At 71.0% G+C, this 57,260-nt stretch carries 52 protein-coding genes and 1 pseudogene (1 of these 53 running past the window's edge); 36 read left to right on the forward strand and 17 right to left on the reverse strand.

From position 1 onward, the window contains the following. Together ACLJOK_RS15210 and ACLJOK_RS15215 are read left to right on the forward strand one after the other, a co-directional pair. Positions 1 to 1,539, forward strand: the 3' portion of a protein-coding gene (locus ACLJOK_RS15210) for a glycosyltransferase family 39 protein (protein ID WP_410819464.1). The gene continues 672 nt to the left of window position 1, outside the view; 1,539 of the gene's 2,211 nt are visible here — the last part of the coding sequence; its start codon lies off the left edge, out of view; it ends in the stop codon at positions 1,537 to 1,539. A 176-nt stretch (positions 1,540 to 1,715) separates the two neighbouring features. Then, positions 1,716 to 3,317: a ricin-type beta-trefoil lectin domain protein gene (locus ACLJOK_RS15215; protein WP_410819466.1), complete on the forward strand. Its 1,602-nt coding sequence runs from the start codon at positions 1,716 to 1,718 to the stop codon at positions 3,315 to 3,317. A 39-nt stretch (positions 3,318 to 3,356) separates the two neighbouring features. Here ACLJOK_RS15215 and ACLJOK_RS15220 read toward each other — a convergent pair whose 3' ends face one another. From ACLJOK_RS15220 to ACLJOK_RS15245, 6 genes are all read right to left on the reverse strand, one after another. After that, positions 3,357 to 3,956, reverse strand: coding sequence for a hypothetical protein (locus ACLJOK_RS15220; protein WP_410819468.1), 600 nt, complete (start codon positions 3,954 to 3,956; stop codon positions 3,357 to 3,359). 56 nt (positions 3,957 to 4,012) lie between these two features. Next, positions 4,013 to 5,443 carry a sensor histidine kinase gene (locus tag ACLJOK_RS15225; protein ID WP_410821502.1) on the reverse strand — a complete coding sequence of 477 codons (1,431 nt, stop codon included), beginning with the start codon at positions 5,441 to 5,443 and terminating at the stop codon, positions 4,013 to 4,015. Between the two features lie 28 nt (positions 5,444 to 5,471). Next, entirely contained in the window at positions 5,472 to 6,164 is a 693-nt protein-coding gene (locus tag ACLJOK_RS15230; protein WP_124822475.1) for a response regulator transcription factor, read from the reverse strand. A 90-nt stretch (positions 6,165 to 6,254) separates the two neighbouring features. Then, on the reverse strand, positions 6,255 to 6,761 hold the full coding sequence (locus ACLJOK_RS15235; RefSeq protein ID WP_410819470.1) for a hypothetical protein: 507 nt from the start codon (positions 6,759 to 6,761) through the stop codon (positions 6,255 to 6,257). Between the two features lie 111 nt (positions 6,762 to 6,872). Next, positions 6,873 to 7,886, reverse strand: a complete 1,014-nt coding sequence (locus ACLJOK_RS15240) for an aminoglycoside phosphotransferase family protein (RefSeq protein ID WP_410819472.1) — start codon at positions 7,884 to 7,886, stop codon at positions 6,873 to 6,875. A 56-nt stretch (positions 7,887 to 7,942) separates the two neighbouring features. Next, a complete protein-coding gene (locus ACLJOK_RS15245; RefSeq protein ID WP_410819474.1) occupies positions 7,943 to 9,115 on the reverse strand; it encodes a thiolase family protein in 1,173 nt (390 codons plus the stop codon). A 112-nt stretch (positions 9,116 to 9,227) separates the two neighbouring features. On the opposite strand from ACLJOK_RS15245, the gene ACLJOK_RS15250 reads away from it, so the two are divergent. Then, positions 9,228 to 9,656 carry a PH domain-containing protein gene (locus ACLJOK_RS15250; RefSeq protein ID WP_410819475.1) on the forward strand — a complete coding sequence of 143 codons (429 nt, stop codon included), beginning with the start codon at positions 9,228 to 9,230 and terminating at the stop codon, positions 9,654 to 9,656. Here the strand turns inward: ACLJOK_RS15250 and ACLJOK_RS15255 are convergent. Beyond that, positions 9,649 to 10,560 (reverse strand): rhomboid family intramembrane serine protease, encoded by a 912-nt coding sequence (locus ACLJOK_RS15255; protein ID WP_410819477.1) that lies wholly within the window; start codon positions 10,558 to 10,560, stop codon positions 9,649 to 9,651. The two genes, ACLJOK_RS15250 and ACLJOK_RS15255, sit on opposite strands and share 8 nt — an antisense overlap. 94 nt (positions 10,561 to 10,654) lie before the next feature. Beyond that, a complete protein-coding gene (locus ACLJOK_RS15260) occupies positions 10,655 to 11,185 on the reverse strand; it encodes a peptidylprolyl isomerase (protein WP_410819479.1) in 531 nt (176 codons plus the stop codon). A gap of 84 nt (positions 11,186 to 11,269) precedes the next feature. Here ACLJOK_RS15260 and ACLJOK_RS15265 point away from each other — a divergent pair, with 84 nt between their 5' ends. Next, positions 11,270 to 12,049: a hypothetical protein gene (locus ACLJOK_RS15265; RefSeq protein WP_410819480.1), complete on the forward strand. Its 780-nt coding sequence runs from the start codon at positions 11,270 to 11,272 to the stop codon at positions 12,047 to 12,049. Between the two features lie 101 nt (positions 12,050 to 12,150). Here the strand turns inward: ACLJOK_RS15265 and corA are convergent, their stop codons facing one another. From corA to ACLJOK_RS15290, 5 genes are all read right to left on the reverse strand, one after another. Then, positions 12,151 to 13,305 (reverse strand): magnesium/cobalt transporter CorA, encoded by a 1,155-nt coding sequence (corA, locus tag ACLJOK_RS15270; RefSeq protein WP_410819482.1) that lies wholly within the window; start codon positions 13,303 to 13,305, stop codon positions 12,151 to 12,153. 324 nt (positions 13,306 to 13,629) lie between these two features. Next, positions 13,630 to 14,724 (reverse strand): PLP-dependent aminotransferase family protein, encoded by a 1,095-nt coding sequence (locus ACLJOK_RS15275; protein WP_410819483.1) that lies wholly within the window; start codon positions 14,722 to 14,724, stop codon positions 13,630 to 13,632. Between the two features lie 106 nt (positions 14,725 to 14,830). Next, positions 14,831 to 15,289, reverse strand: coding sequence for an ester cyclase (locus ACLJOK_RS15280; RefSeq protein ID WP_355583700.1), 459 nt, complete (start codon positions 15,287 to 15,289; stop codon positions 14,831 to 14,833). Between the two features lie 88 nt (positions 15,290 to 15,377). Continuing rightward, a complete protein-coding gene (locus ACLJOK_RS15285; protein ID WP_410819485.1) occupies positions 15,378 to 18,920 on the reverse strand; it encodes an NACHT domain-containing protein in 3,543 nt (1,180 codons plus the stop codon). A gap of 106 nt (positions 18,921 to 19,026) precedes the next feature. Beyond that, positions 19,027 to 19,419, reverse strand: coding sequence for a cyclic nucleotide-binding/CBS domain-containing protein (locus ACLJOK_RS15290; protein ID WP_410819487.1), 393 nt, complete (start codon positions 19,417 to 19,419; stop codon positions 19,027 to 19,029). Between the two features lie 109 nt (positions 19,420 to 19,528). Between ACLJOK_RS15290 and ACLJOK_RS15295 the strand changes: the two genes are divergently transcribed. The 5 genes from ACLJOK_RS15295 (at position 19,529) to ACLJOK_RS15315 (ending at position 23,307) form a co-directional block, all read left to right on the forward strand. Continuing rightward, positions 19,529 to 19,981 (forward strand): NUDIX hydrolase, encoded by a 453-nt coding sequence (locus ACLJOK_RS15295; RefSeq protein WP_410821503.1) that lies wholly within the window; start codon positions 19,529 to 19,531, stop codon positions 19,979 to 19,981. Then, positions 19,978 to 20,745 (forward strand): hypothetical protein, encoded by a 768-nt coding sequence (locus ACLJOK_RS15300; protein WP_410819488.1) that lies wholly within the window; start codon positions 19,978 to 19,980, stop codon positions 20,743 to 20,745. Before ACLJOK_RS15295 ends, ACLJOK_RS15300 begins: the two co-directional genes overlap by 4 nt. A gap of 78 nt (positions 20,746 to 20,823) precedes the next feature. Further along, positions 20,824 to 21,555, forward strand: a complete 732-nt coding sequence (locus tag ACLJOK_RS15305; protein WP_410819490.1) for a sugar phosphate nucleotidyltransferase — start codon at positions 20,824 to 20,826, stop codon at positions 21,553 to 21,555. Then, positions 21,543 to 22,610, forward strand: a complete 1,068-nt coding sequence (locus ACLJOK_RS15310) for an iron-containing alcohol dehydrogenase family protein (RefSeq protein WP_179781433.1) — start codon at positions 21,543 to 21,545, stop codon at positions 22,608 to 22,610. Before ACLJOK_RS15305 ends, ACLJOK_RS15310 begins: the two co-directional genes overlap by 13 nt. Then, positions 22,585 to 23,307: a CDP-alcohol phosphatidyltransferase family protein gene (locus tag ACLJOK_RS15315; protein WP_238681621.1), complete on the forward strand. Its 723-nt coding sequence runs from the start codon at positions 22,585 to 22,587 to the stop codon at positions 23,305 to 23,307. Before ACLJOK_RS15310 ends, ACLJOK_RS15315 begins: the two co-directional genes overlap by 26 nt. A 106-nt stretch (positions 23,308 to 23,413) precedes the next feature. Here ACLJOK_RS15315 and ACLJOK_RS15320 read toward each other — a convergent pair whose 3' ends face one another. After that, positions 23,414 to 24,685, reverse strand: coding sequence for a glycosyltransferase (locus tag ACLJOK_RS15320; protein WP_410819492.1), 1,272 nt, complete (start codon positions 24,683 to 24,685; stop codon positions 23,414 to 23,416). A gap of 80 nt (positions 24,686 to 24,765) precedes the next feature. Between ACLJOK_RS15320 and ACLJOK_RS15325 the strand changes: the two genes are divergently transcribed. The 11 genes from ACLJOK_RS15325 to ACLJOK_RS15375 all read left to right on the forward strand — a co-directional run bounded on the left by ACLJOK_RS15325 (position 24,766) and on the right by ACLJOK_RS15375 (position 38,180). Continuing rightward, the gene (locus tag ACLJOK_RS15325; RefSeq protein WP_238681619.1) at positions 24,766 to 25,626 is read left to right on the forward strand and encodes an Fpg/Nei family DNA glycosylase; all 861 of its coding nucleotides are present in this window, start codon (positions 24,766 to 24,768) and stop codon (positions 25,624 to 25,626) included. A gap of 264 nt (positions 25,627 to 25,890) precedes the next feature. Then, positions 25,891 to 27,462, forward strand: a complete 1,572-nt coding sequence (locus ACLJOK_RS15330) for a sugar transferase (protein WP_410821504.1) — start codon at positions 25,891 to 25,893, stop codon at positions 27,460 to 27,462. Between the two features lie 39 nt (positions 27,463 to 27,501). Continuing rightward, positions 27,502 to 28,728, forward strand: a complete 1,227-nt coding sequence (locus tag ACLJOK_RS15335) for a sensor histidine kinase (RefSeq protein WP_238681618.1) — start codon at positions 27,502 to 27,504, stop codon at positions 28,726 to 28,728. Positions 28,729 to 28,751: 23 nt separating this feature from the next. Then, the gene (locus ACLJOK_RS15340) at positions 28,752 to 29,513 is read left to right on the forward strand and encodes a LytR/AlgR family response regulator transcription factor (RefSeq protein WP_088950711.1); all 762 of its coding nucleotides are present in this window, start codon (positions 28,752 to 28,754) and stop codon (positions 29,511 to 29,513) included. Positions 29,514 to 29,579: 66 nt separating this feature from the next. Then, a complete protein-coding gene (locus ACLJOK_RS15345) occupies positions 29,580 to 30,242 on the forward strand; it encodes a DUF5701 family protein (RefSeq protein WP_410819495.1) in 663 nt (220 codons plus the stop codon). 161 nt (positions 30,243 to 30,403) lie between these two features. Then, positions 30,404 to 32,479 (forward strand): carboxypeptidase regulatory-like domain-containing protein, encoded by a 2,076-nt coding sequence (locus ACLJOK_RS15350; protein ID WP_410819497.1) that lies wholly within the window; start codon positions 30,404 to 30,406, stop codon positions 32,477 to 32,479. A 145-nt stretch (positions 32,480 to 32,624) separates the two neighbouring features. Continuing rightward, complete coding sequence (locus tag ACLJOK_RS15355) at positions 32,625 to 33,305, forward strand: response regulator transcription factor (protein ID WP_238681615.1); 681 nt, start codon at positions 32,625 to 32,627, stop codon at positions 33,303 to 33,305. After that, complete coding sequence (locus tag ACLJOK_RS15360; RefSeq protein ID WP_410819499.1) at positions 33,302 to 34,384, forward strand: ATP-binding protein; 1,083 nt, start codon at positions 33,302 to 33,304, stop codon at positions 34,382 to 34,384. The genes ACLJOK_RS15355 and ACLJOK_RS15360 overlap by 4 nt, the downstream gene beginning before the upstream one ends. Before the next feature lie 200 nt (positions 34,385 to 34,584). Next, positions 34,585 to 36,081 (forward strand): DUF4153 domain-containing protein, encoded by a 1,497-nt coding sequence (locus tag ACLJOK_RS15365; protein WP_410819501.1) that lies wholly within the window; start codon positions 34,585 to 34,587, stop codon positions 36,079 to 36,081. A 44-nt stretch (positions 36,082 to 36,125) separates the two neighbouring features. Continuing rightward, on the forward strand, positions 36,126 to 36,539 hold the full coding sequence (locus tag ACLJOK_RS15370) for a hypothetical protein (protein ID WP_238687560.1): 414 nt from the start codon (positions 36,126 to 36,128) through the stop codon (positions 36,537 to 36,539). Continuing rightward, entirely contained in the window at positions 36,540 to 38,180 is a 1,641-nt protein-coding gene (locus tag ACLJOK_RS15375; RefSeq protein ID WP_410819503.1) for a cation acetate symporter, read from the forward strand. It begins immediately after the preceding gene. A 47-nt stretch (positions 38,181 to 38,227) separates the two neighbouring features. Here ACLJOK_RS15375 and ACLJOK_RS15380 read toward each other — a convergent pair whose 3' ends face one another. Both ACLJOK_RS15380 and ACLJOK_RS15385 read right to left on the reverse strand, forming a co-directional pair. Continuing rightward, positions 38,228 to 39,079: a hypothetical protein gene (locus ACLJOK_RS15380; RefSeq protein ID WP_410819505.1), complete on the reverse strand. Its 852-nt coding sequence runs from the start codon at positions 39,077 to 39,079 to the stop codon at positions 38,228 to 38,230. After that, positions 39,072 to 39,572 carry a SigE family RNA polymerase sigma factor gene (locus ACLJOK_RS15385; protein WP_410819507.1) on the reverse strand — a complete coding sequence of 167 codons (501 nt, stop codon included), beginning with the start codon at positions 39,570 to 39,572 and terminating at the stop codon, positions 39,072 to 39,074. The genes ACLJOK_RS15380 and ACLJOK_RS15385 overlap by 8 nt, the downstream gene beginning before the upstream one ends. Before the next feature lie 258 nt (positions 39,573 to 39,830). Between ACLJOK_RS15385 and ACLJOK_RS15390 the strand changes: the two genes are divergently transcribed. From ACLJOK_RS15390 to ACLJOK_RS15460, 15 genes and pseudogenes are all read left to right on the forward strand, one after another. After that, positions 39,831 to 40,595, forward strand: a complete 765-nt coding sequence (locus tag ACLJOK_RS15390; protein WP_410819509.1) for an ABC transporter ATP-binding protein — start codon at positions 39,831 to 39,833, stop codon at positions 40,593 to 40,595. Then, positions 40,580 to 42,283 (forward strand): ABC transporter permease, encoded by a 1,704-nt coding sequence (locus ACLJOK_RS15395; RefSeq protein WP_410819510.1) that lies wholly within the window; start codon positions 40,580 to 40,582, stop codon positions 42,281 to 42,283. Before ACLJOK_RS15390 ends, ACLJOK_RS15395 begins: the two co-directional genes overlap by 16 nt. An 89-nt stretch (positions 42,284 to 42,372) precedes the next feature. Next, positions 42,373 to 43,272: an alpha/beta fold hydrolase gene (locus ACLJOK_RS15400; RefSeq protein WP_410819512.1), complete on the forward strand. Its 900-nt coding sequence runs from the start codon at positions 42,373 to 42,375 to the stop codon at positions 43,270 to 43,272. Next, a pseudogene (locus ACLJOK_RS15405) lies at positions 43,235 to 43,786 on the forward strand (flavin reductase family protein); the annotation flags it as partial. The gene ACLJOK_RS15400 and the pseudogene ACLJOK_RS15405, both read left to right, overlap by 38 nt. A 175-nt stretch (positions 43,787 to 43,961) precedes the next feature. Then, positions 43,962 to 44,327 carry a DUF485 domain-containing protein gene (locus tag ACLJOK_RS15410; RefSeq protein WP_088950720.1) on the forward strand — a complete coding sequence of 122 codons (366 nt, stop codon included), beginning with the start codon at positions 43,962 to 43,964 and terminating at the stop codon, positions 44,325 to 44,327. Beyond that, positions 44,305 to 45,996 (forward strand): cation acetate symporter, encoded by a 1,692-nt coding sequence (locus tag ACLJOK_RS15415; RefSeq protein WP_410819514.1) that lies wholly within the window; start codon positions 44,305 to 44,307, stop codon positions 45,994 to 45,996. Before ACLJOK_RS15410 ends, ACLJOK_RS15415 begins: the two co-directional genes overlap by 23 nt. A gap of 89 nt (positions 45,997 to 46,085) precedes the next feature. After that, positions 46,086 to 47,063: an NAD-dependent epimerase/dehydratase family protein gene (locus ACLJOK_RS15420; RefSeq protein WP_238681609.1), complete on the forward strand. Its 978-nt coding sequence runs from the start codon at positions 46,086 to 46,088 to the stop codon at positions 47,061 to 47,063. 76 nt (positions 47,064 to 47,139) lie between these two features. Next, on the forward strand, positions 47,140 to 48,366 hold the full coding sequence (locus tag ACLJOK_RS15425; RefSeq protein ID WP_410819516.1) for an LCP family protein: 1,227 nt from the start codon (positions 47,140 to 47,142) through the stop codon (positions 48,364 to 48,366). 159 nt (positions 48,367 to 48,525) lie between these two features. After that, positions 48,526 to 49,794: an LCP family protein gene (locus ACLJOK_RS15430; RefSeq protein ID WP_410819518.1), complete on the forward strand. Its 1,269-nt coding sequence runs from the start codon at positions 48,526 to 48,528 to the stop codon at positions 49,792 to 49,794. A gap of 220 nt (positions 49,795 to 50,014) precedes the next feature. Continuing rightward, entirely contained in the window at positions 50,015 to 50,932 is a 918-nt protein-coding gene (locus tag ACLJOK_RS15435) for an LCP family protein (RefSeq protein ID WP_354943885.1), read from the forward strand. Positions 50,933 to 50,990: 58 nt separating this feature from the next. Next, positions 50,991 to 51,326, forward strand: a complete 336-nt coding sequence (locus tag ACLJOK_RS15440) for a rhodanese-like domain-containing protein (protein ID WP_410819520.1) — start codon at positions 50,991 to 50,993, stop codon at positions 51,324 to 51,326. Positions 51,327 to 51,336: 10 nt separating this feature from the next. Beyond that, positions 51,337 to 52,125, forward strand: coding sequence for a glycerophosphodiester phosphodiesterase (locus tag ACLJOK_RS15445; RefSeq protein ID WP_410819521.1), 789 nt, complete (start codon positions 51,337 to 51,339; stop codon positions 52,123 to 52,125). A gap of 54 nt (positions 52,126 to 52,179) precedes the next feature. Next, positions 52,180 to 53,634 (forward strand): PAS domain-containing sensor histidine kinase, encoded by a 1,455-nt coding sequence (locus tag ACLJOK_RS15450; protein WP_354943883.1) that lies wholly within the window; start codon positions 52,180 to 52,182, stop codon positions 53,632 to 53,634. A gap of 61 nt (positions 53,635 to 53,695) precedes the next feature. Continuing rightward, positions 53,696 to 54,115 carry an ATP-binding protein gene (locus ACLJOK_RS15455; RefSeq protein WP_410819523.1) on the forward strand — a complete coding sequence of 140 codons (420 nt, stop codon included), beginning with the start codon at positions 53,696 to 53,698 and terminating at the stop codon, positions 54,113 to 54,115. Positions 54,116 to 54,174: 59 nt separating this feature from the next. Further along, a complete protein-coding gene (locus ACLJOK_RS15460) occupies positions 54,175 to 55,062 on the forward strand; it encodes a DUF5926 family protein (RefSeq protein ID WP_410819524.1) in 888 nt (295 codons plus the stop codon). Between the two features lie 48 nt (positions 55,063 to 55,110). Here ACLJOK_RS15460 and ACLJOK_RS15465 read toward each other — a convergent pair whose 3' ends face one another. Beyond that, a complete protein-coding gene (locus tag ACLJOK_RS15465) occupies positions 55,111 to 56,328 on the reverse strand; it encodes an arginine deiminase (RefSeq protein WP_410819526.1) in 1,218 nt (405 codons plus the stop codon). 163 nt (positions 56,329 to 56,491) lie between these two features. On the opposite strand from ACLJOK_RS15465, the gene ACLJOK_RS15470 reads away from it, so the two are divergent. After that, the gene (locus tag ACLJOK_RS15470) at positions 56,492 to 57,229 is read left to right on the forward strand and encodes a hypothetical protein (RefSeq protein ID WP_410819528.1); all 738 of its coding nucleotides are present in this window, start codon (positions 56,492 to 56,494) and stop codon (positions 57,227 to 57,229) included. Positions 57,230 to 57,260: the final 31 nt, after the last annotated feature.

Raw genomic sequence — 57,260 nt, forward strand, 5'->3', positions numbered from 1 at the left:
TACCTGCTGCTGCACCTGCGCCTGCTCACCGGCGGCGATCACCTGCACAACCTGGTGCAGTGGGCGGCCGGCGTGGCCTGCCTCCTGGTGGCGGCACGGATCACCGCTCAGCTCGGCGGCAGTCGGCGGGCCCAGTTGCTCACCGCGTTCGTGCTGGCGACCACGCCGATGGTGGTGCTCCAGGCGACAAGCACGCAGACCGACCTGATCTGCGCGGCGTGGGTGGCCTGCGCGGCGACACTGGTGCTCGACGGGCTGCGTCGACCGACCGGCTGGGGCACGCTGCTCGGGCTGGGGGCGGCCACCGGGCTGACCGCGGTGACCAAGACCAGCGGCCTGATCGCTGTCGGCCCGCTGCTGGTGCTCTGGGGACTGGCCCAGTTGAGGCTGGCTCGGACCGATCAGTCGGCGGCGGCGAGCCCGGCACCGACCGACCCGGCGGCGGGCGAGGGTCGGGAATCCTGGCCGGTCGGCGGGCTGGCCCGCACTGTCGGCGGTTCGGTGCTGATCCTTGTGGTCGCGGCCGTGGTGGTCGGCCCGTTCCTGGCCCGGGTGACCGCCGAGTTCGGGCATCCGCTGGGGCCGCCCCGGCTGCGCGAGTCGATTCCGATGGAGCGGCACGACCCGGCGTCGATCGTGGTCAACGCGCTGCGGATCGGGCACACCGCGTTCGACACACCGCTGGCACCGCTGCGTCGGGCCGGAGCCGAAGTGATCATCAGCGGTGCCGAGGCGATCGGGGTCGACCCGCAGGACCGCGCGATCACCTTCGGGCGGGAGCTGTTCCCGGAGCCGGCCTGGTATCCGGACGAGGACCGGGTGGCGTTTCCGCTGGCCGGGGCGTTGGCGGTGATCGGCGCGGTGATCGCGCTCGCCCGACCTCGGCGGATCGCTCCCGAGCGGGCCGGGTCGCTGCGGGCGTACGCCGTGGTGGTGCTGACCGCCGTGCTGCTGCACACCGCGATGATCAAGTGGCAGCCGTGGGGCAACCGGCTGCTGCTCTACGCAGTGGTGCTCGCAGTGCCCCTTGCCGGCCTCTGGCTCGACGCGCTCCTGCGTAACCGCGCGGGTGGGCGTCGAACGGTTGCCACAGTGGCGGCCGTCACCGTTCTGGCCACCTCGGCGCTGGCCGGAGTGCTCGCGCTGTCGTACGGCTTCCCGCGCCGGCTGGTCGGTGCCGGCTCGGTCTTCACCACCTCGGACTGGGACACCCGGTTCCTGCGCCGGCCGCAGTGGGCCGACGAGTTCCGCTGGGCGGCGACAGCGGTCCAGGACAGCGGTGCGCGACGGATCGGGCTGGTGCAGCAGAACGACAACTGGGAGTACCCGTGGTGGCTGCTGCTGCGGCAACCCGACGGCAGCTCTCCGGACCTGGTGGCATTGCAGTCGGTACTGCCGGAACGACCGCCGGCCGACCCCTCCTCGGTCGACGCGATCGTTTGCACCGGCACCAAGGCGGCCTGCGCCAAACTCGTCCCGGCCGGCTGGCGGCTGGAGTTCCGCGGCTACGTCGGCTACGCCCTGCCGCCGGGCCGCTGAACAAAAGCCGGCCGCACCGCCGGGCCGCTGAACCACAAGCCGGCCCGGATAGTCCGATCCGGGCGGTTCTGCATCCCGCGCGCAAGGATCTGAGGCGCATTCACATCTGTTGATCCGCACGTTACCGTCTGGTAACTCAATCGACGTCCCGCGATTGAGCCGAAAGGAGTGCGTCGATGCCTGCAATCCCCGCCAGGCCCGAACGCGCGACCCGACGACGGGCCATCACCGTCGCCGTCGCCGTCGCCGCTCTCGTCCTACCGATGCTCGCCGGACCGACCACCCCCGCCACCGCCGCCGACCGACCAACCGTCCAACCACTCCCCGCCAACCTCGAAGCCATCCGGGCCGCCGAGGCGACCGCCCTCTACGGCAGCCCGGCGATCCGCCCGATCGAACAACGGCGCACCGCGTTGATCACCATGGGTGACAGCGAGATCTCCGGTGAAGGGGTCGGCAACTACGTCCCCGGCACCCACCAGGACGGCAACTGGTGCGACCGCTCGTACGACCAGGCCGTTTTCCGCACCGGCATCACGTCGGACGCGCAGTACAACATCGCCTGCTCCGGTGCCACCCCCTGGAACCTGATCGCGGGCGGCCCGACCCAGCACAACGAACTGAACCAGGGCGACCACCTGGGCATCAAGGCGCGCAACACGCACGTGAAGCTGATCTGGGTGGTGGTCGGCGCGAACGGTGACGGCACCATCCAGTTCGGTCCGGTCGCCACCGACTGCGCCATCCGCCGGGTCTTCTTCCAGGGCGCCTGCTACCCCACCTACACCGACCAGTGGACGATCCGCACCGACGGCAGCCGGCAGGCCGTGGAGTCGGCGCTCACCGACATCCGGCAGACCATGACCAACGCCGGCTATCTGCTGTCGGACTACGAGCTGGTGCTGATGTCGTACCCGAGCCCCGGCAGCCCCGACGTGGAGGACAACCCCAACTTCCCCGGCTGGTACTCCGGCGGTTGTCTGCTCTACCTGGCCGACGCGGCGTTCGCCCGGAACAAGGCGGTGCCGATGTTCGAGTCGGCGCTGCGCTCCGCAGCAGCCAACACCGGCACCCGCTACCTGGACGCCAGCCGGCTCTTCCACGGGCACGAGGTGTGCACCGACAACACTTCGGTCCGCGGCCTCTTCATCGAGGTCGGCATCTGGAACGAGAACGCCGCCCGCCAGTCGTTCCACCCCAACGCCCGTGGGCACGGCATGTTCGCCCAGTGCATCACCCAGTTCTGGAACTCTCTGCAGACGCGGGCCAGCTGCGTCGACCCGGCCAGCACCGGCGGTGGCGTGCTCTACCCGGGGCTGCTGGAGTTCAAGCAACTGCGCAACCTGGCCACCGGCACCTGTGTCGACGGCAAGGGGTACGACTCCCGCAACGGCACCGCGCAGCAGCCGTACTCCTGCCACGGTGGGCGCAACCAGGGCTTCTGGTACGACTCGGCCCGACGGTCGCTGCACTCCGAGCTGTCCCACGACCGTTGCCTGGACGTCGCCAACAGCTCGATGAGCGCCGGCACCGCTGTCAACATCTACGACTGCAACGGCACCGGCGCGCAGCAGTTCGTCTTCGTGGGTAACCAGATCAGGCCGGCGAGCGCCACCAACCTCTGCGTGGCGTTCGACAACCCGTTGCTGGGCAGCTCTCGCCTGCGATTGGCGACCTGTTCCAGCAGCACCCGGCAGCAGTGGTCGTTCGAGGCCCGTACCGCCGCCAACCCGGTCGGCTACGGTCACGACGACTTCATCGGCTCCCGCGTCTACTGACGAGAGCAGGGGCCCTGGCGTCGACCAGGGCCCCTTCGCTCACTTCGCGTGGGGAACGAGGATGAGCCGGGCCACGCCCTTGTCGCCGTCCTTCGCGCCGGCGACGCCGAGCGTCGCACCGACCTTGACCTCGCTCGGCTGCACTGTGGCCCGCCGCTCGACGACCCGCAGGTCATCGCCGAAGGTCCAGGTCATTGTGAAGCCGTCGGTGGACTTGACGGTCACCGAGTCGCCGTCGATCGCTGTCACCTCGCCGCGCTGCACGGCGACGGTCTGCGTACCGCCGTCCTTCGTCTTCACCACCGCCTCACCGTGCAGTGTGTTCTTGCGCAGCAGCACGCGGGCCTGGCGGCGCTTGCGCCACTCCTCGCCGCGCTTGTCCCGGGCCTTCTCCTTGACGCTGGGGGACGCACCCGGCGTCGGGGTGGCCGGTGCGGCAACGGTCCGCACGTCCAGGTCGTCAGCGTCGAAGCCCATCGCGGTCAGCGCCTGACCCTCGACCCCCATGGCGGCGGCGACCTCGACGGCGACATCCCGGGCGGGCTGGCTGGCCACCTCGGCCGCGCCGCAGCCGCTGACGCCGAGCGCGACCGCCGCGAGCAGTGCAGTGGTGCCGGTGGCGATACCCCAACGTGGCATGACTCTCCCTCTCGTCAGTGGAGCCCTCAGCCTTCCCGGGAACGACGAGCGGAGCGTCAGGCCGATGTTCGGGTCAGGTAAGGATCACCGGGCAGCCGGACGGCGAAGGCGGCACCACCCTCCGGCGCGTGCCCTGCGGCGATCTCCCCGCCCAGCCGGCGGACCAACCCGGCGGCCAGCGCCAACCCCAACCCGCTGCCCACCTTCCGCACCCCCCGGTAACGCTCGTGCAGCGCACCGCGTTCGAAGGCCACCGCCAGGTCGTCGTCGGTGAAGCCGGGCCCGCCGTCGCGGACCTCCAACACGCCGCCGTGCGCCGGGTCCGCGCCGCCCGGCCGGACCGCGAGCACCACCGGCGACCCCGGGGGTACGACCCGCAGCGCGTTCTCCAGCAGCCCGTCCAGGACCTGCCGGATCCTCCCCGGATCGGTGTACGCGGGCACCGGCCGACCGGGCGTCTCCACCCGGAACTGCACGCCCACCGCCGCGCACCGGCCGAACCAGGTCGGCTCCGCGTCCAGAGCCAGTTGGGTCAGGTCCACCGGCACCGGTTCGAGGGGGAAGTCGGCGGCCTCCAGCCGGGCCAGTGCCAGCAGGTCACCGATCAGCCGGTCCAGGTGTTGGGCCTCGGCCAGCATCGTCCGACCGGTGTCCACCGTGTCGTCGGCGCCGAGCACCCCGTCGGCGAGCGCCTCGGCGTACCCCCGGATCGCGGTCAGCGGGGTGCGCAGCTCGTGCGAGACGGACAGCAGGAACTCCCGCTGTCGGCCCTCACTGGTGGCCAGCGCGGCAGCCAGCCCGTTCAACGCCTCGGCCAGATCGGCGACCTCGTCCGGCGGCTCGACCGGGACCCGGACGGCACGGTCACCCGCGCGCAGCCGGGCGGCGGCGGTGGCCGCGACCCGGATCGGCCGGGCCAGCCGACGGGCCAGCAGCAGCCCGGCGACCACGCCGGCGGTCAACCCGGCGAGCAGCGGCAGCCAGAGACTGAGCAGCACCCGGACCCAGAGTCCGTCGGCCAGCGGACGGGAGAGCACCACCCCGTTGCCGCCGGGCAGGGCCCGACCCTCGACCAGGGCTCGCTCCCCGTTGACCGAGCGGCGAGCCGACACGTTGCGGCCCTGCTCGATCCGCTGCACCACCCGGGGTGGCAGACCCGCCCGGTCGACCGCCCCGCGCCGGATCAGGTACGCGTCGATGCCCTGTTCGCGCAGTTGCTGGATGAGCCGTTCCTCGTCGGCGCTGCGACCCCGGTCGAGGCGGGTCCGCAGCACCTCGGCGGCGAGGCGGGCCTGAGCGGCGAGCGCCTCCTGCTCGCTCCGCTCCGCGCCCCGGATCGCCAACGGCACCGCGACGATGGCGGTGACCAGCACCGACACCAGCGCCACCGCGCAGGTGACGAGCACCGCGCGGGCGGTCAGCGTACTGCCGAATCGGGCTCGTCGGGGTGCGGTGGGTGGGGCGGCGCCGACCACCGGCAGGGCCATGGTCGGCGACTCGACGTGCCCGGTGTGGTCAGGCATCGACCGCGTACCCCACGCCGCGATGGGTCCGGATCACGCTCGCCGGGCCGAGCTTCGCCCGCACCTGGGCGACGTGCACGTCCACGGTCCGGGTGCCGGCGTGCGCCGCGTAGCCCCAGACTCCGGCCAGCAACTCCTCCCGGGTGAAGACCCGGCCGGGCCGGGCCATCAGGTGGGCCAGCAGGTCGAACTCGGTGGAGGTGAGCTGCACCGGGGCACCGGCGGCGGTGACCGTGCGGCGGGCCGGGTCGAGCGTCACCGGGCCGACGACGCGTGGCCGGTCCGCGCCCTCCGGGCCGCCGGCGGATCGGCGCAGCACCGCGCGGACCCGGGCGACCAGTTCCCGGGGGCTGAACGGCTTGGTGACGTAGTCGTCGGCGCCCAACTCCAGGCCGACGATCCGATCCACCTCGTCGTCGCGGGCGGTGAGGAAGATGACAGGGGTCCAGTCGCCGGCCTCGCGCAGCCGGCGGCAGATCTCGGTGCCGGGCAGGCCCGGCAGCGCGATGTCCAGGACGCAGGCCACCGGGCGTAACCGGCGGGCCGCGCTCAGACCGGCCTCGCCGTCACGTTCCAGGTGGACGCCGAACCCGTCCCGGGTCAGGTAGAGCCGGACCAGGTCGGCGATGGCCGGCTCGTCCTCCACGACAAGGACGAGCCCGCGATGCGGTGGTTCGACGGTCACCGGCCCATGATTGCCGACTGCTGATGCTCGGCGCGATCGCTGTGTGTTCGAGTTCGGTAAAGGTGGAACGACGCCCGAAGCGGGGTCAGGTCACCAGGACGGAGCGAACATGCCCGGCCGGGCGGCGGCCGGTGCGTCGCCGATGCTGGCGACGACCCGCGCGCCGGGCGGCCGCAGGCGGGTCCGGAACGCCTGGTTGAGCAACGCGTCGAGCTGCCAGACCTGCTTCGGGTGACTGGTCCTGATCAGGAACCGCTCACGGATCCCGTCGATCGCGGTGGCCGCCATCTCCACCGACTGCAGCCGCGGGTCCGGGCTCCAGGTGACGTTGCTCAGCTCGCGCAACTCGGTGTTGAGGTGCAGGCGCAGTCGGTGCAGAAGGCGGGTCTGCTGGGTCACCACCAGGCGGCGGTGCGTGAGTAGCAACAGGTAGTCGCCGGTGACCGGGCGGTCGGGGCGGTTGCAACGGGTGACCAGGATGGTGGCGTCACCGGAGCCGACGCAGCGCCGGAAGACCGGCATGTGCCGGCTCACCGTCTGCACGGCCAGGCCAGCCTCAGCGGCGGCCGGGAGGAACGTTCGGGAGAAGACGTCCATGACGTGCCCAACGACGTCCAACGCAGGGTGACGTGGGTCACGCGGGTTTTTTGGAAGTTCCACGCCGCCTGTCGCACTGCCTGTCCGACTTCCGACTCGGACGGATCATGGTCAGGAGTTGGGCTGAAGTGGACTGGCGGCGAACAGCTCCTCCAGCCAGCCCGGGACCGCGTCGGCGTACTCGGCGCGGGACTCCTCGGGGGTGTCCAGTGCACGGCGCCAGGAGAGCGACCGGCTCACCGGCCCCAGACCGATCGCGAGGTCGGCCGCCTCCACGAGGGTCCGCCGGTCGTACCTGTCGGTCCACGCCTCCAGGTACGCGTCGCGCAACCGCACCAGCTGGGCGTCGTCGGCGGCGAGCTTGCCCGCGTGCCCGATGGAGCGCAGGGTCACCAGCAACGTGCCGAACGGGTGCGCCACCGAGGCGTCGCCCCAGTCGAAATAGCGGTACCCGGCCGCGCCGGCGAATACGTTTCCGTCGTGCAGGTCGTCGTGTTGCACTGTCGCCGGAATGCCGATGTCGGCGAGCCGGCGGCACCGCTGCGCGTACGCCGGCAGCTCGGCCCGCAACCGCTCGTGCACCTCCGGACCGAGCCCGCCCTCGGCGCCGATCAGCAGCGCCTCGTGATCGTCGAGCAGCTCGGCGAAGAGACCGGCCAGCACCTCCGGACGCTGATCCGGCACGCCACCGGCGACCAGCTCGTCGGCGCGCGACGCGCTCGCCAGTTGCAGCGCCGCGTACCCGGGCAGCGCCCGCTCCCAGTGCGCCAGGTCCGGGTCGCGCGCCAGCACGTCGCGCAACGACTCGCCGCCGTCGGGCAGCAGCGACCAGCCCTGCGCCGGGTCCACAGCGATCGGCGTCAGCACCCGGTCGGGCGTCAACTCGGCGAGCGAGGCGATCAGTACCGCCTCGTGCACGGTGCCCGGGTTGTTGGCTTTGAACCAGACCGGACCGTCGTCGGTGGGCACCCGCCACACCAGCGACCAGGGCCGCAGCCTCGGCTCCACCAGCCCGGTCACCCGTCGCCCGGCCCGGCTGAGCTGCGCGTCGACCCAGGATCGGGCCCGCACCTGCCATTGCTCGCTGGACCAGTCGGGGGCGCGCTCACCGGCGATCGTCGTCACGCTGGGCACCTTAGGCGGCCGTTCCGCCTTGAGGCGAGGTGTTTTCCCGCCGCGTGTCAGACCAGCTCGACGATTGTGGCGTTGGCCATGCCGCCGCCCTCGCACATGGTCTGAAGGCCGTAGCGGATGCCGTTGTCCCGCATGTGCTGGAGCATGGTGGTCATGATCCGGGCACCGGAGCCGCCGAGCGGGTGGCCGAGGGCGATCGCCCCGCCGCGCGGGTTGAGCCGCTCCGGGTCCGCCTCGGTCTCCGCCAGCCAGGCCAGCGGCACCGGGGCGAACGCCTCGTTCACCTCGTACACCCCGATCTCCTCAATGCCCAGCCCCGCGCGGCGCAGCGCCTTCGCGGTGGCCGGGATGGGCGCGGTGAGCATGGTGACCGGGTCGTCGGCGGCGACCACTGCGGTGTGAATCCGGGCCAGCGGCCGCAGGCCGTGCCGGCTGGCCCAGTCGGAGGTGGTCACCGCGAGGGCCGCGGCACCGTCGGAGATCTGGGACGCGGAACCGGCGGTCACCACGCCGTCGACGCGGAACGGGGTGGCCAGCTCGCCCAGCTTCTCCAGCGAGGTCTCCCGGCGGATGCCCTCGTCGGCGGCGAACTTGCCACCGTCGGCGAGCGGCACCGGTGTCAACTCCGGGTCGAACGCGCCAGCGTCCTGCGCGGCTGCCGCCTTCTCGTGGCTGGCCAGCGCGAACTCGTCCAGCTGGCTACGCGACAGGCGCCACCGTTGGGCGATCAGCTCGGCACCGACCCCCTGGTTGAACGGCAGCGGCGCGTCGTCGGCGAAGCCCTCGACGCCCCGGTAACGGGCGCGCAGCTGGTCACTGAACGGCATGCCGCCGGCCACACTGGAACCCATCGGCACCCGGGTCATCGACTCGACGCCACCGGCGACCACCAGGTCGGCCTGGCCGGAGAGCACCGTCGCGGCGGCGAAGTGCAGGGCCTGCTGGCTGGAGCCGCACTGGCGATCCAGCGTGGTGCCGGGCACCGTCTCCGGCCAGCCGGCGGCGAGCACGCCGTTGCGGGCGATGTTCCACGACTGCTCGCCGACCTGGGACACGCAGCCCCAGAAGACGTCGTCAACCTGGGACGGGTCGAGCCCGGTGCGCTCGGCGAGGGCGCGCAGCACGTGCGCCGAGAGGTCGACCGGGTGGACGCTGGCGAGGCTGCCCTTGCGCCGCCCGACCGGGGTACGTACCGCGCCGACGATGACCGCGTCACTCATGTTTACTCCCCGGTAACTTGGGCTGCCCCGATCCTACGTCGTCCATCGACCGGTCGTCCGGCCACACCGGCACGAGGTGCCGGAATCCGACGGCCGCTGGCATGCTGGGCGGGTGAATGAGACCTCCCCGGCACAGCAGTGGCGGGTGCCGTCGAGCCTGCCGGCGGCGAAGCTGGCCGGCGCCGTCCTGCTCGTCGCGCTCGGGCTGCTCTTCGCCGACGGCGACCCGGTCCGCCTGGCGTTGGCCGCCCTGGCCGCCGCCGCGCTGGCCGGCTGGGCGGTACGTGACCTGGTCGCGCCGGTCCGATTGGCGGTGGACCCGGCCGGGCTCACAGTCATCCACGGCTTCGCCGGCCGGCGGCTGCTGCCCTGGTCGGCGGTCAAGGCGATCGCCGTCGACCGGCGGCCCCGGCTGGGGCTGACCAGCGAAACCCTGGAGATCGACGCGGGCAACTCGCTGCACCTGTTCGGCAGGTACGACCTGGGGGCCACCCCAGAAGAGGTGGCCGCCGCACTGCGCACCGCCCGCCCTGTCAGGTGAGCAGTGCTGCGGTCCGGAAGAGCACCAGCGCGAGCAGGATCAGCAGGATCAGCGCCCCGCCAGCGACCTGCACCAGCGTGCGCCGACCACGCGGCGCGTACGCGAGCACCAACGCCATCAACGCGCCGACCACCAGGCCGCCCAGGTGCCCGGGGATCGAGATGCCCGGCACGGCCAGCGTGAACACCAGGTTGATCACCAGGATCGGGATGATCCGGGAAATGTCCCGGCCCAACCTGCGCTCGATGATGATCAGCGCGGCGAAGAGGCCGAACACGGCCGTCGACGCGCCGACGGTGGCCGCCCGCGGGCTGCTGAACAGGTACGCGGCCACGTTGCCGCCGAGGCCCGCGATCAGGTAGAGCGCGGCGAACCGCACCCGCCCGAGATTGGCCTCCAACGACCGGCCGAGCACCCACAGCGCCCACATGTTGAGCAGCAGGTGGAGCACGCCGTAGTGCAGGAACATCGCCGTGACCAGCCGGTACCACTGACCCTCGGCGATCCCGCCGAGCGTGTAGTCGGAGAGGTAGGCCCGGCCGAGCACCGCACCCCACTCGGTCAGCGGCGTGCTGCCACCCATCAGGCCGCCGAAGCCGGAGCCGCCCACCGCCGCGTCCCCGCCCCGTGCGGAGGCGATGGAGACCAGCAGGAACAGCACGTTCACGGCGATCAGCGCCTTGGTGACATAGCCGTGCCGGCCGGCCGTACCGCCGCCGAAGGCGGTACGCGCCGGCCGGACACTGCGACGTCCCTCGTTGACGCACTCCGGGCACTGGTGCCCGACTGCGGCATCCCGCATGCAGTCCGGGCAGATCGGCCGGTCACAGCGGGAGCACCGGACGTAGGTCTCCCGGCCGGGGTGCCGGTAGCAGACCGGGGTGGTCGGCGGAGACTCGCTCACCGGGCCGACCCTCCGTCCAACACCACACGGTCCACCGGCACCGGCCGTGCTCCGGAGCGCTCAATCATGCGAGCAAAGGTACCTCGCCAGTCGCTCAGGAAGCGGACCGCTCGATCTCGACCCGCTCGATGACGACGTCCTGGAGCGGACGGTCGCTCGGACCGGTCGGGGTGCTCGCGATCGAATCCACGATCTTCACCGACGCCTCGTCGGCGACCTGGCCGAAGATGGTGTGCCGGTTGTTGAGGTGCGGGGTCGGGGACACGGTGATGAAGAACTGCGAACCGTTGGTGCCCGGCCCGGCGTTCGCCATCGCCAGCAGGTACGGACGGTCGAACCGCAGCTCCGGGTGGAACTCGTCGGCGAACTTGTAGCCCGGTCCGCCCCGGCCCGTGCCGGTCGGGTCGCCCATCTGGACCATGAAACCGCTGATCACCCGGTGCGAGATGGTGCCGTCGTAGTACGGACCACTGCCCGGCTGACCGGTGCGCGGGTCGGTGTACTCACGGTTGCCCTCGGCCAGGTCGACGAAGTTGCGGACGGTCTTCGGCGCGTGGTTGGGGAAGAGCTCCAGCCGGATTGGGCCAGCGTTGGTGTGCAGGGTGGCGTAGACAGCCTCGGCCACGGGTACTCCTCACTCGTTGGTCAGTTCCATGCGGATCCTCCCATGTGCCCGATCTGGCATCGCGGAGGCATCCGAAGGTGGAGGATGACGAAGGAACAACTCCCAGGAGGTAGGACCGTGTTTGGATTCGGGCGGCGTAAGTCCCAGGGGCAGCAGGCCTTGGCCGAGCTGAACCAGAGCATCAGCCACCTGATGCTGGCAGCCAACCACGCCGCGAAGGGCGCCGGCGCGACCGTCGGCCCGCGGGTCCAGGTGGCCCGGGGTTACGTCGCACCGACCGCCGTGAAGGTACGCGACCGCGCGTCGACCGGCTGGGGGACGACTCTCACCACGCTGGCACCGCTGGCGGCGGCTGCTCGTGACGGCGCCGCACAGGCAGGGCCGCTGACCAGGAAGGCCAAGTCGAAGACCATGCGGATCACCGGTAAGAAGAAGCAGCCGCGCCGTCGCGGCTCGATGATGACCGGCCTGTTGGCGGCGGGTGCCATCGCCGGCCTGGCCGGCGCGGTCGCGCTGCGTCGCCGCCGGGAGCAGCAGGAGTGGGCCGAGTACGACCCCACCCGCAGCACCCTCGAGCCGATGCGCGACGAGGTCGACTCGATCGAGGTGCGCACGCCGTCCGCCGCCCGCGGGTCCGACGGGTCCGCCATGTCCGGCGCGGCGGGGATGACCGGCGCGGGCAGCTCCGCGGTGGCCGGCGGCTCCAGCGCCAGCACCACCGCCCCGGCCAAGCAGACCGGTGTCCGCCCGACCGACAAGGTCCCGTCGGTCGCCGAGGGCGCCACCGACGTCTCCGGTCGGCCGACCGACGACCTCACCAAGGCGCTGGGCAAGGACACGGCCCGCACCAACGGCCGCCGCTGAGGTCAGCAGCAGCGCATCGGGCGCCGGCGAGTGGGTCCACCACTCGTCGGCGCTTCCGCGTCACGTGGTGCTCTTCGACCGGCTGCGCTTCCGCCTCGCGGTCAGAGCCAGCCGTTGCGGCGGAACCAGCGGTAGAGAGCCAGTGAGACGCCGAGCATGAGGGCCAGCGCCACCGGATAGCCGTACGTCATCTTCAGCTCGGGCATGTTGTCGAAGTTCATGCCCTCGACGCCGGCGATGGAGGTCCAGACCGCGGCGATGGCCGCCCACGCGGCGATCTTGCGCATGTCGTTGTTCTGGTCGACGGTGACCTGGGCCAGCCGCGCCTGGAGGATCGAGTTCAGCAGGTCGTCGTAGGAGTTCACCTGCTCCACGGTGCGGCTCAGGTGGTCCTGCACGTCCCGGAAGTACTTGCGGATCTCCTTGGGCACGTCCCGGTTGACCTGGGAGGTCAGCGTCATCAGTGGCCGTTGCAGCGGCACCACCGCCCGCTTGAACTCGACCAGCTCCCGCTTCATCTGATAGATCCGCTGGATCCGCCCGTGGCCCTGCCGGTCGAAGACCTCCGCCTCCAGCACGTCCAGGTCGTCCTCGATCTGCTCGGCCACCTCCAGATAGAGGTCGACCACCCGGTCGGTCACCCCGTACGCCACTGCCCACGGGCCGTGCAGCAGCAACTCCTGCTTGGTCTCCAGGTCGGCGCGGATCGGGGCAAGCCGGCAGGCGTCCCCGTGCCGGACGCTGATCACGAAGTTCGGGCCGATGAAGAGCATCACCTGCCCGGTCTCCACGACCTCGGAGTTCTCGGTCAGCTCGGTGTGCTCGCAGTAACGGGCGGTGCGCAGCACCAGGAAGACGACGTCGCCGAACCGCTCCAGCTTCGGGCGCTGCTCGGCCTTGACCGCGTCCTCGACCGCCAGCTCGTGCAGGCCGTAAGTCTCCGCGATGGCGGTCATCTCGGCCAGCTCCGGCTGGTGCAGACCGATCCAGACGAAGCCGTGCTCCTCGCGGCGGGCCGCGGCCAACGCCTCCGCGTAGGTCCAGTCGCCGGGCTGCCGCTTGCCGTCGACGTAGAGGGCGCAGTCGACCACCGCGCTGCGGCCGGTGCCCGTGCCCGTCGGAGCGGGGACGGGCGGCGAGCCGTCGGCGTTGAGGATCCGGGTCATCGCCCGGACCGGGGAGGGCCACGCCCGAGGTCGCAGCACCCGACCGGTGGTCGACGGTGCCGTCCGGTCCCGCTCTGTCCGATCCGTCATTGCGTCACCTCCCGCGCTCAGCTGCGGCTTGCAGGCTACGCCGATCGCGGTCGAGGACCGGTGTGACGGCGGTCGCGTGGGGGGCGGCGCCGGGCGGGCCGGGCCGCATCGGGGGGTGTGCGGGGGACGACACGGCCCACCCGGCACCTGTGGGGGCGGGAGGTTGTGCTGCCGCGTCAACCCGGGCGGGGCCGGCCCGGAGGCCGGGCGGTGAAGTCCGCAGCTGGCGGGGTGACGCTCGCAGCATTGTGAGCCAGCCGGCCGCCCGGAGGGGAGCCCCGGGACGGCCGGCATCGTCGTTCTGTCAGGAACCCGACAGTTAATTCAGCTGCGGACGGCCTCGACGGCCGCCGCGAGCCGCCGGACACCCTCGTCGATCTTGTCGGCGGTCACCGCCGAGAAGGCCAGTCGGAGCGCGTGCTGCCCGCCGTCCAGCACGAAGTCGCTGCCCTTGACCACGGCGACCCCGCGCTCGGACGCCGCCGGGGCGAGCCGGTCGACCAGCACGTCCTCCGGGAACTCCACCCAGAGGAAGTAGCCACCGTCGGGCTCCACGAACTGCGCCTGCGGCAGGTGCCGGCGCAACGACTCGGCGAGCACCTGGGCCCGCTCGCCCAGCGCCGCCCGGACCGTCTCGATCGAGCGGTCGATGTCACCGGAGACGCAGAACTGGTGCACTATCGCCTGGGACACCATCCCGGGGGAGATGTAGAGGCTTGTCGCGTTCTTCGCGATGGAGGCGATCAGGTCGGCCGGGCCGACCAGGTAACCGACCCGCACACCCGGGCAGACCGTCTTGGTGAAGCTCGACGCGTGCACCACCACGTTGCGGGTGTCCAGCGAGAGCATCGACGGCAGCGCATCACCACGGAAGCGGATGTCCGCGTACGGGTCGTCCTCGAAGATCGTGAACTCGTACTCGGCGGCCAGGTCGAGCAACTCCCGGCGCTTCTCCAGGGACAGCGTCATGCCGGCAGGGTTCTGGTAGTTCGGGATGACGTGCGCGAGCCGGGGGCGGACCCCGGACTCCAGCAACTTGCGCAGCTCGGCAGTGTCCAGGCCATCCGGCTGGACGGCGATGCCGTGCAGCTCACTGCCCATCCGCTGGAGGTTGAGCAGCGTCCGGTCGTACGTCGGGCGCTCCACCACCACAGCGTCGCCGGGGCGGACCAGGTGGTCGAAGAGGAACGCGTCGGCCTGGAGCGACCCGTTGGTGACCAGCACCTGATCGGCCCCGACCCCGTGCTTCTCGGCGATCCACTGTCGCAGCGGGAGGTACCCGACGGAGGTGCCGTACGCCGTCACCCCCGCGGGGTCGGCGTCGAAGGCGCGGACGGCGGCGGCCTTGAGCCCCTCGACATCGACGATGTCCAGCGAGGGAGCCCCACGGGCAAAGGAGATCAACTGCTCGGCGGTCATGGATGTTGAGCGTACGGGCGGCGGTGGGGAACGCGCGGTCGGCACGGCGATGTCCGCATCCTGAGCCACCGGGTCGGGTGACCCCACTCCACCGGTCGGCGGCAGATCAGACCGGAAGGGCGAGCGCGTCGTGCTGCGCGGCCCGGGAAAGTCCCTCCAGTCGCACGCCGAGCGCGTCGAGGAGCTGACTCCAGTCGAAGTAGGAGCGCCAGGCGGTGATCCGACCCTTACGGGCCCGGACCACGTCGGCCACCTCCCAGCTCACCAGGCGGCCGGTTGGCGCGACGGTGCCGTACGGCGAATGCAGGGTGCCGGTGTGGGTGCCGGTCAGGCGCAGCTCGACCGCGGCGCCACCGCCGGTGCGGACGGCACCCATCGGGTCGACCCGCAGATCTCCGAAGGCGCCGGTCCAGGTGCGCAGAAGCGCGGGCAACTCGATCGGACGGACCGTCACGCCCGGCATGGCGTAGAACGCCTCCGGGGCGTAGAGATCCGGCAGCCGGGCCACGTCCCGGCGCAGGAGCATGGCGTACTGCTGCTCGACCAGCCGCTCCGCGTCGCGCATCGGGACCTCCCCCACGGGCCACGGCATCTCCGTGCCCGCAGAGAGAAGTACCCATCGATCCCATCGGCACACCCCTACCGGCAAGAGACTAGGCACCGAGATAGTCGGCGACGGCGAACGGGTCGTCGAGCGGGTCGTGCTCGATGATCAACCGCTGCCCCGCCCGGCCCCGGAGATCCTCGATCATGTCGAGGGACACCCCGGCCACTCCGCCGGACATGCTGACGTACTCCAGCATCGGCAGATCACCGAGAGCGCTGATGTCGCTGAGGCGATGACACCGGTTGAGGTACAACCTACGAAGCCGCGACTGGTTCCGGAGAAAGTCCAACGTGTGGATCCCGGAGTTACTCAGGTCGAGCACCTCCAGCGCGCCGAGATCCTTCAGTGGAGCGGTCGGCTGCGCCAGCAGCTCGCAGTTCGGCAGCACGAGATGGGTCAGCGACGGCATGCGGGGTAGCTGATCGAGGTGGGTCAGGTCCCGGATCCCGCCTGTACGCAGCACCTGGAGGCCGCCGGCCTGGGCAAGCGACATCAGGTCGGAGACGTAGACCGGGCCACCCAGTTCAATCTCGCGCAGGGTCACCGACAGCGCAGGGAGCGGCGCGCGACGTGTGGGAGCGAAGACCACGTTGAGGCGGCGCAGGCTGACACAGCCAGCGATCCCGCTGATGCCGTTCACCCCATCACTCGAACGGACCCGCAGGGTGCGCAGATTGCTGAGGGACGAGCAGAAGTCCAGGTCAGTGACTTGACAGGAATCCAACGAGAGGGTTCGAAGTCCTTCGAGCCGGGAGATCCAGGCAAACTCATAGATCTGCCGGCACCCGTCCAGCACCAGCACCCGCAGTGAACTCCGCCCCGCCAACGCCTCCACCTGCTCAGGCGGGACCGCGACGCAATCGACCAGATGGACCTCGGCCAGGTTCGGCAGTTGCGCCAGCTCCGCGAGATCGCTCACGTGGTGGCAGCCGGTGAGGTTGAGTCGCCGCAGCGTGGGCAGTGCGGCCAGCCCTGCCGTGCTGCGCAGCCCGGTCAGCTGCGAGCAGTCGAGTTCCTGCAGCTTGTCGAGCTTGGTCAGGCAGGAAAGGTCGGCCAACTCTCCGTCGATGGCGATCCGCACCGCGCGAGCCGACGTCACGTGCTTCAGCGCCTCGAGTTGTGGCCGTGTCCGGACAGCCACCTCGTGGCCGCCGAGTTCAAGTGGTGCCAGCACCTGCTGGGCGTACAGCTCGGCGTCGAAGCGATCCCAGGCAGAAAGAAGAGCTGGTACGACGGACGTGGCGATCGGAGACACCGCATAACGCGCGAGGATCTTCATCGCCGCTGGACCGCCGACCCGGGCCGCAGCCGCGATACAGGCGCTGACCACCTCCGGTGACCGCTGGTGGTGACCGTCCAGCCAGCTGAGCAACTCCTCGCCGAGGCCCGTCAGGGAGCGGGCCTCCTCGAGCGACCGAGGTGGCAGCACCTCCTCGATCATCGAGGAGGCCCGCCGCGCGACGGACTGACTCACCCGACCGGCGGCGGTGAGGCACTCGGCCGCCAGCAGGAGCAGGTCCCTGCGGTTCTCCATGGACATCTCGGCCACGTCCAGGATCGCCCCGACCAGAGCGGAGACCGCACGTTCCTGCACCGGTGCGCTTGCGGCGAAGACAATCACCCTCCGCCACTCCGGCTCCAGCACGTGCGCCACAAGGTCCTCGATCGGCCCGTCGGCGTACGCCCACCCGGTCAGAAACTCCTGGATCGAGCGGTGCGCGAACTGGGCCTGATCGTCGGCGACCCGCTGAAGCACGATGCTGCGGGACAGCAGGTGGGTGAGAGCATCCTCGGCCCGGACCCGCACCGACACCATGCCGTTGAGCTGCTCGGCGACGATCTCCAGGGCGGTCTTGGCCCGCAGGTCCAGGTCGACCGGGTCGCCGCGCTGCACGAGCTCCTCATCGCGCAGACGGCTCAACGGCTCCACTCGGATCGTCGTGGTGGAGGTCGCGGTCATGTGCATGGCGACCGCCTCCAACAGAATGAGCTTCTGCCGATAGGTGAGCCCGCCCTCGTCGCTCCGGTCGACCTTTCGCGCGTCGTCACGGAAGTGGATCAAAGCCTCCACCACGCGCTGGTAGAGATCGGCGCGGCTCTCCGGAGCGGAATCCGAGAGCTTGTGCGCGTAGAAGGCGCAGAGCATGGCGCACAGCAGGGGAGTCTCGCTCAGGTCGCGCACCGTCGGGCGGTTCTGGAAGTCGAAGATGAGCTGCCGGTGCTGCTCCCGGTATTCGTTGACCTTGCTCGCCACAGCGGTGCCGCTGATCAGCACGTTGAACCAGCGGTTGATGCAGTCCCGTGCCTCGCCTTCAGACATCGGCATCAACTGCAGGCCGTCGAAGTACCGGCGGGCGAACCACCCGTAGTCGAGGCTGTCGGGCCGGGACGTGACGATGAAGTTCGCCCTCGGGTGGGCCCTGAGCAGCTTGTCGAGCCAGACATACGCCCGCAACTTGTCGTGGTGGGACAGCTCGTCGAAACCGTCGAAGAGCACGACCGCCTCGCCACGGTCGAGACAGTCACGGACCCACGACCCCGGTACGTCTGAGCCGCGCCAGGCGGCTGCTCGGATCAGGTCCTCGTAGTTCGGCTCGCGACCGGGAACGAACGCGTAGCGCAGCTGGGCGACGAACGGTACGCATTCGGACCAGCTCGCCATGGACTCCGGGAGCCGGCGCTGCGCCGTGCTGATGGCCAACCACTGGCTGATCGTGGTCTTGCCCGACCCAGCCGATCCGGTGAGCAGCACCCGCGCCCCCCGTCCCCGCTCCCGGCCCGCGGCGATGCGACCGAGGGCGGCGTCGACGGCCGGGCTCACCTCTGCGGTCGCCTGCCCCCCGGTACCGGGGAACACCGAGGCCCGGAGCCGGATGTACGCCACGTCGACCGGATGGCGGCGCAACTCGATCGGCAGGTTCAGGCCGAACAGATCGGCGTACCTGTAGGTGCTCGCCACATCCGAGCGGTAGCCGGCCTCGAACCGGCTCATCTCCTCGGCCAGCCCTGGTCGGAACTTCGGCAGCACCACGCTTGTGATCCCGCGCTCCAGCATCGCGTCGATTCGCCGCGTTGCCACGTACGTCTCCCAGGCGACGTCGCTGTCGAAGCCAGGCAGGTCGCGGGCCAGCGCCGAGACGTACGCGGCCGACTCCGTGAGGTACAGCCTGCCGTAGGAGACCGCCTTCTCACCCAGACGATCGGTCCGCCAGCGACGCTCAGCGGCTGGTGCCAGGGCCGCACGGAGCTGCTCGGTGGTGATGGCCTCCTGGACGATCCGACTCTTACTCGGGCTGAACTTGGCCAGCGACTCCTCCACGCCCTGCACGGCGAGGCGACGTTCGGCGTCGTCCAGGCCAGCGTATTCGATCGACTCGATGCGTCCGAGTCGGTCGGCGATGCGGTCAGCCGCGTCGGCGAGCCGCCTGGGTAGCGCCTTGCCCTCGAGGCTGTCGGCATCCAATTTTCCGATCGCACCGACAACGTCCTCGATGCCCTGAATCCTCGCCTCGGCACTCGGAAACAGGATCTTGAAGCACCCGGCAATGATTTTCTTGGCCACACCCTCGCGCTGAACAGGTGACGTCATCGACCGACTCCCCAGCTTCGACGGACCACCAATTGTATTTCCGCCGAACCAGCCCCATCTGAGTCGGCCGATGCGCTGACGCCGCCGCTGCCCGATTCACCCTGGCTCAGACCGCAGTGGCGGCCTGGCTCTCCGACCAGACCCGCATGATGTCCCGCACGGAGATCACGCCGGCCACCTCCTGGCCGTCCAGCACCACCAGGTGCCGGAACCCGCCCCGGGCCATCGCGGCGGCGGCCTCGGCCACCGTCCACTCCGGCCCCGCGTAGACCACGTCCCAGGTCAGGTGGGCGCCGGTGCGTTCCACGTCGCAGTCCAGGCCGGCGCCGATGGCCTTCAACACGTCGCGTTCGGTCATGATCCCCACGCCCTCGGAATCCGGGTCGATCACGACCGCCGACCCGACACCGCGGGCCGACATCATCCGGGCCGCCTGTCGGAGCGTGTGCTCCGGACCGACGACGAGGACCTGGCTGGACATCGCATCCCGTACCTGCATCACACATCACCCCTTTGGGACGGTGGCATTCGGTACCGACATGGTGGTCGGTGGATGTTTCCTGGACAAGAGCGGCATCGCACAAGCTGCGGACGCTGGCTACTGTCGGATGGTGTCCACCGAGCCCCTGCGCTGCGCCGGCGCGCTGATCGTCGACCATGACGGCCGCATCTTCTTTCAGCGCCGCTCACCACATCGACGCCTGTTTCCCAACTGTTGGGACATCGTCGGCGGTCACGTGGAACCGGGCGAGGACATCGACGAGGCACTGCGCCGGGAGATCACCGAGGAGACCGGCTGGGTCCTCTCCCACGTCCTGGGCCAGGTGGGCGAATACAGCTACGTCGGCGACGACGGCGTGGCCCGGACCGAGTACGACTTCCTGGTCCGCGTCGACGGTGACCTCGACCGCCCGACGCTGGAGGCCGGCAAGCACACCGAGTACCGCTGGCTGGCCGAGCACGAGGTGACAGTGCTCGACGAGCACCGCGACGTCAACGACGGGCTGATCCGGCGGATCGCGGAGGAGGGCTTCGCCGTCCTGCGGTCGATCGGTCTGTGAACACCGTCGAGTTGGCGCCCCACCGGATCGCCGGGCTGCTCGCCCCGGCCGTGGACCGGACCTTCCGTGCCGGCATCCTGGCCGGCCGGGACGGTGGTGGCGCCGAATTGTCCCAGCGCTACGGCGGCGTCACGGCGACCGGCTTCCTGGTCGACCTTCGCACCCGGCTGGCCGCACCCGGTGGCACCGTCGACGGGCTCGGGTTCGCGGCGATCACCCGCTACCAGGACCCGGTCGTCTGCCGGCGGACGGTGGACAAGCAGGTGGCACACGGAATGATCTACCGCGGCCCGGACGGCGCCCTGTCCGCCACCGAGCGGGGCGCCGCCTTCCTCGCCGAGCTGTACCAGGTGCACGCCGAGGTCACCGAGGAGCTGTGGGCCGGCCACGACGACCGGGTGGCCCGGCTGGTGGCCATGCTCGGCCGACTGCTGTCGTACGCCCTGGTGCTGGCCGACGAGGAGGGGGACCGGGTCGCCTCGGCCTTCGCCGCGCTGGCGCCCCCGTACGAGCCGGACGGCACCCCGTCGGGCGTGCTGCTGCTCAACCGGCTCAGCACGCTGCGAAACCACCGGTCCGACGCGCACGCCGCCGCCTGGACTGCCGCAGGACACACCGCGTCGAGCATCGCCGCCCTGCCTGCCGGTCCCGAACGGCTCGCCATCGAGTTGGAGACCGACCGGCGGGCCGCCGGCCCGTACGCCGTGCTCAGCGCGGAGGAGCGCCTGACCATGCTGGCCGACCTGGCAGCCTTGCCCGGCTGACCCGGTTGGCCGGAGCGGCGCACCCGGCCGGCGCTATCCTCCAGCGGTGACGGGAGCAGGACGAGGGAGGATGTCGCGATGATCGGAATGGTGCTCGCGGCCGGAGCGGGACGACGGCTGCGCCCGTACACCGACACCCTGCCCAAGGCGTTGGTGCCGGTGGACGGCGAGACGACGATCCTGGACATTGCGCTGGGCAACCTCGCCGAGGTCGGGCTCACCGACATCGTGATCGTCGTCGGCTACGCGGCGGACGCGGTCCGCGAGCGGCAGGCCGACCTGGAGAAGCGGTACGGGGTCACGCTCACCCTTGTGCACAACGACAAGGCCGAGGAGTGGAACAACGCGTACTCGCTCTGGCTCGCCCGGGAGTACTTCGCGCGCGGGGTGCTGCTGGTCAACGGGGACACCGTGCACCCGGTGAGCGTGGAGGAGACCCTGCTCGCCGAGCGTGGCCCGGGCATCCTGCTGGCCGTGGACACCCTCAAGCCGCTGGCCGAGGAGGAGATGAAGACCACCTTCGACGCCGCCGGTCAGCTCACCCGGATCACCAAGCTGATGGACCCGGGCGAGGCGTACGGGGAGTACATCGGTGCGACGCTGATCGAGCCGCAGGTCGCCGACGCCCTCGCCGACGCGCTGGAGGCGACCTGGCGGCGGGACCCGAACCTGTACTACGAGGACGGCTACCAGGAGTTCTCCGACCGGGGCGGGGAGGTGCGGGCGGCGCCGATCGGTGACGTTCCCTGGGTCGAGGTCGACAACCACGCCGACCTGGCCCGCGCGCGGGAGATCGCGTGCCTCTACTAGCTCGGAGCGTCCTCACCCCGCTGCACATCGACGTGCGACGCGGGGCGGTCGCCGACCTGGGGGCGATCCTGGCCGACGGGCGGATCTCCTCCGGGGGTGACGTCGCGGTGGTGGTCGGCCCGGGTCAGGGCGCCCAGATCGCGGAGTTGATCCGACCGTCGCTGCGCTCGGCAGACGTCTTCACCGTCTCCGGCGGGACCCTGGACGCCGCCGACGACCTGGGCGGCAAACTCCGTGCCCGGTCGTACGACGCGGTGGTCGGCATCGGCGGCGGCAAGACCATCGACGTGGCCAAGTACGCGGCGACCCGCCGAGGGCTGCCGATGGTGTCGGTGGCGACCAGTCTCGCCAACGACGGGATCGCCTCCCCGGTCGCCAGCCTGATCACCGACGGGATCAAGGGCTCCTACGGCGTCCACATCCCGATCGGGGTGATCGTCGACCTGGACTTCGTGGAGAGCGGCCCGGACCGGCACAACCGGGCCGGCATCGGCGACGTGATCAGCAACATCAGTGCGCTGGCCGACTGGGAGCTGTCCCGGCAGGTACGCGGTGAGCCGGTCGACGGGCTGGCCGCGTCGCTCTCGCGAGCGGGCGCCGAGGCGGTGCTCAACCACCCTGGCGACATGAGCGACGACGCCTTCGTGATCGTCCTCGCCGAGGCGTTGATCTCCAGCGGCCTGGCGATGGCTGTCGACGGCACCAGCCGTCCGTGCAGCGGCGGCTGCCACGAGATCATGCACGCTGTCGACTCGCTCTTTCCCGGCACCGCCTCACACGGCGAGCTGGCCGGGCTGGGTGCGCTGTTCTGCACCTGGCTGCGCGGAGACCTTCGCCGCTTCGGGGAGATGTCTGCCTGCCTGGCCCGACACGGTCTGCCGCGGCTCCCCGCCGAGGTGGCGCTCACCGACGACCAGTTCATCGAGGCGGTGCAGTTCGCGCCGCGTACCCGGCCGGACCGGTACACCATCCTCGAACACCTGGCACTGTCGCCTACCGAGACCCGGGAGCGGCTGGCAGACTACGCCGGTGCAATCCGCGACCAGCTTGGCTGACCCCCGTCCCACCGTCGCCGACTTCCACCGGGTGAACCGGGGCGGCGGCCTGTTCAGCGAGTCGATCAGCCAGTGGCTGGGGGCCGTCTTCGCGCTCGTCGCCCAGCGGCTCGGGCTGCGACCGACAGCGTTGACCATCACCAACCTGGTGCTCGGGCTGGCCACCTCGGTCACCGTGGTGGCGCTCGCCGGCCCGGTCGCCGCCGGGGACGTACCGGCCTGGGTGGTCGGCCTGCTCGCCCTGGTCGGCTGGCAGGTGGCGTACTCCCTGGACTGCGCGGACGGGCAGCTGGCCCGGGTGACCGGCCAGGGCAGCGCGGCCGGCGCGCGCGTCGACGTGCTCTGCGACGTGGCCGCGCAGATCGCCCTGGTGGCAGCCCTGGCCGCCACCGCCGTGGCGCAGGAGCCGGCCACGCCGACGTGGCTCGTGGCGACCTTCGCGGGCACCTGGATGGTCAACCTGGTGACGTCGGTGATGCAGGCCGGCCCGAACGCGGCCAGCATGGTCACCTCGACCTCGCTGCCGGTGCGCCTGGTGAAGCTGGTCCGCGACTACGGCGCGGTGGTCTTCGTGGCCGCCCTGGTGCTCGCCGTGGCCCCCGCGCTGGTCCTCTGGGTGATGGTCGCCTTCACGATCGTCAACGGCGGCTTCCTGCTGGCGAGCATCGCCTTCTCGGCCCGCGCCTCCCTGCGCTGACCCACCAGCCCCTCACTCCGCGATCTTGCACTTGCTGTCGCGACACATGGGGCATCCCACCCCTATCGACGACCGAAACTGCAAGATCGGCGGGGTGGGGGTGGGGTCAGACAGGGTTGGGGGTTCGGGACAGGTCCGCGTAGATGTCGATGAGTTGCTTGGTGACCACGTCGGGGTGGAAGGTGCGCTCGTAGCGGGCGCGGGCACCCAGGGCCAGCCCGGACGCTCCGGTGCGGGCGACCGGCAGCGCGGCCGCGAGCGCGGCCGGCTCCGGAGCGACCACCCAACCGGCCTCGCCCAGACCGATCCCCGCCGGCATGGCTGACCCGCCGCCGCCCCCGGCGACCGCGGAGGCGACCTCGGCGGGCCCGGTGCCGGCAGGCTCGTGCGGGGCATCGGCCCCGACCAGGTACGGAATGCCGCCCAACGCCGTACCGAGCACCGGCCGGCCGTTCGCCAACGCCTCAATGATCACGGTGGGCAGCACGTCGTGCCACATCGCGGCGGCGATCACCACAGCGCTCGCCTCGACGGCGGCCTGCACGCCGGCCCGGTCGAGCTGACCGAGGTAGACCACGTCGGGTCGCTCGGCGGCGGCCGCTTCCACGAGTGGGCGCAGCTCACCGTCGCCGGCTATCCGCAGCGTGCCCAGCGCACCCACCGGGTGCCGGCGCCAGGCGTCCAGCAGCAGGTCGACGCCCTTCTCCGGGGAGAGTCGGGCCATGTAGAGGAACCCGTCGCCCAGCGGCGCCGGCCGACCCGGATCGGGTACGGAGTTCGGCTTCACCACGATGTGCTCGTCCGGAATGCCGTAGTCGCGGAGGTGGTCGGCGATCGCCGAGGTGAGCGCGATGTACCGATCCACCGAGCGCCAGGTGCCCCGGTGCACGGCCAGGGTGGTCGCCATCAGCGCGCTCTGCAGCGCCGAGTCGCGGTAGCAGCGGTGCTTGATCGCCGGCACACCCAACGCCCGACCCTTGCAGTCCTGACAGATCACGCCGTCGCGGAAGTAGATCCCCGACGAGCAGACCTGCCGGTAGTTGTGCACCGTCTGCACCACCGGCACGCCGTGCCGGTGCGCGGTCCGCACCACCCAGGGCGAGATCAGGGGGTACGGGTTGTGCAGGTGCAGAACGTCCGGTCGGTGTTCGGTGAGCAGCCGGCTCAGGTCGTGCTGGGCGCGCGGCGCCCAGATCGGCGAGATCGGCAGCAGCGCCTTCGCCGCCGTCGACATCGACGGGATCTCGTCCGAACTGCGGATGAAGGGCAGCACCTCGACGCCAGCGGCGGTGAGCTGAGCGATCTCCGAGTCGACGATCGTGTTCTCACCGGACGGCTGGGCTTCCCGGTACCGGTTGTGTGCCACCACGATTCTCACGGAGCTCGCCTCTCGTTCGCGATTGCGGGACTCGCGAGCTCATTCCTCACGCTCACGGCAAAGAAGGCTACCGTTGTGTCGTGCCCGAACTACCGGAGGTTGAGGCGCTCGCGGGTTACCTGCGTCAGCGCGCGGTGGGGCGGCGCGTCGATCGGCTGGAGATCGCCGCGATCAGCGCCCTGAAAACGTACGAGCCGGCGCCGACCGAGGTCGCCGGCCGGGCGGTGGTCGACGCCAGTCGGCACGGCAAGTTCCTCGACGTCCTCTTCGAGGGCGGAGTGCACCTGGTGGTGCATTTGGCGCGAGCAGGCTGGCTGCACTACCGGGAGGCGTTCCCCGCCACCACCCCACTACGTCCGGGCAAGGGCCCGATCGCGGTGCGGGTACGCCTGGATGACGGTTCCGGCTTCGACCTCACCGAGGCCGGCACGCAGAAGAAGCTGGCGGCGTATCTGGTCACCGACCTCGCGGCGGTCCCCGGGGTGGCCAAACTGGGCCCGGACGCGCTCGCCGCGGATCTACCCCTCTTCGCCGAGCGGCTGCGGAGCAGGCGGGGGCAGGTCAAGGGGGTGCTGACCGACCAGTCGGTGCTGTCCGGGGTGGGCAACGCGTACTCCGACGAGATCCTGCACGCCGCGAAGCTGTCCCCGTTCGCGATCACCGATCGGCTCACCGACGCCCAGATCGCCACCCTGCACGCCGCCACCCGACAGGTCCTCGGCGACGCGGTCGAGCGCTCCCTCGGTCAGCGGGCCGCGGAGCTCAAGGGCGAGAAGCGCTCCGGGCTGAAGGTGCACGCGCGCACCGGGCTGCCCTGCCCGGTCTGCGGGGACACAGTGCGCGAGGTGTCGTTCGCCGACTCCAGTCTCCAGTACTGCCCCACCTGCCAGACCGGCGGCAAGCCGCTCGCTGACCGTCGGTTGTCTCGCCTCGTACGGTGAGTAATTGCACTTCAGGGCTACGGAGCGGAATCGCCCTCCCTGAGTGGAAGCTCCGGTCCGCCCTTCTCGCCACGCGCGCATCCATCGGTATAGTGGCCCGGTCCCCGGCTTCTGAAATGGTGCGGAGCCGGCCAGATCCCGCCAGCACCGTCGGTCGCCAATCTCCTTCGGGGCGACGATCGGTCGGAGCCCGCGTGGGAGACTGGGACGGTGGGCGACCCGGGCCTTCACGCCGAGTGAGCGGCCCGTGTCATGCGGGAGGACATGGGTGAGGTGACGGCAAGCCTCCAGCGCCCGGTAACCAACGAAGGCCGGAGCAGACTCGTGCGGCACGTCGACAGCTTCGAGATCCAGCCGCCGACGCCGCCGTCACACAACGGCGTCCCTCGGTCGGCATGGACCAGGGCGCGACGCCGCGTCTCCCGTTGGCACCGCCCCTACACCGCGATCCTGCTGCTGCTCGACTTCGGCGCGGCGGCATTCGCCAGTTGGATCGCGATCCAACTGTTCGACCAGGCTGCCTCCGGGTTCTCCGACCTCAAGCAGGACCCGACCTGGTTCCACACCGTCTCCTACCTGCTGCTCCCGCTCGGCTGGGTGATCATCCTCTGGAGCAACCGGGCGTACGACCGCCGCTACCTGGGGCTCGGCCCGGACGAGTTCAAGCGGGTGATCCGGGCCGGGGTGACGGTCGCCGCGAGTGTCTCGTTCCTCGCCTTCGCCACCAAGACCGAGTTGTCCCGATGGACGGTCGGCACGGCCCTGCTCGGGGCGCTGCTGCTGATCCTGTGGGGCCGTTTCGTGGCCCGGTGGGCGCTGCACTACATCCGGCGGCGGGCCGGTCAGGCCGCCCACCGGATGGTGCTGGTCGGCACCCTGCCCGAGTGCCTGGAGGTCTACGCGGCGGTCACCCGCAGCCCGGCCGCCGGGCTGATGCCCGTCGCCATCCACATCACCGACGGGTACGCGGCGGCCCGAGGCATGCCCACCCCGGTTCCGGTGTACGCCGGACGCGACGTCCTGGCCCTGGTGCGTGAGGTCGGTGGGGACACCATCGCCGTCTGCGGGTCGGCCAGCGCGGAGCCGGGCGAGTTGCGGCGGCTGGCCTGGCAGCTGGAGGGCTCCGGCGTCGACCTGGTGGTCGCCCCGCAGCTCACCGACATCGCCGGCCCTCGGGTGCACATCCGGCCGATCGAGGGTCTGCCGCTGCTGCACGTCGAGGAGCCGACCCTCTCCGGGCCGGCGCTGCTGGCCAAGAACCTGATGGACCGGGTCGCCGCCGGCCTCGGCCTGCTGCTGCTGATCCCGCTCTTCCTGGCCATCGCCGTGGCGATCCGGATCTCCGACCCCGGGCCGGTCTTCTTCCGCCAGCCCCGGGTGGGGCACGAGGGGCGCACGTTCCGGGTGTGGAAGTTCCGGACCATGTACGTCAACGCCGAGGACCGGCTGGCCAGCCTGGTCGATCGGAACGAGACCGACGGCATGCTGTTCAAGATGAAGGAGGACCCTCGGGTCTTCCCGGTCGGTCGCTTCCTGCGGGCCACGTCGCTGGACGAGCTGCCGCAGCTGATCAACGTGCTGTGGGGCGAGATGTCGCTGGTCGGGCCCCGCCCGCTACCGGCCGACGACGGTGACTTCCTGGGTGACGTGCGGCGCCGACTGCTGGTCCGCCCCGGCATGACCGGGCTGTGGCAGGTCTCCGGCCGCTCCGACCTGTCCTGGGACGAGTCGGTCCGACTGGACCTCTACTACGTCGACAACTGGTCGCTCGCGTACGACCTGAGCATCCTGTGGCGCACCGTCGGGGTGGTGCTCGCCCGCAAGGGCGCGTACTAGAGGGTTGGCGCGCCGGCTCGCAGGGGCGAGGATCGCTGCGTGGCTGCCAACCTCTCCGCCGTGGTCGGCGTCGTCTCACTCGTCACCGCGCTGACCGCAGCCCTGCTGGCGGTGCTGCGGCTGCGGGCCCGCCGTGGCATCGCCACCGCCACCCAGCGGGCCACCTACGAGGTGCTGCACACCGCCGGCCTGGCCGCCGAGCCGCTGCGAGCGGGGTTGAGCGAGGCGGGCGCCGCGAAGGCCGTACGCCATCTGCGGGCGCTGGTGGGCGCGGTCGGGCTGGCGCTCACCGACGCCGACCGGCTGCTGGCCCTCGACGGGCGCGGCACGCACCACGGAGATCAACTGCTCGCGGCGGCCCAGCGGACGGTGGACACCGGCCGCTCGACAGTGCTGGGTGAGCAGGAGCTGCACTGCGACCGGGTCGACTGCCCGGTCCGCGGGGCTGTGGTCGCACCGCTGCTGGGGGCGGACGGCCGGGTGGTGGGCGCGCTGGTGGCGGTCGCCGACAGCCCGCCGCCTCCGGGGTTGGTGCAGGCCACCCTGGAGACGGCGCACTGGGCCGGCAACCAGCTCGCCCTGGCCGAGCTGGACTCGTCGCGGGAGCGGCTGGCCCGCGCCGAGATCCGGGCGTTGCGGGCGCAGATCAGCCCGCACTTCATCTACAACGCGCTGACCGCGATCGGCTCGTTCGTCCGCACCGACCCGGAGCGGGCCCGGGAGCTGATCCTGGAGTTCGCCGAGTTCACCAGGTACTCGTTCCGGGCGCACGGGGAGTTCACCACGCTGGCCGAGGAGCTGCGGTCGATCGATCGCTACCTGACCATCGAACGGGCCCGGTTCGGCGACCGGTTGCAGGTGCGGTTGCAGATCGCCCCGGAGGTGCTGCCGGTGACGCTGCCGTTCCTCTGCCTCCAGCCGTTGGTGGAGAACGCGGTTCGCCACGGGTTGTCCCGCAAGCCGGGCACGGGCATGGTGAGCATCGAGGCCCGGGACGCGGGAGCCGAATGCCACATCACGGTGGAGGACGACGGAGTGGGAATGGATCCGACCACGCTGACCGCCGGCATCGCCGAGCTGGCCCGCGGCACCGGTGACCCGGGCGACGACACGGGCCAGCACGTCGGCCTCTCCAACGTCGACGAGCGGTTGCGCTCGGTCTTCGGGGACCGGTTCGGCCTGGTCGTGGAGACCGGGCTTGGCTCGGGCACGAAGGTGAGCATGCGGGTGCCGAAATTCCACCCCGGCGTGCGGGCAGGGTCGTGAGCGAGCGAACCGGGTCGGGTGCGTTGAACGCATCCGGTTTCCTGCGCGTTCTCGCGGTGGACGACGAGCCGCCAGCGCTCGACGAGCTGGCGTACCACCTGCGGGCCGACCCCCGGGTGGCCCGGTTGCACACGGCCGGGGATGCCACCGAGGCGCTGCGGCTGTTGCGCGACGGCGACGTGGACGTGGTCTTCCTGGACATCCGGATGCCCGGCCTGGACGGCATGGAGCTGGCCCGGGTGTTGCGCCGCTTCGCCCGGCCACCGGCGATCGTGTTCGTCACCGCGTACGACGACGGCGCGGTGGACGCGTTCGATCTGGGCGCCACCGACTACGTGCGGAAACCGGTGCGCGCCGATCGGCTGGCCGAGTCGCTGCGCCGGGTGATCGGTTCGCGGGTGGTGCCGTCGCACCCGGCGGCGCTGGCCCGCGCTGAGGAGGACCCGACAATCCCCATCGAGTTGGCCGGCACCACCCGGATGCTGCCCCGATCGGCGGTGCGGTGGGTGGAGGCGCAGGGCGACTACGCCCGGTTGCACACCGCGGAGGGGTCGCACCTGGTGCGGGTCTCGCTGGCCACGCTGGCGGAGCGCTGGGCCGATGCCGGTTTCGTCAGGGTGCACCGGTCGTACCTGGTGCAGTTGAAGTTGATCGCGGAGTTGCGGCTGGTCAACTCCGGCTACGTGGTGGTGATCGACTCGACCGAGCTGCCGGTGAGCCGGCGGCACACCCGGGAGCTGAAGGACAAGCTGGTCAGGGCCGCGAAACAGGATTGGAGTCGCTGACCCGGGAATGGAACCAGCCCTACCGTACGTTGTACGCTAGTCCGTACGACTTCCGGGAGGCTTGCCGTGACCGCGACCCCGTTCGACGCCGAATCTGAGTTCGACCGCCAACTCGACCGACTGGTGCAGCTCGGCTACCCCGCCCTCGCCGGGCTGACCGAGAACGCCTTCCGCGACCTGGTCGCGCCACTGCGGGCCAGGGCGGTCGAGGGCACCGCCGGGCTGCCCGCCCCCACCGACGCCCGGGTGCCGTTCCTGCTGGTCATCACCCGGGAGCTGATCGGGGTGCCGGAAAGGGTGGAGCTCACCACAGTGGCCGGCAAGCGCAGGCCCGGCGTCGTCGACCGGAACTACGCCGAGGACGACCTGCCCCGCTTCGACCCGATCAAGGAGCTGGAGGTGCCGGCCGGGCCGGCGTACCTGCTCTTCGACGTCGACCGGGGCGAGGAGTTCCGCAACCTGGCCCCGGCAACGGCCATGGAGGGGATCACCGCGCAGGGCAGGTTGCCGCTGAGCATCGACGAGGGGCTCGCCTTCATCACGCTGCACCCGGCCGCGTTGGCGAGCAACCGGTGCTTCTCGCTGGTCGGCTCCCGCTGCGGCGACAAGCGGGTGCCTGCGCTCTGGATCAGCCAGGGCGCACCCAAGCTGGGCTGGTGCTGGTACGGCAACCCGCACACGTGGCTCGGCTCCGCCTCGGCCCGGCCGGAGCGCATCGGCCTGGAGTGACCGCCAGAGTGCATTGATCCACTGGGGACACCTGCCCGGTCGGGCAATTCCGCGGCCATCGTCGGCGACCTATTCTCCGTGTGCCGACTCCGTACGGGGCGCAGGGTTGGTGCGGGCAGAGCCTGCTCAGGCCGCCCCACCACCCTCACATTGGGACATCGATGCAGTTATCCCCAGCCCGCCGTGCCCTGCTGGCCGGTGCCGTCGTGGCGGCGCTCGTGCTGCCCGGCGCCACCCCGGCCCAGGCCGCGGCGACGGGCGCGGTCAGCGGACGACTGACCACCAGCGCAGGCACACCCGCCGCCGAGGTCGTGGTACAGATCTACCCTGCCGGCGGCTACGAAAGCATCGGTTACACCAACACCGACGCCGACGGCAACTACACAGTCGATGGGCTGCGGGCCGGCTCGTACCGGGTGGGCTACTTCCCCTGGTTGCGGCCCGAGCAGTACTACCACCAGAAGTCGCAAATGTCGGACGCTGAATCGGTCACGGTCACGGCGGGTGCCACCACCACCGTGGACGAGCAACTCTTCGGCACCGGCACCATCAACGGTCGGCTCGTCGACGCGCACGGTCGGCCTGTGCCGAGCGTGAGTATCAGCGCCAACGAGGTCGACACGTATGGCTGGGCCGGCGCACTCACCGACGAGGACGGCCGGTTCACCATCAACGCGCTGCCTGGCCGCTACCGGGTGAGCTTCAACCCGATCGAGGGGTCCTACCAGACCCAGTACGTCCCCGGAAAGCTCGACGAGGAAGGCGCCAGCGTCTTCGAGGTCAAGGTTGACGCGGCCACCGAGGTCAACGAGACGGTGCTGCCGGTGGGCAGCCTCACCGGCCGGTTCACCACCGCGAGCGGTGCACCCCTCGCCGACGCCCAGGTCGACATCACCACCGCCAACTCCTATGGCGGGGCATGGACGCAGACCGACCCGAACGGTGAGTTCAGCGTCCAGGTTCTCCAGGGCTCGTACAAGGTGGGTGTCTCCACCGGCGACCGGCAGCAGTACTACCGGGGCAAGCTCACCCCGGAGGCGGCCGACGTGGTCCAGGTTCGCGGCGGGCAGCAGACGACCATCGCGGACAGCCTGCTCGGCACCGGCTCGATCACCGTCAAGGCGGTCGACTCGATCACCGGCGCACCCGTGGCCACCTTCTGCGCTCAGTCGGTGTGCAGCAACGGCACCGGCACCGTCACCGTGAGCGATCTGCCGCAGGGCCAGCACGACATCTTCCTGTACGCGCCGGACGGCCACTACTTCTCCCGCCAACTCGACGGCGTACGGGTCAAGGCCGACAAGACCACCACACTTACGGTGAAGCTGCGGCCCGGCGCAGTCATCAGCACCACCATCGTCGACCGGCAGACCGGCGCACCGCTGTCGGACGTCTGCCTGGACGCGTTCCTGCCCAAGCAGGCCACCCTCCGTGACGGTAACGGCGAGTGCAGCGACAGCAACGGCCGGATCCAGGTGGGCCCGCTCACCGCCGGCAGCTACAAGCTCTTCGCGACGCCGCAGAACAATGCCTACGGTCGTCAGTGGGTCGGTGCCGAGGGCGGCACCGGAGACGAGCGACAGGCGGTCACGGTGGTCGCCAGCGTCGGGCAGGTCGCGACCGGCCCGCAGGTCAGGATGGACCGGGCCGGCAAGGTCACCGGCACCGTCACCGACGTTGCCGGCAAGCCGCTGACGAGCATCGACATCTCGGTGCTGACCGGGCACCCCGGCCTCGGGGTCCAGGACGCCAGCACCGACGAGCACGGCGTCTACACCATCGGACGACTCGGCCCGTACGCCTGGCCGTTGGTGTTCACCGGGCACCCGTACGCCAACGAGTGGTCCGGCGACAAGCACAGCCGGTTCACCGCCACGCCAGTGACGGTGACCGCCGGCGCGACCGCCACCCACAACGCCCAACTCGACCAGGGCGTCGAGCTGACCGGCACGTTCCGTACGCCCGACGGCACTCCGTTCACCGGCGGTTTCGTCGTCGCCCGCAGCGCCGACACGGGCGACATCGCGGGCAGCGGCTGGATCAGCGAGGGTCGCTTCGAGACCCGGCTTAAGGGGCCGCAGCGGGTCTTCTTCACCTACGAGGCATCCCTGGGCGAGGGCCAGCAGGTCAGCGGTCGCTACCTGGTGACCCAGCCGGACGGCAGCCGAAAGCTGGCGCTCTTCACCGTTCCGGCCAGCGGCAGCATGTCGGTGGACCTGGTCGTACCGGTCAACTGACGGTTCGGTGCAGCAGCGGGGCCGGCGGCATTTTGCCTCCGGCCCCGCTCCGCATCCGAGTTATCCACAGCCCTGAGCGGTTCTCCACAGGTTATTCACAACGCAAACCACTGATCTCCACGGCCGCTCCCTACAGTCAGGACCCATGAAAGAACGCCGGGTACTGGTGGTCGAGGACGAACGGACCATCGCCGAGTCCATCGCCGCCCGACTACGGGCCGAGGGTTTCACGGTGGAGATCGCGGCGGACGGGCCCAGCGCGGTCGCGCAGTTCCACGCCGTACAGCCGGATCTCGTCGTCCTCGACGTGATGCTGCCGGGCTTCGACGGCCTGGAGGTGTGCCGCCGGATCCAGGCTGACCGGGCGGTGCCGGTGCTGATGCTCACCGCCCGGGACGACGAGACCGACCTGCTCGTGGGGCTGGCGGTCGGCGCGGACGACTACCTCACCAAGCCCTTCTCGATGCGGGAACTCACCGCCCGGGTGCATGTTCTGCTGCGCCGGATGGAGCGTGCCGCCGCCACTCCCGCGCCGCCCGCCATCCGCCTCGGCGACATCGAGATCAACGAGGCCGAGCGACGGGTCCGCCGGGCCGGAGCGGACGTGCACCTCACCCCGACCGAGTTCGACCTGCTGGTCCACCTCGCGGGTCGACCCCGCACTGTGCTCCCCCGGGAACGGCTGCTCGCCGACGTCTGGGGATGGGGCGACGGGAGCGGCACCCGCACCGTGGACAGCCACATCAAGGCTCTGCGCCGCAAGCTGGGTGCCGACCTCATCCGCACTGTGCACGGGGTCGGCTACGCCCTGGAGCTGCCGTCATGACGGCGACCCTGCTCACCCGGCTGGACCGGGTGCTGGAGCTGCTTCCCCGACCGCTGGACCCGGTGCGCTCGATCAAGCTGAAGCTGGGTGTGCTGCTGGTCGCCTCCGGGGCGGCCGGGCTCGCCTACTTCTCGTACGGCATCGGCTGGCCGCCGCCGATCACCTCGGCCACCGCCATCGCCGTCGCCCTGCTGACCTCGCAGGTGCTCGCCCACGGCATGACCTCGCCGTTGCGGGACATGACAGCGGCCGCCGGCGCGATGGCCCGCGGCGACTACACACGTCGGGTACGCGCCACCTCCCGTGACGAGGTCGGCGAGCTGGCCCAGGCGTTCAACAAGATGGCCGAGGATCTGCACGCCGCCGACCAGCGTCGACGCGAGCTGATCGCGAACGTGTCGCACGAGCTGCGTACGCCGATCACCGCGTTGCAGGGCGTGCTGGAGAACATGGTGGACGGAGTGGCCGACCCCGAACCCGCGGCGCTGCGTTCGGCGCTGGCCCAGACCGAACGGCTCGGGCACCTCGTCGCCGACCTGCTCGACCTGTCCCGACTCGACGCCGGGGTGGTGCCGCTGCGGCGCGTACGCATCGACGTAGGGGATTTCCTCGACGAGGCGGTGGAGCACGCCACGGCCAGCGCGTCCGGCGCCGGCCTGGACGTGAGCTTCCAGCTCCGCAACCTGCCGGCACCGCTGACGGTCCACGCGGACCCGTGGCGGCTGCACCAGGTCTTCGCGAACCTCCTCGACAACGCTGCGCGACACAGCCCGCCCGGCGGCACGGTGCGGGTGAGCGCAGAGGAGCACGACGACCAGCTCCGCTTCGAGGTGAGCGACGAGGGCCAGGGCATTCCGCCGGCCGAGCGTTCCCGGGTGTTCGAGCGGTTCACCCGCGGCGACCGGTCGGCGGGTGGTGGGACCGGGCTCGGCCTGGCCATCGCCCGCTGGGTCGTCGAACTGCACGGCGGTCGGATCGGTGTCCTCGATCCCGCCGGACCAGACCGGGGTGACCGGCCCGGCTGCCGCATCCAGGTCACCATCCCGTGCGACGGGCCGTACCGAGAAGAGGCCGCATGACCAGCCCCGGCAGCACCCCGCTCCCGGCCGGGCCGACCGGGCCGCCGCAGGTCGCCCCAACCGTCAGACCCGGACCGGCCGCACCGCCGGCAGCCGGTCGGCCCCAGGCAGCTCCGGTCGCACCGGCCCTGCCCCGGCCGCCATCGATGATCGCGCGGCGCTGGCCGGGACCATCCAGCGATGCGGGTCCGCTGGTGCTGGTGGCGTCGACGGCGGCGGCAGTCGTCGGCGCCTCGGTGCTCACGATGGTTCGTCCGGGTCTCGGCTGGCTGGTCGCCGCGTTGGGCGGCGCGGCCGCCCTCAGCACCGCCGCCGTCGTCAGGTCCGGGGCATCCTCCCCGGCTGCGGGCCGCACCGAGCCGACCGAGCCCGGCACCGCAACCGGCGCCGAACCCGCCCGTCCCGGTGCCACGGGGGCACCGGGGCGGGTGGCGCAGGCCGCCTGGGCTGCCGCGACGGTCGCGCTGGTCGCCGTCGGCACGTTCCGGGCCGCCGGTTGGCTCTTCGCGCTCTGCCTGCTCGCAGCGGTGGGGACGGGGACGCTCGCGGTGACCGGCGGGCGAAGCCCGCTCGGAATGCTGGTCGCCGTGACCCTGCCGCCGGCCGCGACGGTACGGGCGCTCCCGTGGGCGGGACGCGGAGTGCGGAACAGCCGCCCGGTGGGGTCGGGGATCGGGTTCGGACGCATCGTGACCAGCCTGGCGGTGTCCGCCGTCCTGCTGACGCTGTTCGGGCTGCTCTTCGCCTCCGCCGACGCGGTCTTCGCCAACCTGGTCGGCGGTCTGCTGCCCGACATCGCGCCGGCCGGTGTGATCGGCTGGTTGCTGCGGCTGATCCTGATCGGTTGTGGTCTGCTCGGTGGCGCGTACCTGGTCAGCCGCCCACCCGACCTTGAGGGCCTGCGACCGGCGTCGTCACGGCCGGCCCACCGGCTGGAGTGGACCCTCCCGCTGGTGTTGCTCGACGCCCTGTTCGCCGCGTTCGTGCTGGTCCAGCTGACGGTGTTGTTCGGCGGGGCGGGGCACGTGCTGCGGACCGCCGGGCTCACCTACGCCCAGTACGCCCGCGGCGGCTTCTGGCAACTGCTCGCCGTCACCGCGCTCACCCTGCTGGTGATCGCGATCGCCGCCCGCCGGGCGCCGAAGGCCACCCGGGGGGACCGGCTGCTGGTCCGCGTACTGCTCGGCACGCTCACCGCGCTCAGTCTGGTGATCGTCGCCTCGGCGCTCTACCGGATGCAGGTCTACGCCGACGCGTACGGTGCCACCCGGCTGCGGCTCGTCGTGTCGACAGTCGAACTCTGGCTGGGGCTGCTCTTCGTCCTGGTCGGGGTTGCCGTGACGCGGTTGCGGGCCGACTGGCTCCCCCGGCTGGTGGTCGGCACCGCGGTGCTGGCGCTGCTCGGGTTGGCCCTCCTCAACCCGGATCGGCTGATCGCCGAACGGAACGTCGACAGGTACCTGGAGACCGGCCGGTTGGACGTCAGCTACCTGTCCGGGCTGTCGGCCGACGCCGTACCGGCCCTGGGTCGGTTGCCCGAGCCGATGCGTTCCTGCGCGCTGGGGGAGATCGCCGCCGAACTGCCCCGGGACGGCTTCTGGGCGACGAACGTCGGCAGGGAACGCGCCCGGCGGGTTCTCGACACGATCCCGGTGAACGCCAGCGTGACCGACTGCCCCGGGTTACGACGCTGGTGAGCGTGAACGCTTGACAATCGCGCACGGCGGGCGAGACTGCCGGGGTGGCCAAGCAACTCCCTGACGTGGGGTCGAGCGGTGCGGTACCGCCGCCCCGGCGGTCCCGGATCGTGCTGGCCGAGATCACCAGGCAGGACACCCGCGCCGAGCGGACCCGCGCCGAGCTGGCCCAGCAGACCCAGGTCGGCGAGGCGCTGGTCCGCGGCCTGGTCCGGGCCCAACTCGCGCTGGCGCTACGGCTGTCCCTGGTGGTGGCCATCGGGTTGGGCGGGCTGCCCTGGCTGTTCGCGATCGCGCCCTCGCTCGGCCGGACCACCGTCGCCGGTGTCAACCTGCCGTGGTTGCTGCTCGGGGTGGCCTCCTTCCCGTTCCTGATCGGCGTGGGCTGGGCGTACGTGCGGCTGGCCGAGCGCAACGAGCAGGACTTCACCGACCTGGTGCAACGGCCGGAGCGCTGAGTGGGCAACGACTTCGTGGTCCCGGCCATCGTCGCGGTCACCCTGGTCACCGTCGGGATCGGCTTCTACGGGCTGCGGTTGGCCCGGACCACTTCCGACTTCCTGGTGGCCTCCAGGGCGATCAGTCCGACCTGGAACGCCGCAGCCATCGGCGGGGAGTACCTGTCGGCGGCGAGCTTCCTCGGCATCGCCGGCCTGGTCCTCAAGTACGGCGTGGACGTGCTCTGGTACCCGGTCGGCTTCGCCGCCGGCTACCTGGCCCTGCTGCTCTTCGTGGCCGCGCCGCTGCGGCGCTCCGGGGCGTTCACCCTGCCCGACTTCTGCGAGCTGCGGTTGGGGTCGCGTCGGCTCCGCATCCTGGCCACCGCCTTCGTGATCTTCATCGGTTGGCTGTACCTGGTGCCGCAACTCCAGGGCGCCGGTCTGACCCTGGCCACTGTGGCCGGCTCCCCGTACCCCCTCGGCGCCCTGCTGGTCGCGGCAGTGGTCACCGCTAACGTGGCGCTGGGCGGCATGCGGGCGATCACCTTCGTGCAGGCGTTCCAGTACTGGCTCAAGCTGACCGCTCTCGCCGTACCGGTGATCTTTCTGGCCCTGCAGTGGCAGGCCGACGGCCGCCCGGCGGTGACCCCACCCGACGGGCCGACGTTCCGGGCCGCGACCACCGTCGTGGTGGAGCACCGCGCGACCCTCACCCTGCCCGGCGGCGACATCCGGGAGGTACGCCCCGGCGACGAATTGACCTTCGCTGCCGGTGATCCGGTGCCGGACGTGTCCGGGGTGGCCACCGACGCCAACGACTGGTTGCTGCCCAGCGCCGCCGGTGACGACGACCGGGGCCTGTTCGCCACGTACTCGCTCATCCTGGCCACCTTCCTGGGCACCATGGGTCTGCCGCACGTGCTGGTGCGCTTCTACACCAATCCGGACGGCGCGGCGGCCCGCCGAACCACCCTGGTCGTGCTGGCGTTGGTCGGCGCGTTCTACCTGCTGCCCACCCTGTACGGCGTCCTCGGCCGGATCTACACCCCGCAGTTGCTGCTCAGCGGCCAGACCGACGCGGTGGTGGTGCTGCTACCCGAGGCGGCCCTGGGTGACGGCCTGGCCGGGCGGCTACTCGCCGCGCTGGTCGCCGCGGGGGCGTTCGCGGCGTTCCTCTCCACCTCGTCCGGTCTGCTGACCAGCGTCGCCGGGGTGATCTCGACGGACGTGCTCGGTCGGGGTTCGGTACGCGGGTTCCGGCTGGCCACCGTCATCGCCGGTGGTGTGCCCGCGGTGCTGGCGCTGCACGTCTCCGGGCTGGACGTGTCGCAGGTCGTCGGGCTGGCCTTCGCGGTCGCCGCGTCGAGCTTCTGCCCGCTGCTGGTGCTCGGCATCTGGTGGCGTGGGCTGACCGACGTGGGCGCCACCGCCGGCGTGGTGGCCGGCGGTGGCGCGGCGATCGGCGCGGTGCTGGTCACAGTGCTCGGCCCACCGCTGTCCGGCTGGCCGGCCACGCTCATCGCGCAGCCGGCCGCCTGGACGGTGCCGCTGGCCTTCACAGTGATGGTCGCCGTGTCGATGGCGACCCGCCGGCGAGCCCCGGCCGACATCGCCGCCACCATGCTCCGCCTGCACACTCCGGAAGCCCTCCGCATGTAGGCGCGAATCTGTCGAGGCCGGCTGTTCCGGCCGGCGGTCCGCCGGGCTCAGCAGGCGTCGGTGCCGGCGCACAGTCGGTCGGCTGCCCGTTGTGCCAGTTGTCGGGCCTCCGTCCTGTTGGTCAGGCTGCCCAGCCAGACCTCCGCGACCAGATCACCCTGGCGAACGAAGAGCGTGTAACTGATCAAGCGTTCGGCGTCGAATCTGATCAGAAGCGAACCGTCACCGACGAATCCCGAGTCGACAACAGACAACGAGTACTGCTCGCGCGGCTGATCGCATTCGGTCACCGTCCGGGCCCAGGTGATGGTGGCCTTCGCGCCGTCGAGGGAGTACCGCCGTACCCGCTCGATGACCGGTGACGCATCGGGTTTTCCGAACACCGCACCCCGCTCGGCGCGCTCCTCAGCCGACAGCCTCGGTGTGTCCGTGCAGGCGTTGCTGGCAGCGAAATTGAACGACCAGTCGCCGTCCATGTCAGTTCCGGCCGCCCGGAAACCGCGCGGAAGGTCCGACGCTCGCAGCAGCGCGTCCGCTGGGATGGCCGGGCTGGTGGAACCTCTCGACGGGCTGCCGCTGGTCGTCGACGGGCTCGACGGTGGCGCGCCAGGGGTGTTGCGGGTCGAGGGCGTCGGAGACGGGGTCGGGGCGGCCGACGGCGTGGGTGTCGGGGTGGGTGATCCGGTCGCCGGCAGCACCGGTGTCGGCGCCCCCTCCCGACCGCCGGCCAGCGCCACCGCCCCGGTGGCCACCAGGGCCACCGCCACCACACCGGCGAGCGCCGCCGCGATCCTCGTCTGACGGGTCCGCCGCCGGCCGCGCTCCCGCACCTGCTCGGTCGGGGCCCAGCTCAGGTGCTCGGTGTCCTGGAACAGGTCGACGAAGGGCTGATCAGGCATTGCTGACCTCCTCGGGGAGGGTGGTGCCGAGCAGAGGTGCGAGGGCCTTGCGCCCTCGGGCGAGCCGGGCCTTGACAGTGCCGACCGGAACAGCAGTCCGCGTCGCGATGTCCGCGACCGAGAGATCCGCGAGGTGGTGCAGGACGATCGCCTCGCGTTGGTCCCTCGGCAGCTGGCGTAACGCGGCGACCAGCGCGACGGTGTTCTCCGATGGTGGTCCGACAGCGGTCACCGGACCGTTCCGCCGATGGGCGGTGATCCCGTTACGAATCTTCCGCCAACGGTTCTGGAGGAGGCGGTGTCCCACGACGTGCACCCACGCCTCTGGATCGTCGTACTCGCTGATGCGCCGCCACCGCTGCCAGGCCCGCACGTACGCCTCCTGTGCGGCGTCCTGTGCCTCGTGGATGTCGCCACCGAGCGCGTACAGCACTGTGACGACCCGGTGCCTGCTGGCTCGGTAGAACTCCTCGAAGCCGTCATCCCTGTGCAATGTCCCCTCCCCGTGTCGCTGCCTGCCTCAGTCACCCCCCAGCACGGTGTCAGGTTGCATCAGCTCGCCACGCTGGCTTGGCCCGCTCCGCGATCTTGCACTTTCTGTCGCGACATAAGTCGCATATCTCCCATGTCGACAACCGAGACTGCAAGATCGGCGCGATCTCTTGCCCGGGGGCTCGTCCGCCTCGGGGATGATCGCGGGTCCGCCCGTCGCCGGACGGCGGAACTGGCGACCGACGGATAACGTCGACGCATGACTGTTGAGCACCCCGCGCTCGCACTGCGTGGCCTGGCCAAGCGGTTCGACGGCACGATCGCGGTGGCCGGCGTCGACCTGGACGTCCCCGCCGGCTCCTTCTATGGCCTGCTCGGCCCGAACGGCGCCGGCAAGACCACCACCCTGTCGATGGCGGTGGGGCTGTTGCGACCGGACGCCGGCTCGGCCTGGGTGCTCGGGCACGACGTCTGGCAGGACCCGGTCGCCGCCAAACGGCTGCTTGGCGTGATGCCCGACGGGGTCCGGCTCTTCGACCGGCTGACCGGCGCGGAGCTGCTGGCGTACAACGGGTTGTTGCGGGGGATGGACCCGGCGGTGGTCGACCAGCGGGCTGCCGAGCTGCTGGACGTGCTGGCGCTCGGCGACGCCGGTCGCACGCTGGTGGTGGACTACTCGGCGGGCATGAAGAAGAAGATCGGGCTGGCCTGCGCGCTGCTGCACGGCCCTCGGGTGCTGGTGTTGGACGAGCCGTTCGAGGCGGTCGACCCGGTCTCCGCGGCGCTGATCCGGGACATCCTCACCCGCTACGCGGCCGGCGGTGGCACTGTGGTGTTCTCCAGTCACGTGATGGAGGTCGTCGAGCGGCTCTGCTCACACGTGGCGATCCTTGCCGGCGGCACCATCAAGCGGGTCGGCACCATCGACGAGGTCCGCGGCGGTCGCTCGTTGGAGCAGGTCTTCGTCGAGGTGGTCGGCGGGCGCACCGCGACCGGCCAGGAGCTGTCGTGGCTCTCCCAGTGAGTGCGGACGCCACCCCCGCCGCGCCGGTACGGTCGGTCTCCGCTCGACACTTCGTGCGGCTCAAGCTGCGGGTGATGGGCAACAACTTTCGAGGCCAGGGCTGGCGGATCGCCCTGTTCGTCGGCGGCGCGTTGCTCGGGCTCTGGTTCGCCGCCAGCGGGTTCTTCCTCTTCGCCGCGCCGGGCCTGACCGGCAACGGCCGGTACGCGGTGCTGATCGCGGCGGCCGGTGGCGGGCTGCTGGTGCTCGGTTGGCTGTTCCTGCCGCTTGTCTTCTTCGGTGTGGACGAGACACTGGACCCGGCCCGGTTCGCGCTGCTGCCGCTGCCCCGGCGCACGTTGGTGACCGGCCTGTTCGTGGCAGCCCTGATCAGCGTGCCGGTGCTGGCGGTGCTCATCGCGTCGCTCGGGCTGGTGCTGACCGCCTGGTCGTTGGGTGGCTGGTCGGCGGGGTTGGTCGCCGTCCTGGGTGTGCTCGCCGGGTTGCTGCTCTGTGTGGCCGCCAGCCGGGCGGTGACCAGCGCCTTCGCCACCATGTTGCGGTCCCGACGGGTCCGCGACCTGGCGGCCGTGCTGCTGGCGGTGACGGCCGCGCTGCTCGGCCCGTTGCAGGTCTTCGGCCTCGCCGCGCTGCGCGAGGCGGACTGGACCCGGTTGACCGGCGTGGCGACAGTTATCGGATGGACGCCGTTGGGCGCTCCGTGGACCGTCGGCATCGACGTGGCCCAGGGGCGGGTGTGGGCGGCACCGGTCAAGTTACTGATCACGGTGGTGGCGCTCGGCGCCCTGCTGGCCTGGTGGTCCCGGTCGCTCGAGTCGGCGATGGTGGGCGCGGCGAGCGCCGGTAAGGCCCCGGTACGGCGCGGGGTCACCGGCGGCGCGGTCGCCCAACTGTTCCCCCGGATCGCCACCTGGGCCGGCCGGGACCGGTTCGGTGCCCTGGTCGCCCGGGAGGCCCGTTACTGGTGGCGGGACGCGCGCCGCCGGGCCAACCTGATCACGATCGCGGTGGTCGGCATCTTCGTGCCAGTGTTGATCAACGTTACGGGCGGGGACTTCGCGTCCGAGGACGGCGCCGGGTTCACGGCGGCTGCCAGCGACAGCTCGCCGGTCGTGGTCACCATCTCCATGCTCCTCGTGGGCGTGCTCGCCGCCGTCACCCTGGCCAACCAGTTCGGCTTCGACGGCAGCGCGTACGCGGCGAACGTGGTGGCCGGGGTGCCCGGCCGGGTCGAGTTGCGGGCCCGGATGACGGCTTTCTCGCTGTACGTGCTGCCGATGTTGGGCTTCGTCGCGGTGGTGTTGTCGTTTCTGCTCAGCCGACCGGAGTGGATCGGGCTCACCATCGGCGGCCTGGTCGCCACCTACGGCGCCGGGTTGGCGGTGAACAGCCTGATCTCGGTACTCGGGGCGTACTCACTGCCGGAGACGAGCAACCCGTTCGCCATGAACAGCGGTGCGGGCCTGGCGAAGGGGCTGCTCACCCTGCTGGCCATGCTCGTCTCGGTGGTCGTCGCGGTGCCGATGGTGGTGGCGGCCGCGCTGCTCGGTGACGCGTGGCTCTGGTTGGCCCTGCCGGTCGGCGCAGCGTACGGGCTGGGCGCGGCGCTGCTGGGCGCGTACCTGGCCGGCGACGTGCTGGACCGGCGCCAGCCGGAGCTGCTGGCCACCGTCACCCCTCGGCGCTGAGCACGGGCTGTCCCCGTCCGGCCGAACGCCGGTCGGGGGCACCCGTCCCTCGTTATGGTGCGAGCAGTCGGGACGAGGGGGCAGTCGGCATGGGCTCGCACACGCGTTACCGCAGCATCGTCGTCGACGGGCTCTCGATCTTCTACCGGGAGGCGGGGGCACCGGACGCGCCAGTGCTGCTGCTCCTGCACGGTTTCCCGTCCTCGTCGCGGATGTTCGAGCCGCTGTTCGATCGGCTCGCCGACCAGTTCCGGCTGATCGCGCCGGACTACCCCGGCTTCGGGCACAGTGCCTCCCCGGACCCGCGGGCCCCGTACACCTTCGACCGTATCGCCGAGACGATGGCGGGTTTCGCCGCCGCGGTCGGCGCGGAGCGCTACCTGCTCTACGTGCAGGACTACGGCGGGCCGGTGGGCTTCCGGATGGCCCTCGCCGATCCGGGTCGCCTGCGCGGCCTCATCGTGCAGAACGCGGTGGCCCACGACAATGGGCTGGGCCCGCTCTGGGGCACCCGCCGGGCCTTCTGGCAGGACCGGGCCGCGCACGAGGCGGCGGTCCGGGAGAACATCCTCTCGCTGGCGGCGATTCGGACCCGGCACGTCGGCAACGATCCGGACCCGGAGCGGTACGACCCCGACCTGTGGGTCGACGAGCACGCCTTCCTCAGTCGCCCCGGGGATATCGAGCGTCAAGTGGACCTCCAGTACGACTACCGGACCAACGTCGCCTCGTACCCGACCTGGCAGGACTGGCTGCGCCGGACCCAGCCGCCGCTGCTGGTCGTCTGGGGTCGCTACGACACCTCGTTCGAGGTCACCGAACCCGAGGCGTACCGCTCCGACGTGCCGGGGGCGGAGGTGCACCTGCTCGACGGGGGGCACTTTGTGCTCGACACGCGACCGGACGAGGTCGCCGCCCTGATTCGCTCCTTCGCCGGTCGGGTTCGGGCGACGGGCGGGGCGGGTCACAATGTTTCACGTGAATCATGAGCCGGGTGCCGAGATCCACCACACCGATCCGTTCGCGGTGCCGACCGGGCAACGGTCGCCGGTCCGCCGGCTGCGTGGTCGCCTCGCCGCACCGGTGACCCTCTGGACGGCACCCGGTCCGGCCGGGCTGACCGTCTCGTCCACACTGGTGGCCGAGGGGGAACCGGACCGGCTGCTCGGGTTGATCGACCCGGAGTCCGACCTCTGGGCGGCCGTCGAGGAGTCGGGTCGCTTCGCGGTCACGCCGCTCGGCCCGCCGCACCGGCAACTCGCCGACCGGTTCGCCGGCCTCTTTCCCGCCCCGGGTGGGCTCTTCGCCACCGGCACGTGGAACGAGACGCCGTACGGGCCGGTTCCGGCGGACGCCGGCGGCTGGGCCGGGTGCCGGCTGGACACCGCCCGGGAGTACGGCTGGGGCCTGCTGGTCGAGGCCACGATCGAGGCGGTCGACCTCGCCGAGGAGGCCACTCCGCTGCTGCACTACCGCGGTCGCTACCACGAGCTGCCTACCTGAACGGACGCCTCGACAGGGACGACCGATCACCGCAGTGACCTGAGTCACTTGGCGCAGCCAGCCAACCGCTCGGCGCACTCGCCGACCGGCGTCGATCTCAGCCTTCCCTGCCGGGGAGTGCGCTCTTTACGGTGCGCGAAACTCCTCTGACGCCTGTGAAGGTGGTGATCCACAGATGTCCACGGACACACCCGCTCCGGCCGCTTCCCAGTCGGACAAGTACCTGGCCGTACAACGGTCGGACGAGTTCGCCGGGCTGCGGCGTGCGCTGCGCGGCTTCGTCTTCCCGATGACCGTCGCGTTCTTCCTGTGGTATGCGCTCTACGTCATTCTCTCCGCGTACGCCCGGGACTTCATGGGCACGAAGCTGTTCGGCAGCAACATCAACGTCGCACTGGTCTTCGGCCTGCTCCAGTTCGTCTCCACGTTCCTGATTGCCTGGCTCTACTCCCGGTACGCGGACCGGAAGATCGACCCCATCGCGGACCGGATCCGCGCCGAGATCGGGGAGGTGACCCGTGAAGACGGTTCACGCGGTTGAGACGTTCCTCGCGGCTGAGGCGGGCAATCACACCGCCCGCAACCTGACCATCACGCTCTTCCTGGTCTTCGTGGCGGTGACCCTGGGCATCACCATCTGGGCCAGCCGACAGACCAAGACGGCGACCGACTTCTACGCGGGCGGCCGGTCCTTCACCGGCTTCCAGAACGGCATGGCGATCGGCGGCGACTACATGTCGGCCGCCTCGTTCCTCGGCATCGCCGGCATCATCGCGCTGTACGGCTACGACGGCTTCCTCTACTCGATCGGCTTCCTGGTCGCCTGGCTGGTGGCCCTGCTGCTGGTCGCGGAGCTGCTGCGGAACTCGGGCCGGTACACGATGGCGGACGTGCTGGCCTTCCGGATGCGTCAGCGTCCGGTGCGTACGGCGGCGGCGGTCTCCACCATCACGGTGTCGATCTTCTACCTGCTCGCCCAGATGGTCGGCGCCGGCGCACTGGTCGCGCTGCTGCTCGGCATCCGACCGGGGACGACCTTCCTCGGCATGGACGCGGACACCGCGAAGGTGGCCACCATCATCATGGTCGGCGCGCTGATGATCATCTACGTGACCGTGGGCGGCATGAAGGGCACCACCTACGTGCAGATCGTCAAGGCGTTCCTGCTCATGGGCGGCGCGCTGTTGATGACCATCCTGGTGCTGGCGAAGTTCAACTTCAACCTGTCGGAGCTGCTCGGCCAGGCGGCCGCCGCATCGGGCAAGGGCAGCGCGTTCCTCGAACCCGGGCTCCGGTACGGCGTCGAGGTCGCCGGCAACTCGACACAGACGTTCTACAACAAGGTGGATCTGCTGTCCCTGGGTATCGCCCTGGTGCTCGGCACCGCCGGTCTGCCGCACATCCTGATCCGCTTCTACACGGTGCCGACCGCGAAGGCGGCCCGCAAGAGCGTGCTCTGGGCGATCGGCATCATCGGCACCTTCTACCTGCTCACCCTGGCCCTCGGCTTCGGTGCGGCGGCGCTGGTGGGCAGCCAGGCGATCACGGCACAGGACAAGGCCGGCAACACCGCCGCGCCGCAGTTGGCCGAAGCGCTCGGCATCGACTTCTTCGGCGGCGAACTGGGTGGGGCAGCCCTGCTGGCGATCATCGCGGCGGTCGCCTTCGCCACCATCCTCGCGGTGGTCGCCGGGTTGACACTGGCGTCGTCGTCCAGCCTGGCGCACGACTTCTACGCGAACGTGCTGAAGAAGGGTGAGGCGTCGGAGCGGCAGGAGGTGCGGGTCGCCCGGATCTCCGCCCTGGCGATCGGCGCGGTGTCGATCGCCCTGTCGATCTTCGCGCAGAACCTCAACGTGGCGTTCCTGGTGGCGTTGGCCTTCGCGGTCGCCGCCTCGGGCAACCTACCGGCGATCCTCTACAGCCTCTTCTGGCGGCGGTTCAACACCTCCGGCGCGGTGTGGGCGATCTACGGTGGGCTGCTATCGGCCGTGCTGCTGGTGTTCTTCTCGCCGGTGGTCTCCGGTGCGGCGACCTCGATGTTCCCGGACCACGACTGGCAGTGGTTCCCGCTGTCCAACCCGGGCATCCTCTCCATCCCGTTCGGTTTCCTCTGCGGATGGATCGGCACCGTCATCTCCAAGGAGCACGACGAGGAGAAGTACGCGGAGCTGGAGGTGCGCGCCCTCACCGGCTCTGGCGCCCACTGATCGCGGCACCTGTCGAGGGGTCCCCTGTTGACGCGTGACGTCAACAGGGGACCCCTTCCGCGAATTCGGCGGTCGGTAGGCTGAGCGGTATGAAGGTTGCTGAGCGTTTCGGGTCCGGTCACCGCGTCCTCGTCACCGGCGGAGCTGGCTTCGTCCCGTCGCACCTGGTGGACTCCCTGATCGCCCGAGGCTGCACGGTTGTGGCGCTGGACAACTTCGTGACCGGCTCCAAGGAGAACGTCGCCCACCTGCTGGACCGGCCGACCTTCACCCTCGTCGAAGCGGACATCTCCGACGGTCTGCCGACCCACCACCCGGCGCTGGCCGAGCGGTTCGACGCGATCCTGCACATGGCCTCGCCGGCCAGCCCCACCGACTTCGCCCAGTTGCCGGTGGAGATCCTCCGGGTCGGCTCGGTCGGCACCCTGCACCTGCTGGAGCGCGCGGCCGCCGACGGCGCCCGGTTCCTGATGGCCTCCACCTCCGAGGCGTACGGGGACCCGAAGGAGCACCCGCAGCGGGAAACCTACTGGGGCAACGTCAACCCGATCGGGGTCCGCAGCGTCTACGACGAGGCCAAGCGCTTCTCCGAGGCCGCCACGATGGCGTACCACCGCTACCGCGGGCTCGACGCGGCGATCGTCCGGATCTTCAACACGTACGGCCCTCGGATGCGCCCGGACGACGGCCGCGCCATCCCCACCTTCATCTCCCAGGCGCTGCGCGGCGAGCCGATCACAGTGCACGGCACTGGCAACCAGACCCGGTCCATCTGCTTCGTCGAGGATCTGGTGCGCGGCATCCTGCTGCTGCTCGACTCGACCGAGACGGGCCCGGTCAACTGCGGCACCGAGCACGAGCTGACCATGCGGCAACTCGCCGAGTTGATCGTGTCGCTCTCCGACAGCACCTCGAAGGTGACCTATGTCACCCGCAGCTCGGACGACCCGGAGATGCGCCGGCCGGATCTCACACTCGCTCGTGAACTGCTCGGATACGAGCCGTCGGTCGCGCCCGAAGATGGCCTGCGACGCACGATCGAGTACTTCCGGACGCGGCTAGGGTAACCAGATCTTCGCGTACCGCCTGCCGCTGAGTGTCGCCTGAAGGCGGCGGTGGCTCCCGCTACGTACCCTGAGTTACATGTCCGCGACCTCGTCTGCCGGCGTCCCGAATCCGTACCTGCATCGCAGCGCCGGGCGCGCATCGGTGCCCGGCCCCGACCGGGGCGCCTCCGGGCGTGCCCGTCCGACCGAGGCGCGCTTCTACCCGTCGTACGACGAGGAGCAGCCTCGCTCCGGCGGCCCGGCGGGGCCCACCGGGCCCGACGGCCCGGGTGGCACCGGTGGTCCGGGGCGGCGCCGCCCGCGACCGCGCTGGGGTCGGATCGCCCTGGTGGCCGGGGCCGTGGTGCTGGTGCTGGCGCTGCTCGGCAGCGTCGGCGCCTGGTTGTACGCCCGCAACCTCAACAGTGACCTGGCCCGCACCGACCCGTTCGCGGAGATCACCGGCGGCAGGCCTGCCAAGACCGTCGATGGCGCGCTGAACATCCTGCTGGTCGGCAGCGACTCGCGGGACCCGGACGCGCCGGTCGACAGCAAGAGTCAGTGGCGCGCCGACACGATCATCGTCATGCACATCCCGGCCGACCACCAGGAGGCCTACCTGGTCTCCATCCCCCGGGACCTGTACGTGCCGATCCCGGAGAGCGCCGGCGCGGACTGCGGCTCCGGCTCGCGCGCGAAGATCAACGCCGCGTTCGCGTTCGGTGGGCTGCCGCTGGCGGTACGCACCGTGGAGTGCTTCACCGACGTTCGGATCGACCACGTGATGGCGATCGACTTCGGCGGCTTCAAGGAGGTCACCGACGCCCTCGGCGGGGTGGACCTGAAGGTGGAGCGCACCGTCACCTCGATCCACAAGCCGTACCGGACCTTCACCAAGGGCACCAACCACATGGACGGCGCGGAGGCGCTGGACTGGATCCGGCAGCGCAAGCAGTTCCCGGACGGGGACTTCGCCCGGATGCGGCACCAGCAGGAGTTCCTTCGGGCGCTGATGGACAAGGCGGCCAGCACCGGCACGTTGGCGAACCCGAAGAAGCTCAACGATTTCCTCAAGTCGGTCACCGCGGCCGTAACCGTCGACCAGACTTTCTCGGTTACAGACATGGCGCTGCAGTTCCGTAACCTGCGCGGCCAGAACCTCACCTTCGTGACCAGCCCGAACTCGGGTAGTGACACCATCAACGGCGAGTCGGTGGTGGTGTCGGACCGGGAGAAGGCGCTCGCGATGTACCAGGCCATGTCCGCGGACACGATGGCCGACTGGGTCAAGGCGAACCCGCCGAAGAGCAAGGACGGCGGCTGACCGCGGCCCGACTGGCACCAGCTGTTCGGGTCATCGAGCGGCGACGATCGACTGAGTCTGCAAAATTCGACGTCCGGATTGACCCGGGATGAACTCGCCAAGTCGATTTGATGTACGTACAGTGGTGCCGCCCCCTCCTGATCACGAGCTGGAGTACGCATGCCGGTTCAGGCCAGTCGTCGCCCTACTTCCTCCGGGTCCGCCGCCCCCAGCGGTCGAGTCGCTGCGGCCATACCCGCGCAGGCACGCGCCTCGGGCGGCGGGCCGGGCTCGCGTCCGCCCGGCGGCGGCGGTGGCGGTGGCGACCGCCCGGGTGGCGGTGGGTCGTCGAAGAAGCGGACCAAGCACAAGGACCCGCTCTGGGCCAGGCTGACAGTGGTCTTCGGTGCCGTGCTGATGCTGAGCAGCGGCGTTGCCATCGTCGGCAGCAAGGCGCTGATCGGGCAGGCGACCGGCGGCATCGCGAAGGGCAACCTGCTGGGTGATGCCGGCAAGTCCGACGCCGAGGGCGGCGCGAGCCTGGACGGCGCGATCGACATGCTGCTGCTCGGCGTGGACGCGCGGGAGCGCTGGGCCGCCGACGACGTCCGCTCGGACAGCATCATCATCCTGCACATTCCGGCCACGCACGACCAGGCGTACCTGATCTCCATCCCCCGGGACACCGAGGCGCAGATCCCGGCGTTCCAGAAGAGCGGCTACGGCGGCGGTTCCGGCAAGATCAATGCCGCGTTCCAGGCCGGTGCCGCCAACGGCGGCGGCTGGGAGGGTGGCGCCCAGCTGATGGCCCAGACGATCAAGCGGCTCACCGGGATCAGCTTCGACGGCGCGGCGATCATCAACTTCGGTGGCTTCAAGAACGTCATCGACACCCTGGGCACGGTGCGGATCTGTGTCAGCCAGGAGGTCAAGTCGCTGCACATGTCGTACGTCGACGGCAAGCCGATGTGGAACGCCGACGCCAAGAAGACCGGCAAGCAGCGGACCCCGGTGGTGCACAAGAAGGGCTGCCAGGAGATGGAGGGTTGGGCCGCGCTCGACTACTCCCGCCAGCGCAAGACCCTCAAGAACGGCGACTACGACCGGCAGGCCAACCAGCAGCAGCTGATCAAGGCGATGGCGAAGAAGGCCACCGAGGGCGGGATGTTGTCCAACCCGGCCAAGATGAACAACCTGATCCAGGCGGCCGGCAAGGCGTTCGTGCTGGACACCGGCGGCGTGCCGATCGAGGACTTCATCTTCACCATGCGCGGGGTCACCGGCAACGAGCTGACCATGCTCAAGACCAACAACGGCACCTTCAACGCCAACAACAACAACACCGAGGGCTTGAGCGAAGAGACGATGGCGATGTTCCAGGCGGTCAAGCAGGACAAACTCGCCGAGTTCGTCTTCACCCACCCCGAGGTGATCTCCACCCGCAAGTGAGGCCGGGAGTCGCGGAAAGCCAGCGACGGTCTCCTCACCGCCCGTAGCCTGACGTGAGCAGGTTTCACGTATCGGCTGCGGGGAGGCGGTCACGTCCAGGTGGGGACGGAACGCAGCGGGCCGGGCCGGAGCGGCCCCGTCCGCCCGGGGGCCTCGCGCCCGTGGGCCTCGGATCCTGCTCGGCATCGGCCTGGCCCTCGTCCTGCTGGCGGGGCTCGCCGTGGCCGGGCTCAGAACGCTCAGCCACCGCTACGACCGCACGGTGACCAAGGAGCAACTGCTCGACGCCGACGCCCGCACCGACCGCACCGACCTGGACGGGCCGCTCAACTACCTCCTGGTCGGCTCCGACCGGCGCCCCGGCGACAGCGGCCCGGACCAACGCTCGGACACCATTCTCATCGTGCACGTCCCCGCCGGGCAGCGGGAGGCGTACCTGGTCTCCATCCCGCGTGACCTGCTGGTCGCCATCCCGCCCGCGAACGGCTTCGGCGGCGGTCAAGACAAGATCAACGCCGCGTACGAGCACGGCGGCGGCGGGCAGGCCGGCGCCCAACTGCTCTCCGCCACCCTGCACCGGCTCACCGGAATCCGGTTCGACGGCGCCGCGCTCATCGACTTCTCCGGCTTCCGGAAGGTCATCGACCTGCTCGGCGGGGTGGAGATGTGCGTGGACACCGAAGTCCGCTCGATCCACACCAACCGGGTCTTCCCCACCGGCTGCCACCAGATGGACGGCGCGCAGGCGCTGGACTACGTCCGACAGCGCTACGACCTGCCCGGCGGTGACTACGACAGGCAGCACCACCAGCAGCAGCTGCTCCGGGCGATGTTGGACAGCGCCGGCAAGGCGGACCTGCGGAGCAACCCCGTCAAACTGGACCAGGTGCTCCGGGCGGTCGGCGGCTCGTTGACCGTCGACACCAACGGCGTACCCCTGGAGGACCTGCTCCTCGCGCTGCGCGCGCTGCCGCCCGACGGGATGCGCGGCGTCCAGGTGCCCTCCTCGCCGCAGACCATCGACGAGGTCTCGTACGTGGTGCTGGACAACGGCGGCAACGGGCTCTTCGAGGCGCTCCGCGGCACCCGGGTGTCGGCCTGGGCGCAGGCCAACCCCCGCTGGGTGACCCGGTTGTGACGGTGCCGACGGCCCGGTCGGTGCCGAACCGGGCCACAAGGATCTAGTGTTGCTTCCTGTGTTCGGACCCCAGGTTCCCACCGTGCCCGTGACCGAGATCGCCGACGAGACCTACCTGCTGGATGTGCGGGAGGACGACGAGTGGGCGGCCGGCCACGCGCCCACCGCCCACCACCTGCCGATGATGGAGCTGCCGGCCCGGCTGGCCGAGGTGCCCACCGACCGGGAGGTGGCGGTCGTCTGCCGTTCCGGCGGACGCTCCGCCCAGGTCGTCGCCTACCTGCTCAACAACGGCTGGGAGCAGGTGCGCAACGCCGACGGCGGGATGCGCCAGTGGGCTGCGGTCGGCCGACCGGTGGTCGACGCGAACGGGCAGCCCGGCCAGGTCATCTGAGGCCGGCGGAATGGGCGGGCCACTGGTCTTCGCGCACCGCGGCGCCTCGTTCGACCTACCCGAGCACACCCTCGCCGCGTACCTGCGCGCCCTCGACGAGGGCGCCGACGGCCTGGAGTGCGACGTCCGGCTGACCCGGGACGGGCACCTGGTCTGCGTGCACGACCGACGACTCGACCGCACCAGCAACGGCCGCGGTCTGGTCAGCGCGCGTACGCTCGCCGAGCTGGACGCGCTGGACTTCGGCTCGTGGCACCCGGGCAGCGCCACGAACGGCGACCTGCCACCGGATGAGTCGCACACCCGGCTGCTGACCCTGGCCCGGCTCCTGGACGCGGTGCTCGCCGCCGGGCGGCCGGTCCGACTGCTGGTCGAGACGAAGCACCCGTCCCGCTACGGCTCGAACGTGGAACGGCGACTGGTCAGCCTGCTGCGCCGGTACGGGCTGGCCGACCCCGCGCCGGACGACAGGGTGCAGGTCACCGTCATGTCGTTCTCCCCCTTGGCGGTCCGTCGGGTGCGCGAGCTGGCTCCGACGCTGCCCACAGCGCTGCTGCTGGAGGTGCTGCCGCGCTGGCTGCGGTTGGGGCGGCTTCCGTTCGGCACGCGGATCGCCGGGCCGGGCATCGGCCTGGTCCGGGCCCGCCCGCAACTGCTGCCCGCACTGCGCGCGGGCGGCAACCAGGTGTACGTCTGGACTGTCAACGAGCCGATCGACCTGGAGCTGGTGCTGGCCGCCGGGGTGGACGGGATCATCACCGACCGGCCCGCGTACGCCCTCACCCGGCTGGACCGCTGACCCATCGACCGGGCGGGGGTGCCCAAAACCGGGCCGGCGGGGCACACTCGGCACATGCCGGAGCGTATCGATTTCCCCGCTCTCATCGCCGGCCACACAGTCGTGATCGAGATGATCAATTCTGGTGACGCGGGCCTGCCGGTCCTCACCCAACTACTCAGGGTGGCCCAGCCGGCGCTCGGCGCGACCGGGATGGCGTTCGTCGAGTTCGGTCCGACCGGCGGTCGCGTCATCGCCGCGACCGGCGCGGCGGCGTGGGCCCTCGGCCGACCACTGGCGGTCGACGACCCGGACACCGTCTGCCTGCTCTCCGGGCCTCGGGTACGCCAGGCGCGGGTGAGCGACCTCAACGGCAAGCTGGCCGGCGAACTGGCCGGCAGCGGCCTACGCCGGATGGTGGTCTCCCGGGCCGAGATCGGGGGTCACACCGTCGGCAGCCTGCACGCGCTCTATCCGGGCGATGACGAGCCGGGCGCCGAGCAGCAGGGGGTCATCGCCTACCTCGCGTCCTGCGTCGGGCACATGTACGGCGACCAGAGTGGCCTGCCGGTGCACGGCGACGGCCCGGTGGTGGCGGCCCTCGCCGACGGGCTGGCCGTCGTCGACCGGGACGGGCACGTCCGGCTCTGGAACCCGGCCGCCGCCCAGGTCACCGGCCGGACGGTCGAGCAGGCACTGAGCCGCCCGTTGCCGTTCCCGCTGCCGCCCTCCGGGCAGGTTCGGGACCACCGGATGCCGGACGGCCGCTGGCTGCGGATCACCTCCGGCGACCTGCCCGGTCCAGGCACGTTACGGGTGGTCACCTTCCGCGACATCACCGACCAGCAGCGCCGCGACCACGACCGCGAGCTGTTCGTCGCGGTGACCAGCCACGAGCTGCGCACCCCGGTCACCGTCATCAAGGGGTACGCGGACACCCTCACCGACCACTGGGAGTCGCTGACCGACGTCGACCGACGGCAGGCGGCCCGGGTGATCGGGCAACGCGCCAACGAGCTGGCCCGGCTGGTCGACCGTCTGCTCAGCTCGGCGGCCGAGGTGGGGCCGGGCGACGACCCTCCCACCCCCTTCGACCTCGGTGAGGCGCTGCGCTCCGCCGTCGTCGACCTGCCGGCGGAGCTGCGCCGCCGGCTGGTGCTCCGCCTCCCGAGCGATCTGCCCAAGGCGCTCGGTCACCGGCCCAGCCTGTCCACAGTGCTGACCGAGTTGACGACAAACGCCGGTAAATATTCAGCACCTGGTTCTCCCATCGAGATCACCGCCTCGGGCGACGGTCATCTGGTGGCGTTCCGGGTCAGCGACCAGGGCATCGGCATCCGGCCAGAGCACGTGGAACGGGCGTTCGACAGGTTCTGGCAGGGCGAGTCCGGCGACCGTCGCGGCTACCCGGGGGCCGGGCTCGGCCTCTATCTCGTCCGCCGGATCGTTGAACAGCAGAATGGATGGGTATCCCTACGTCCGAGGACCGGCGGCGGTACGGTCGCAGAGGTGCGGCTACCACGCGGTTGACCAGGGGTGGCGCGACGTGGAGGCGACGGTGGCAGCGGCAACGAGGGATCGAGCCTGGTGCGTGGTGGTTCCTCACCACCCGGGCGGGGCGCGGCTGGCCCGACACCGGCTCGCCGCCGAGCTGGCGGACGTCGTACCCCCGACGCTCCTCGCGGACCTGATCGCGGTGCTCGCGGAGCTGGTGGGCAACGCGGTGCGGCACGCCAGACCGCTGCCCGGCGGCGTGATCCGGGTTGCCTGGCAGCTGCGGCCCTCGGATGAGGGCGCACTGATCCAGCTGCGGGTCACCGACGGTGGCAGCGCGAGCGCCGGGCCACGGCTCCGGACTGCCAGCCCGGACGCGGCGGACGGGCGCGGGCTGCACATAGTGGCCGGCCTGGCCACCCGCTGGGGCGTCGAGCAGGACGGCATGGGCCAGCGCGTCTGGGCGGAGTTCGACAGGGTGCCGACACCCCGACCCCACCTGGTGCCGGCGGGCTGAGGCCGGCTCGGGCGGGTCCCGGCCACGGCGAGCCGCCCGGGGCTCTAGGCTGTGACGCCGTGAGCAAGCGTCGAAAGAGCCAGCGCACCGCCGCCGACACCGCCCCCCGTCGCGACAAGGTGAGGGACGTCTTCGTGCCGCGTCCGTTCGACGGGCTGGTCGACGAGTCCGAGTGGATCGCGCTGCGCGAGTTGGTGCCCGCCGCCTCCGCCCCGCTGCGGCTGGCACCCGCCCTGGTCGAGGAGTTCGGTGACCGGGCGGCGACGCTCGCCACGGTGCTGCCGATGGCCGCCCCGGCGATCACCAAGCCGGACGGCCGCGTGCTGATCGGTCTCCAGCGCCACCAGCAGTCCGGCGACGTGTCCCGGGATCTGGCCGACGCGTTGCTCAGCGCGCTGCGCGCCGAGCCGGGTGGCCAGGTGGCAGTGGCGCCACTGCCCGGCCCCGGGCCTCGCCTGCAGGACATCCTCGTGGACGGTCCGCTGGACATCACCATGCACGACGGTTTCGACTTCTGGCTCGACCCCGGGGCCGCCGACGATCCGACCGTCCAGGCGTCGCTGGAGCGCGCGAACGCGGCCATCTACCCGACGGTACGGCTGACTGCGGCGAAGGCCGCGTACTGGTGTCAGGTCCCGGAGAAGGCTCACGTCCGCTGGGTGCTGCCGGACGACGAGGACGCCGCCCTGGACGCGTTGGCCCGCCTCGGCGCGGCCGGCACGCTGACGCTCGGCGAGCAGACCAAGTTCGCCGGCATGTTCCGCGCGCACGGTCGACTCGTGCCGGTCTGGGACCTGCCGGAGGAGACCCCGGCCGCCGAGTGGGAGGAGCCGGTGGCGCAGTTCGCCAAGCGGTACGCCGAGGCGCTCACCGTCACCGACCCACTCGACCCCGCCGGCCGCCGGGCCCGTCAGGGGCTGCTCGGCCGCCAGCTCACCCTGCGCTGAGCCGGGGCGGTCGCCCCGGCTCAGGCGGGTGACGGGCCGGTCGTGTGCTCAGCCGGCGACGGGTAGCGGGTCACGGGTGATCGGGCAGGACATGCAGCGCGGTCCGCCCCGACCGGAGCCCAACTCGGAGCCGGCGATCGGGATCACCTCGATGCCGGCCCGCTCCAGTTGGGCGTTGGTCTCCGTGTTGCGCTCGTAGCCGACGCAGAGCCGCGGGGCCAGCGCGAGGGTGTTGTTGCCGTCATCCCACTGCTCGCGTTCCGCGGTGACCGGATCCAGCCCGGTGTCGATGACCCTGAGCTGGTCGAGGTCCATCGCGTCGGCGGCGGCGCGCAGGAACGGCGCCGGCCCGTCCACCCGCGGGTCTTCGCCGTCCCCGCCGGCGATCACCGTGTACGCGGACAGCGTGCTCGCGATGTTGGGATACATCAGGACGGCGTCCACGTCGACCATCGTGCACACGGTGTCCAGGTGCATGGTGGCGCGTTTCTGCGCGATCGGCACCACCAGGATGGTGTGGGCCAGGCCGGCGGCGAAGACCTGCCGTCCGAGGCGCTCGGCGCCGGCCGGGGTCGTCCGCTCGCCCACCCCGACCGCCAGCACCCCGGGTGCGAGCAGCAGCACGTCCCCGCCCTCCAGGTGCTCGAGGCTGGGGCGGTAGACGAACTCGGTGCCGGCGAACCGGGGGTGGTGGCGGTAGATGGCGTCGGTCAGGGTGGTCTCCCGGCGGCGGGCCGGCATGGCCAGGCTGGTGACACCGACCCGGTCGCCGATCCACAGCGACGAGTCGCGGGTGAAGAGCAGGTTGGGCAACGGGTCGATGACGAAGTCGTGTCGGTCCATCAGCGTGTAGACCAGTCCACCCGGTCGCTCCGAGCTGATCCGCAACTCCTCGTGGGCCAGCCCGGCGGTGAGCACGTCGGCCAGGGCGGCCGGGTCCAGGTAGGAGAGGTGGTCGGCGACGCGGGCGCGCAGGGTGTCGCCGAGCCGCCGGGAGCGCAGCACCTGCTCGGTGAGTTCGGCCCGGGCGTCCGCGACGGCCAGCGTCTCGGCCAGCAGGGTGGCCAGGTAGAGCACCTCCACGCCGCGCTCGCGCAGGGCGGCGGCGAACGCGTCGTGCTCCTCCTGGGCGCGGCCCACCCAGGGGATCGCGTCGAACAGGAGCGAGTCGTTGTTGCGTGGGGTGAGCCGGGCCAGTTCGGGGCCGGGCCGGTGCAGCAGTACGGTGCCGAGCCGCCCGACTTCACTGTCGACGTAGTGGGTCACTCCCGCAGCGTAGGGCAGGGTTTAGCGGCATCCGAGAAAAGAACTGTGGATGAATATGGCATTCATCCACAGTCATTCCGGCGCTCCGGCTTGCCGAACACCGGTAGTGGCAACGTAGGGTAGTGAGGACATAACTTCGAGGGACCTTTTGCCGGAGGTCGCGATGACTGTCTTTCCCGCACGACGAGCCGTACCGTCCGCTCGGGCACTGCCGCCCGTCGCGGTGCCACACCCCCGCGTCGAGGCGCCGGGGGTTCTCGAGCCGGTCCGTCCGACACCGCTCGAATGGGCCCGCCGCCGTCGGGCCGAGCGGGGTGCACGCCGCTTGGAGGCCGCCGGGGCACGCGCGTTGGGCCAACTCGACCACCTCGGGCCTGCCTGGCATGTGGTCGAGTGGCCGCGCACCGACGTGACAGACGTTCTCGACCGCGGTCAGGACGACCGAGCCGGGTTCCTCGCCATCGGGCCGAGTGGCCTCTTCGCCGTGACCATCGCCGACCACGGCCGAGCCAGAGTGCTCGTCGCCGGCGACGTGGTGCAGATCAACGGCAAGCGGCCCCCGTACGTGGCCGAGTCCCGCCGGGACGCCAAGCGGGCCAGCAAGGCCCTCTCCGACGCGGTGGGGCTGCCCGTTCCGGTGACACCGGTGCTGACCTTCGTCGGCTCGGGCGTGATCAGCGTCTACGGCCTTCCGAAGGACTGCCTGATGGCCACCCACCGGGAACTGGACCGGCTGCTCGTGGCCGGCGGCAGCCGGATCAGCCCTGCCACCGCCGAGAAGCTTTCCCGGGTCGCGCAGCACCCGGGCACCTGGCTGAACGGCACGTACCGTCCAACGGCCGACTACCGGTGGTACGACGAGGGCCGAACGGCCGCTGACAAGCCGGCCCACCGCCGGTAACGTCACCGGCGACGCCACGCGGCTCCGGTCC

Source organism: Micromonospora sp. 050-3, from assembly GCF_046549335.1.
GTDB lineage: Bacteria > Actinomycetota > Actinomycetes > Mycobacteriales > Micromonosporaceae > Micromonospora > Micromonospora trifolii.

What these genes read in the sequence shown, in the direction of transcription:
- ACLJOK_RS15430 (WP_410819518.1), top strand. Translation starts at nt 48,526, where the DNA reads ATGCCGGTTCAGGCCAGTCGTCGCCCTACTTCCTCCGGGTCCGCCGCC.
- ACLJOK_RS15445 (WP_410819521.1), top strand. Translation starts at nt 51,337, where the DNA reads ATGGGCGGGCCACTGGTCTTCGCGCACCGCGGCGCCTCGTTCGACCTA.
- ACLJOK_RS15410 (WP_088950720.1), top strand. Translation starts at nt 43,962, where the DNA reads ATGTCCACGGACACACCCGCTCCGGCCGCTTCCCAGTCGGACAAGTAC.
- ACLJOK_RS15470 (WP_410819528.1), top strand. Translation starts at nt 56,492, where the DNA reads ATGACTGTCTTTCCCGCACGACGAGCCGTACCGTCCGCTCGGGCACTG.
- ACLJOK_RS15235 (WP_410819470.1), bottom strand. Translation starts at nt 6,761, where the DNA reads ATGGACGTCTTCTCCCGAACGTTCCTCCCGGCCGCCGCTGAGGCTGGC.
- ACLJOK_RS15360 (WP_410819499.1), top strand. Translation starts at nt 33,302, where the DNA reads ATGACGGCGACCCTGCTCACCCGGCTGGACCGGGTGCTGGAGCTGCTT.
- ACLJOK_RS15400 (WP_410819512.1), top strand. Translation starts at nt 42,373, where the DNA reads ATGGGCTCGCACACGCGTTACCGCAGCATCGTCGTCGACGGGCTCTCG.
- ACLJOK_RS15420 (WP_238681609.1), top strand. Translation starts at nt 46,086, where the DNA reads ATGAAGGTTGCTGAGCGTTTCGGGTCCGGTCACCGCGTCCTCGTCACC.
- ACLJOK_RS15225 (WP_410821502.1), bottom strand. Translation starts at nt 5,443, where the DNA reads ATGGCCCTGCCGGTGGTCGGCGCCGCCCCACCCACCGCACCCCGACGA.
- ACLJOK_RS15245 (WP_410819474.1), bottom strand. Translation starts at nt 9,115, where the DNA reads ATGAGTGACGCGGTCATCGTCGGCGCGGTACGTACCCCGGTCGGGCGG.
- corA (WP_410819482.1), bottom strand. Translation starts at nt 13,305, where the DNA reads ATGACGGATCGGACAGAGCGGGACCGGACGGCACCGTCGACCACCGGT.
- ACLJOK_RS15290 (WP_410819487.1), bottom strand. Translation starts at nt 19,419, where the DNA reads ATGCAGGTACGGGATGCGATGTCCAGCCAGGTCCTCGTCGTCGGTCCG.
- ACLJOK_RS15380 (WP_410819505.1), bottom strand. Translation starts at nt 39,079, where the DNA reads ATGCCTGATCAGCCCTTCGTCGACCTGTTCCAGGACACCGAGCACCTG.
- ACLJOK_RS15295 (WP_410821503.1), top strand. Translation starts at nt 19,529, where the DNA reads ATGGTGTCCACCGAGCCCCTGCGCTGCGCCGGCGCGCTGATCGTCGAC.
- ACLJOK_RS15355 (WP_238681615.1), top strand. Translation starts at nt 32,625, where the DNA reads ATGAAAGAACGCCGGGTACTGGTGGTCGAGGACGAACGGACCATCGCC.
- ACLJOK_RS15450 (WP_354943883.1), top strand. Translation starts at nt 52,180, where the DNA reads ATGCCGGAGCGTATCGATTTCCCCGCTCTCATCGCCGGCCACACAGTC.
- ACLJOK_RS15390 (WP_410819509.1), top strand. Translation starts at nt 39,831, where the DNA reads ATGACTGTTGAGCACCCCGCGCTCGCACTGCGTGGCCTGGCCAAGCGG.
- ACLJOK_RS15285 (WP_410819485.1), bottom strand. Translation starts at nt 18,920, where the DNA reads ATGACGTCACCTGTTCAGCGCGAGGGTGTGGCCAAGAAAATCATTGCC.
- ACLJOK_RS15330 (WP_410821504.1), top strand. Translation starts at nt 25,891, where the DNA reads ATGGGTGAGGTGACGGCAAGCCTCCAGCGCCCGGTAACCAACGAAGGC.
- ACLJOK_RS15350 (WP_410819497.1), top strand. Translation starts at nt 30,404, where the DNA reads ATGCAGTTATCCCCAGCCCGCCGTGCCCTGCTGGCCGGTGCCGTCGTG.
- ACLJOK_RS15275 (WP_410819483.1), bottom strand. Translation starts at nt 14,724, where the DNA reads ATGACCGCCGAGCAGTTGATCTCCTTTGCCCGTGGGGCTCCCTCGCTG.
- ACLJOK_RS15265 (WP_410819480.1), top strand. Translation starts at nt 11,270, where the DNA reads ATGACGAAGGAACAACTCCCAGGAGGTAGGACCGTGTTTGGATTCGGG.
- ACLJOK_RS15280 (WP_355583700.1), bottom strand. Translation starts at nt 15,289, where the DNA reads ATGCGCGACGCGGAGCGGCTGGTCGAGCAGCAGTACGCCATGCTCCTG.
- ACLJOK_RS15305 (WP_410819490.1), top strand. Translation starts at nt 20,824, where the DNA reads ATGATCGGAATGGTGCTCGCGGCCGGAGCGGGACGACGGCTGCGCCCG.
- ACLJOK_RS15220 (WP_410819468.1), bottom strand. Translation starts at nt 3,956, where the DNA reads ATGCCACGTTGGGGTATCGCCACCGGCACCACTGCACTGCTCGCGGCG.
- ACLJOK_RS15425 (WP_410819516.1), top strand. Translation starts at nt 47,140, where the DNA reads ATGTCCGCGACCTCGTCTGCCGGCGTCCCGAATCCGTACCTGCATCGC.
- ACLJOK_RS15215 (WP_410819466.1), top strand. Translation starts at nt 1,716, where the DNA reads ATGCCTGCAATCCCCGCCAGGCCCGAACGCGCGACCCGACGACGGGCC.